This is a genomic window from Xenorhabdus bharatensis, assembly GCF_037996705.1.
GTDB lineage: Bacteria > Pseudomonadota > Gammaproteobacteria > Enterobacterales > Enterobacteriaceae > Xenorhabdus > Xenorhabdus bharatensis.
In genome coordinates this window covers 1-57,671 of sequence record NZ_JBBMXG010000001.1, presented here as the reverse complement: position 1 = coordinate 57,671, position 57,671 = coordinate 1, and the positions used below count along the sequence as shown (strand labels likewise).

The window sequence follows — 57,671 nt, the reverse complement described above, 5'->3', positions numbered from 1 at the left end:
CTCGCCAATGAGGCCTTTAGGATCTATGGCTAGCCAGCCTTGTGCACCGAAATGGAGGATGTTTGCATGATGCAGGTCACCATGAAGTGCGACCACATCACGGGGAGCAGAAAGTAGGATTTGTGCCGCCCTGTTACAGTGTGTCAGGATGCCTCCATAGGTTTGTGCCATAGGTTCTAGTGCACGGAACCAATGCGAGAGCGGAGTCAGCGCTGGGAGAGCTTTCTGTTGTGAGGTGTGTAATCGATTGGCCACAGTGCAAATAATACGGCAGGCTTTATCGTCATCACCCGTTCTGGACAGGTTGGTCAGTGATTCAGAACCTGTCGCTCGTTCCATGAGAAGTGCACCATCATGATGGGCAAGAACTTTTGCAGCGCCTTCGCCATCCCACCAACCCATCAAGTTACTCCCAATTTGCTCGTCCTCGTCATGAGTGAGTTTAAGCATCGCTTTTGTTCCATCCTTCATGACCGGTAAAAGCTGCGAAGTGTGAGTTTTGAACGGCTCACCATCAGGAATAAGGTTCCAACGATTCATATAAATATCAAACATATTTTCATCCTAATGGGCAGTAGAGACTGCTAGAAAGTAGCATTTCCCAAAACGAATATGATGGCATATTAAAAGCGCTCATCAAAGGATTAGCTTGGGGCTGTAAGCCAGAGCTATCAGAAATATTCTGAGATTAATATAAAATGTTCGTTTCCATCAGCCTGCACATGAACAACGATCAGTTGTATATAGGCTATAGTGCATTCTCTTTTGGCGAGAAAGATGCCTGCTATACAACCGAGCGCTTTTCTTAGCGCCCGGAATTTTTAGGCAAATTTTAGTTAAAACTGTGTTTGATAAATGGGTACCAGTAGCTGTGCTATAGGAAAAAATACACGAGGTTTTTCTTTACAATCCTGCGTGGGCACAATATTTGTTTTAGGTTGAGATGGAGGAAAACCACCACATGCATTTTCCGTAGCGATAGCGTTTAACTCTAATTCTGATGGCCCAATATCGTCATAGTTTAATCTTCTACCTAATTGGTTATATAAGCGTTCAAAATACCCATCATCAGCTCCCATTAATGGTGTTCTGGCATCTGGTGCCCCTCGGGGAACGAGTGCAGTAATTGACTCGCCATAAATATGTCCTGCCTCCAGATCGATAGGATCTTGATGAGACCCTTCAAAATCATTCATATTTTCATTTGGATGGTGTAGACCTAAAGCATGACCAATTTCATGAGACATAATATAATAAACTAGCATGGTTGCAATTTGTTGATCTCCAATCCCTGAAGGTAATGCATCCCTGAATGTATTGAATTCTTCATTTGAAAAATACATCTGATTTGATACAACAATGCCCGCAATATTAAAAAGTGGGTATGCGTAATGACTCATAATTTGATCCGGTAAGATTAAAGTTGTCACAGCATATATATTATATTGCTGTAAAAAACCTTGCTGGTTATATTCTGGGTTTGCCTCTGCTCTGGAGAACCAAAAATTAACTTCACCCGGTGGGCCTTGAGGAACTTCGGTAAGGGTGATGGGAATACCCCTTTGGGCTAAGTGCCGCCGCCACATATCGAATGCATGACGTATTTCTGTTGTCGTATCAACAAAATAAGATCTTTCGCCATTAAAAACAGCAACCTGCCCTATATTACTTTCTATTAAATATCTTAGATGGTTATTGTAATATCGGGCTGGACTATAGACTTGATCATTAATGGCATAAGAGCAAGCATGCCTGTTCGGGTTTGTACGGACTGCGGGATCATAATCCTGAATAGCAAAAACATTAGATGCGAAGAATAATAGTATTAATAATATACACTTCATCTTAGACTCTCTTAATTTTTTAAATTAAACAATATTTATAGTTTTAATAATTATTTCATTGTCATAGTCAATGAAATATTGCTATAAGCGAAGTGAATGAATTGATATTTATTCAAATAACCTACTACAAACATGTACATTGGGTTATTTATTTAAAATAATAGTCTATTATTTCGCTATAAGTAAACCAGCGATTTGAAGAAAGCTAATATCTGTTATCTATTATAGTACAGGGGTATTGTTTGTGTTATCTTTTTAGGAAAATTTAAATGTTTCATCGTTACAAGTATCATCATAATGAATTATGATACATTATCGTTATGTCAGTTATTTGATTTTTAATTAAAATTAGAAAATGTGCATATATGATATTACAGCGAGCTTGACCGTTAGCACCATAAAGGGAAGTTACTGTACAAGTGATTATGTGGCTTATGAAACCCTCGCGGAAGAAAAGTATCTTTTGAAAATAGCATTAAAGTTATTAATCATTTAATGCGGTGATGACATATAAATTCTAAATTAATCAAGTTCTTTATAGATATGGTTAATAGATATGACTAATAGATATGACATAATATTTAGAATAGACTTAGTATTTTAACAGGTTAGTTATTAAAACCTAAAGTAATATAATATGAAAATTAACTTTATGATTGGCATTTTCATTATGATGATTATGCAAGGTCATGCTTATGCTTATGCTTATGCTTATGCTTATGCTTATGCTTTTGCAGGAAATTGTAATGCAAACAAGGATCGTACGGGATATGTACAAGCCGTATATATTGGAGCAGATAATGGTAATGATGGTAGTGTTACTTTCAATTTTTTACCTAATGGTTCAAAAAAAGAAGTAACAATTTCTTTTTATAATTACGTTAGTAGTAAACATAATATATACACTTCGTCTTTCAAGCTGCCTCTTTGTTGGCTGCGCTCGTTCACCCCAGTCACATAGTTATCTATGCTCCTGGGGATTTTCTCCCTTGCCGCCTCGACGCATCTTGAAATCCATTGTGTATAATACTTCCAGATGATGTGGTGCCTGCTGAAAATACCCGGGTTGCCTTTTCACTTTTATTAACCGTCTATGTTTCTGGGTCACCGATAAAAATTATGCGATGCTATGGTGATAGGGTTGGTAGAGTAAGACCTTGAGCATATCCGATTACAAATAATACTAAGGCTAACTGATTACTAAGGCCAAGGGTTCTCAGCCAGCCACTCTTCAAAATTTACGCGAGATTCTATCTGAGCTTGGAGTGAACGGTTACTATTTTCAAGCGCGAATGCTTGAAAGTATCGTAGGCCAATGGCTTCAAAGACCTGACAAGGATAGGGCATTGCCCTGTCATTTTGTAACGCTGCACTGTTTCTGATAGTGCCACCGCAGGCCCGTAATACACTGTTACGGATCAATTCAGTGTATTGCGCGAAGCACTACAGGCCGGATTATGATAAATAGTGATATCTGCTATTACACACTCTCTTTCTGTTTAGCGGGAGATCCGGCCTATAATTAAAGGTTATTAAAGCGACAGGCGCAGTGCCAGTGCAGACAACGTCACAAAAAGAACCGGTATGGTCATTACTATCCCGACACGGAAATAATAGCCCCATGAGATGATGATATTTTTCTGCGCGAGAACATGCAGCCAAAGTAATGTCGCCAGACTGCCAATGGGCGTGATTTTAGGTCCCAGATCACTGCCAATAATATTGGCGTAAATCATGGCTTCTTTGATAACACCCGTTGCCGTACTGGATTCAACAGAAAGTGCACCCACCAGAACGGTAGGCATGTTGTTCATCACCGATGACAGAATTGCTGTCAGGAAACCCGTGCCCAGTGTCGCTCCCCAAAGGCCGTAATCAGTTAAGGTATTCAGTATGCCAGACAGAACATCGGTGAGACCGACATTACGCAGGCCGTACACCACCAAATACATCCCAAGTGAGAAAATAACGATTTGCCAGGGAGCTTTCTTCAGTACGTTACCCGTATTGATCACATGACTTCGGCGAGCAACCAGCCAGAGGACAAGAGCGGCGACAGCAGCAACCAAACTCACAGGGACGCCTAAAGGCTCAAGGGCAAAGAAACCCGTCAACAACAGGCCAAGCACAATCCAACCGGTTTTGAATGTGCGCATATCACGAATAGCCTCACGCGGTAATTTCAATTTCGCAATGTCATAGGTCTTCGGAATCTCTTTGCGGAAAAACCAGTGCAACATGGCAAGTGTAGCGGTGATAGCGGCGATATCAACCGGCACCATTACTGAGGCATAGTGATGAAATCCCAGTTTGAAGAAGTCAGCAGAGACGATATTCACCAGATTAGAAACGATCAACGGTAAACTGGCTGTATCGGCAATAAATCCCGCAGCCATGACAAATGCCAGCGTGGCTCCCCGGCTGAAACCGAGCGCCAGAAGCATCGCAATCACTATCGGAGTCAGAATCAACGCCGCACCATCGTTTGCGAAAAGCGCGGAAACACTGGCTCCGAGCAAGATAATGTAGGTGAAAAGCCAACGGCCTCTACCCCCTCCCCAACGTGCAACATGCAGGGCTGCCCATTCAAAAAAGCCCGATTCATCAAGCAATAAACTAATGATAATAATAGCGATAAAGGCTGCCGTTGCGTTCCAGACAATTTGCCACACCACGTGAATATCACTGATATGGACAACACCTGTGATCAAGGCAAGTGTGGCACCAATGACGGCACTCCAGCCAATGCCAAGCCCCTTTGGTTGCCATATCACCAGGATCAGAGTCAGAACAAAAATTGCCCCTGCAAGCCACATAGTTTTCTCCTAAATATACATATGTGAAAAATCGAATATGTTTGAATAAATTTTTTCTTGTTACTGGCAGACGGATTTACCGCTTATTGTCGAGTTGATCTTCTGAAATCGCGTACTCAACTGAGCTATCTCAGCCTGCTGGCATTGAAACGCCTGTTCAAGGACATTAGCTGCCCAGACAGGGATATGTGGAGACAAACGATAGTAAATCCATTTGCCTTCACGTCGATCTAAAAGCAGCCCGGCTTCGCGAAGCATGGCCAGATGGCGCGAAGTTTTAGACTGTGGTTCCTGAAGTGCTGTTGAGATATCGCAAACACACAACTCGCCGGTCTCACGTAGCAACAACATGATGTGCAGGCGTGTCTCATCTGAAAGATATTTGAAAAAATGAAGCGGGGTAAGCTGAGTCATAAACACTCCTATTGCTGAACTGAATATCATACTCAGGAGTAACGGCCCGTCAATAATACATTTGGTTAAGTGAATATGTTTTTGATGAACGGCTATAGGTTGTTAATTTTTCAGATGGGGTTCGGGATAAGTTTGTCTTCACTCCGTTTTTCTCTTGAGTCACTCATCGTGAGTTTTGCTAATGTGTTGGAGATTGACTATTTGGATTTTTTATTATTTGTTGTTGAGCTTTTCGAGCTGACTTTGTAAGAAATCGATAAATGTCCGGACGTTCTCGGAAACAGGATGGGTATTGGGATAGAGCACGTGAGCCATGGCTCTGTGGCCTGCCCCTGCCATCATTATGGGTGGCAGGGATGAGCTGGTGGAATTTATCAGATGATTCCTTTCTGGGTAAAGGTAACCCGTGTTGCTTCATTCAGATCCATGGTTTTCATGGCTTCTGGTGACACCCACGCAATTTCCTGAAATTCTTCGTTGAATGTAATGTTTCGGTTGGTACTGATACAGTCAAAGATAAGGTAAATCATGTAAATTTCTTCGGTAGTGCCATCCGGATACGTTTTAATCCTGATATCATCACGAAAAGCCCAAGGTTTCACTTCCGTTATTTCCAGAGCTTCACCCAACTCCTCTCTAATTTCTCGTCTCAGTGCTGCTTCCATTGTTTCGTTGGGTTCTATTCCTCCCCCGGACAATGCCCACTGACCCGGAAAGACACCACGATCAGACGCCATTTTACAAAGCAGGTATTCACCATTATTCTGAATGATAGGACAAACAATAGTTCTTTGACGCATGTTACCTCCGCAACATATTTATTTTATTAATGACTATATCAGAAAATTCGTCAATATTATCCGGTCCTTGACAAATCATCACTCTGCTCCGGAGATTTTCGGGAAGGCTATTCAAGAAATATTGATACTCATCATGCCAGCCTTTTATCCATTTAATTTTTGTCACTTCATCAGGAAATTCTTTGGGGCGGATACCGTGAGTTTCATCAGCATGTAAATGTTGAAGAGAATGTTCTGCGGAATAATCAAGAAAAATGATAAGGTCTGGTACAGGAATAATATGATTTATTTCTTCCCATAATTGCATATATGCTTTGTGATGTGATTCATTAATATACCCGGTCTTCAGCATGAAATTAATAAATATATAATCTTCAAGGTGAGAACGTTCCATCACTAGGTTAAATCCCTTAGCAATCCAAGATTTGATGAGCAGAGCCCGTTGGATCATAAAATTGAGTTGTATTAGATAACCGTAGTTATTGGTATCCTCAAAAAGATACTGCAGGAAAGAATGGTGAACACTTTTTTCGTCAATGGCGATAGTATATGGGTCATGTTGAAATAGCGATGAGGATAGTCGTTTAAGCAGAGTACTTTTTCCCACACCAGAGTTTCCGGATAGACATATATATAGCGGTTTTCTTTTTAGGTTTCCTTCTCTTTTGTCTACAGACCAAGGGTCCATATAAAGATAATCATATTTCATGCTGTAAATTCCCTATTATCCAACCAAAATCGATTATTTTCGCATTTATGCATGATTTCACTATTCCCTAAAATTGCCTGCAAAATTTTTTCTGGCGGGTCTACTAGCATATTACCAAGCAGAGTATAGTTTTCACCATCAGGGATAATAATATCAAAATTAGGCTCCATGACGACATTGGCTTTATCACGCTCTTCAAAGGTAGCCCAGCTTATTGGCATGTCCGGATACTGTTTTTTCAGTGCTTCCATTTTGTCGATAAACAAATCGGTTTCTATTTCCAGTTTATCCCTTTTTTCTTTTCCGACCCCTAATGGACAGAACTGATAAAATCGCCATGCCTGAATTTTATAAGGAAGATTATCAACCCAGCTAACAATATCGTTTAAGGTATTAATATTTGACTGGGAAACAACGGTGGTTAGTTTTATATTAATACTGTTATGTGCTTTAGGGAGCCACATCAATATATTTTTGATAACTCTATGTTGATTGCTCATTTTACCACTGCGGATATCCGTATTAACCTGCTGATTAATCCCGTCAATTGGCATTCCTACCCAGTCTAAAACAGGGTTTAATCGCTTATGATCCATCATGAAGCGATGTCCAACAGTTGACAAGTAGGTCATAAACCCAATGTTTTTTGCATATTCAATTAGTTCAATAAAGTCTGCTCTTGAAGTAGGTTCCCCTCCTGTAAAACCTATACGGCGGAAGCCCATTTGATACATCCGGTCAATGACAGTAAATGCGGTGGTGAGAGGAGAATCTTCTATGCCCGGGTTTCGGAAGCATAGATCACAATCAAGATTACAATGTGAGGTTATTCTGAAGTCCATAAGTAGGCTACTGATGTCCATAAAGCATCCTTATATGATTAATGAAAAATCTCAATAAACACTACATTTTGTATGGTTATTGGTCTTAAAATACTCTGTAAGGAATAAAATTCAAGTATTAACATGCTCTTTTTTTCAAAAAAATGATGGACAGAGATCTGGATCAATATTTGTGAGATTCAACTTGAAAAGTAAATTTTTCTTCATTAAATACATAAATCATGATACTAAAATAATTAATTAGATATAAAATAATAGAGGTAAACTGACTAAAGTTTGATAAATAAAATGATTTAAAGTAAATAAAAAAATAATTTAATGGATATAAAGTGATCATGGCATTGTATAACTAAGAAAAAGAGGTGAGTATGAAAGCAGTTATTTTTGATATGGATGGTGTACTGATAGACTCTGAACCATTATGGAAAAAATCAGGCATGCTAATTTTAAATCATTATGGTATTCCTATCACTTATGATGAAATGCTCAGTATGGCAGGTATACCAGTATCCGGTATGATAGATAGAGCTTGTCGACTTTATAATAAAAATAATTTAAATAAATCTAAAATTGAAAAAGAGCTTTTTCACAAAGGGGTTGAATTAATTCTCTCGGAAAAACCACTTATGGATGGAGTAGTAGAGTGCTTAGAACTATTAGTAAAGAGGAATATAAAAATTGGCATTGCTTCTGCTTCTCCATTATCTTTCCTATTAAAAATAGTCGAACAATGTGGTATTGATAATTATTTTGATTATATCTCCTCAGCAGAGGATATGCCATATAATAAACCCCACCCAATGGTTTATCTAAACGCCGCAGAAAAATTGAATGTTTTACCTACAGAGTGCATAGGAATAGAAGATTCAAAAACCGGTATGATTTCAGTTAAAGCTGCCTCAATGAAATGCATAGTGATACCGAATAATATCGAATACAATCATTCATATTGGGATGTTTCTGACTGGAAAATAAAAAGCATACATGAATTGGAGAATATCATTTAATTAATTATAACTAAAAATAGCTCTTACTATTTCAAATAAATAGAGAGCTTATTTTTATTATTTTTGCATTCGACTAATAAAATTTAATATGCGATTGATATTGGTTTTCATGATTTCATATTTTATCCTAATGTCATTTTATACTAAGTCACTATATGTTAGGTATCATCTGAACTAATACATTTAAGTCTAGCCAATCAATTGTCCTTGTACGTTTGCGATATCAATTGACACAATGCAACCTGCATTAAAATGTAGATAGTCATCTTCGATACCATCAGAAAAAATCACGCCATTTTCAGGCATCAACGATTCCAATTGCAGCGGGGAATGCTCCTCAATTGTGCCAAATACTAACTGTATGCCCGTTGTTTTACTGGGAAAAGGCTCTCGTACACTGAATTGAAGCTTTCTCTCTCCCCAATCATACCCCTGAGACAAAGGGTGATAATCTGCTCCCATGATGGCCTGAGCTCCTGCTAAGATAGACTGAAACCACCCTGTTGAGCCTAATCCTGTTGAAACAATGATGCCAGATGAAGATTGGAGTTCTTGCTGCCCTCGCCACTTGATCATATAGCGTGCAGAAGTGTGGCTTTTGGGGCCAATAAACAAGTCATTCACCGCTAACAATGTCTGACCATCATTTGTTGTAGCCTGAGCAAAGGTAACGGATTTATTTGGCATCTTCTTCTTGATTGTACTCATAACAACATCACGAAGTTGACCCAACTGAATTAGCTCCACCAACTCACAGTGGAGCTAATTCATTTTTATTTTATTTAACAATGACTATCTGAGTGATTCACTCCAACAGAATAACTTTGATTTATAACTTCAGCCAATTCACATATTGTCGGATGAGAAAACAACAGTGCGAGTGGGATTACCATATTCTGTTTACGCATGCGGGCTAATAATTTCACTGCTGTTAATGAATGGCCTCCCAATGCAAAGAAGTTATCATGACGACCTACTTGTTCCTGCTCCAACAATTCCTGCCATATCTCTGCCAGTGCCATTTCTACATCACCAAGCGGTGCCTGATAGGCGAGAGCTACAGCAGCAGATTGAGCTGAAATTTGCATAGCGGGTGGCAGGTCAGTCTGAGCAGCAGTAAAATCCTCCAGTAATTTCCGGTGTTCAGTAGTCGGCAGAGTAGAAATATCCATGATCGGTTTTTGTGGCTCATTTTCCAGTGCTTGTACCAGATCGGACAACGTTGTGGTCATACAGGTGATCAGATAAGCCGGATCAATTCCCGCAACTGACTGAGCACTTAACAGGAAGCCTTTACTTAAATCATCTACTGCCAGATAAAGAGGATAATTCGTCCTTTCTTTGCCGGTCACCAGAAGTATGCCGTCCCATAACGTGTTGGTGACGTTTGGCTGGCTATGACGATAATTCAGGAGCGTGTTAAAAAGTGGCAGCGGCGGTGCAATATTGCTACAACGCTGCGCTTGTGCCAGTGAGGCTTGTTCGTGTTCAAGTAACTGTGTCAGGCTATGGTAGGCTGCTTTCACGGTTTCCTGCACACTATTTTCTGCTAATCGGATACGTACAGGCAGAGTGTTAATAAACAGTCCTAGCGTTTGTTCAATACCGGCATTTCCCTGCATTCGTCCCAGTAAAACAGTACCGAAGACCACATCACCCCGTCCGCTTATTTTTGCCAGTACTTGTGCCAGTGCAACGTGGAATAAGACGCCGGGGCTGACTCCCTGACGGCTGGCCTGTTTACGGACAGCTCTGGACAGGGATGCACTCAGTGGTTTAATGACCTCTGTTATCTGCCTGTTTTCACTGTAGATATCCAGTATCCCGAAAGGCGCGGTAGGTGTATCCACATCGGCGAGCATTTCACGGAAGAAGGCATCGTGATCTGCTATCGGCATGCGCAGAGACTGGGCGATAAAGTGGCGATAGGGCAGTGCCGGAGGTAGTGGTTCAATGCGTTGGTGAAGAAGTTCCCCGATTTCAGCGATGATATGATCCAGTGACATATGGTCATTAAGTATGTGGTGACAGCAGAAAGCCAGCAGCCACTCGTCCTGATTCGGATCATAGGCAATATCGGCGGAAAATAACGGTGCCTGACTGATATTAAGGCGGTGCTGACACGGCTCTGTATGCGCTAGCAACTGAGCCAGAATATCTTCGCTACTATTTGTATCCGGTATAAAGGTATTGATATGCAAAGATGCCTGACGCCAGACAACCTGTACCGGCTGAGTAAGTCCTTCCCAGCAGATGGCTATGCGCAGGATATCATGGCGATTAATAAGTTGTTGTAAAGCATTCAGAAAATCATCAAGACGTTGACGGGAATCGAATGCAAACAGGGTATGTAGTAGATAAATATCTCCCTGCGTTTGCATCAAATGATGGAACAACATACCTTCCTGTAAGGGCAAAAGAGGGTAGATATCCTGTATATTGGCAGCCCCACCGGGAATGCCAGCAGCAATCCGATCAATCTCATCTTGTGCCAGAGAAACCAGCGGCAACATGTCAGGCGTAATTGCGGCACAGTTATCAGGGATCAGGTTAGGAGGGATGGCGGATATCGTTGGGCTATCCTCTGTGATTTGCATCATTTTTGCCATTTCAGCCAGAATCGGAGTGATGAAAACCTCGCGGATATTAAGACGCCAGCCACGGCTGCGTAGTCGTTCGACTAAGTTGATAATCATCAGTGAATGACCGCCCAGTTCAAAGAAATGGTCATAACGCCCGACTTTTTCCAACCCCAATAATGCCTGCCAGATCTCAGCCAGCACTGTTTCTGCATCACCCTGCGGCTCTATATAAGTACGGGTAACGATAGCAGCCAGATCCGGTGCAGGGAGTGCCTGACGGTCGAGTTTGCCATTAGGAGCCAGTGGGAACGCATCCAGTATGACAAATGCGCCGGGTAGCATATAGTCAGCAAGATATTGTGCCAGTTGTTGACGTAACTCCGTCGGTTCCGGTTTTGCATCGGGTTCAGCGATAAGGTAGGCAACAAGGCGTTTATCATGCCCTGTGTTTGAGTAAGAAACTTCTTCGCGGGCCAGCACGATAGCTTCACGTACACCCTGACACTGGAGCAGTCTGGTTTCAATCTCGCCTAACTCAATACGGAAGCCGCGGATCTTAACCTGAAAGTCATTACGGCCGAGGTATTCAATATTGCCGTCAGTACGCCAGCGAGCCAGATCACCGGTTTTGTACATACGGGCATCGGGCTGTTTGCTAAAGGGATCAACAATGAATTTTTCGGCAGTCAGCTCCGGTTGATTTAAATAACCCCGCGCAACACCCATGCCACCGATGTAAATTTCGCCACTGACACCGATAGGAACCGGCTGACCGAGCGTATCCAGAATATAGATGCAGGTATTGGAGAGCGGGCGCCCAATCGGGATACTGTGAATGATGGGGGAAATATGATTGTTGCTGCCCATCATCATTTCCCGGTTGACCATTATCGCAGTCGCAGTAATGGTGATTTCTGTTGGGCCATATGCGTTGAACCAGCGGCAGTCTGCTGTTTCGGGGCATGAGAACCAATCTATTAAACAGCGGGGTTCTACTTTATCCCCTCCAACAATCAGCGTGTGAATGCAGGAACTGAAACCGCTGCGTCCGGCTTTTATCTCCTGTCCCCAGTGATGCCAGAAAGCAGTCGGTACATTAATGATCGTGACTCTCTGTGCACGGATGAAGTCGACAAAAGTGCTGTCCGGTACTTTGAGATAAGAAGGCCTAAGTACCAGCGTCGCGCCGGAGGCCAGAGTAGGAAAAATATCTGACACGGAAATATCAAATGCGAAGGTAACAAACTGAAGCACACGATCTCCCGGGCCGGGTTCACTCATTTGGCAGTGAGCACCCATCAGGCTGACCACATTGCGGTGTTCGAGCATAACGCCTTTCGGCTTTCCGGTTGAACCTGAGGTGTAAATGATATAAGCCAGATGATGTGGCTGAATTTCTGTTTGCTGGCGGTCAGGATTATGAGCAGGTTGTTTTTGCATCTTATCCCGATGAGTTTCATCATCCAGTAACCAGATAGGGATATTTTGTATCGGTAAGCGAGTTTGTAGGTGTTTCTGGGTCAGTAATATGACGGGCTTACTGTCAGTGAGCTGGTATGTCAGCCGTTCGACGGGATATTCCGGATCAAGCGGAACGTAACCGGCACCCGCTTTTAAGATCCCAAGCAGGCCGACAATCATATCCAGCCCCCGCTCAACATGAATGGCTACCCGATCGTCAGGGCGAACGCCAAAGGCAATCAGGCTGTGTGCCAGTTGATTGGCAAGGTGGTTAAGTTCGTCATAACTCAATGACTGCTCTTCAAAGATCACTGCCGTCGTATCAGGTGTGCGTTGTACCTGTTCTTCGAACAGTTGATGAATCAACATATTCTGTGAAAAACCGGTAACAGGGTTTTGGGCAGGATTATTACTCTGAACCGGTGGAATATCGTTGAAATCAATCAATAACTGCTGACGCTCAGCAACCGATAACATCGGTAGGAAGTTAATAGCCTGCGTTTCGTCTAATGTCATGGCTGTCAGCACATTGGTGAGATAACCCACGATGCGTTGAACCGTTGCTCTGTCAAACAGACTTGATGCGTATTCCAGATAACCGCTGAGCCCATCCTGAGTTTCGGTCAGTGCCAGTGTCAGGTCAAAATAGGCGGTGCTGTGGGGTTGTTCCATTAATGAAGCGGACAATCCCGGTAATTCGAGGGAGGGTACGGTTGTATTGTTCAGCGCCAGCATAACCTGAAAGATTGGGTTATGGCTCAGGCTACGTTCAGGGTGCAGAATTTCAACCAATTGTTCAAAAGGTAGATCCTGATGAGCGTAAGCCGCAAGCGAGCGTTCACGGACATGAGTGAGTAAATCGGCTACAGAGTCGCATTGCTCAGTTTCGATACGTAAAGGCAGGGTGTTGACGAAAAAGCCAATTAATCCTTCGAGTTCACTGTGTGAACGATTGGCAACGGGTGTGCCGATAACGATATCGTTCTGCCCACTTAGCCGGGTAAGTACAATTCCCCAAGCAGTGAGCAATGTCATAAACAGAGTTGTGTTTTGACGTTGTCCGAGCGCCTTGAGTGCAGAGAGCAAATCAGCACTCAAGTGAACAGGAATATGATCTCCTGTGTAATTTTGTTCTGGCGGGCGTGGGTAATCAGTAGGAAGAGACAGTAATGCCGGTGCCCCCTGAAGCTGGTTTTGCCAGAATTCTTTTTGTACAGCGAAATCCTCGCTCTGTAGCCATTTTTGTTGCCAGACAGCATAGTCAGCGTACTGGATAGAAAGCGGGGGTAAGGAAGGTTCATTTTCTCCCAGAGCAGTAGAGTAGAACGCACTAAGTTCACGGAGCAATATGCCCAGTGACCAGCCATCAGTAATGATGTGATGCTGGATCAGGATCAGTACGTGTTCTTTATCTGACAGTTGCAGTAACTGGCCCCGAATCATGGATTCACTGGCGAAATCAAACGGTGTTTGTCTTTCGATTTTAACCCGTTCGTTTACACGATTCATGCGGGCGGTTTCATCTAAATTGCGTAAATCGTGATGAGTCAGAGAAAACCCGGTATTCGCGTTATCAATATGCTGATAAGGCTGTTCATCCATCACTACAAAACGGGTTCGTAAACTTTCATGCCGGCTGACGAGATGATTAAGTGCTGTTGTCAACGCAGCATGATCGAGATGCCCGCTCAAATGCAGGACAGTCGGGATTTGATAGGCCAGACTGATTTCGCTATTGAGGCGGGTAAGAAACCACAGGCGTTGTTGTGAGAAAGAGAGCGGCAGGAGTTGGCTGCGATCAGTGGCGGTAATAGTCGTTTGAACTGTCACAGGCATATTGGCGATCAGTACAGCTAAATCAGCCAGAACAGGATGAGAAAAAATCGCCTGTAAGGGGAGTTCCCGTGCCAGTTTCTGGCGTATGCGAGTGGCAAGCTGGATGGCGAGCAGGGAGTGACCGCCTAACTCAAAGAAATTGTCATAACGACCAATTTGCTCCAGTTTTAGCAGTTCCTGCCAAATTTCGGCCAGTGCTGTTTCGGTTGTTCCGACAGGTGCCTGATAATGACGAGTTACCCGTGCTGCCTTATCCGGTATTGGCAGTGCTTTACGGTTGAGCTTACCACTCGAGGTTAATGGAAAGGCATCAAGGATCACAAAGGCGCTCGGCAGCATATAGTCAGCAAGGTGTTGTGCGAGTTGTTCTCTCAGTTCTGCGGGATCAAGATTCGTATCAGGCTCTGCAAGCAGGTAAGCAATTAACTGTTTATCGTCCACTGTTTTTTCACAATGATCGGTTTTTTCACGAGAATGGTCTTCACGGGCAATAACAGCCGCTTCACGTACGCCATGACATTGCGCCAGTTTCGCTTCTATTTCACCCAGTTCAATACGAAAACCCCGTATCTTGACCTGAAAATCGTTACGACCGAGATATTCAATATTGCCATCAGGTAACCATCGAGCCAGATCGCCGCTTTTATACAGACGGGCATCAGGATCTGAAGAAAATGGATCAGAAATAAAATGCTGATTGGTTAATTCAGGGCGATTCAGATAACCACGGGCAACCGCGATCCCGCCGATATACAGCTCACCTGAAACACCAACAGGAACCGGATTTTTCTGATTATCGAGCAGATAAATACGGATGTTATCGATGGGTTTTCCGATAGGAATGCGGCCGACATACTGATCCGCCACACATTGCCAGGCGGTGACATGAATTGCCGCTTCCGTCGGGCCATATAAATTATGTAACTGGCAGTGAGCAAAATAGGACAGACATTTCTGCTGTAAGGCATAAGGAAATGCTTCGCCACTGCATAAAATATGACGCAAAGAAAGACAACGACCGGCGGGGATCGCACTGAGAAAGAGTTGTAGCATTGACGGCACAAAATGGATGAGCGTAATTTTGTGTTTTTCTGTCTCTGACAATAAATAATGTGGGTCTTTATGGCCTTCTGGACGAGCCAGAATCAGCCGGGCACCAAACATCAGGGGAGGAAATAATTCCCAGACCGAAACATCGAAACTGAATGGTGTTTTCTGTAAAACCCGATCTTGCGGCGTTAACTGATACGTTTTTTGGGCCCAGAATAAGCTATTCATCACAGCGCGATGTTCATTCATCACCCCTTTTGGCACTCCGGTTGAACCAGAGGTATAAATCACATAAGCCAGATGGTGTGAGGTTAAACCCAGCGTGTCAGGGTCTGGATTACTCTCTGGCCTGTCTGCCAGCAAGAATTCACAATTACTCAGATCGACAATCGGTATGCTATCGGTCAATTGACGAGTGAGATTAACAAAGGGTGTTTGAGTGAGCAGGGCGACAGGCGCGGAATCTTCAAGCATGTAAGCCAGCCGCTCAGTTGGCTGATGAGGATCGAGCGGCACATAAGCCCCTCCGGCTTTCAGAATTGCGAGCAATCCTACGATCATTTCCAGACTGCGCTCAGTGCAGATGGCTACCCGATTGTCAGGGCGTATACCGAGGGTAATCAGATAATGAGCAATCCGATTGGCCTGACGGTTTAGTTCACCATAACTCAATGACTGTTCTTCAAAGATCACCGCAATCGCATCAGGTATGTGTTGAGCCTGTTTTTCAATTAACTGATGAATAAATTTTTGCGGGGAAACGGTCGCTGTATGAAGGGGAAATACCAAATGCGGATAAGGTTGTGTTTCTTGATAGGGCTGTGTTGTATTGAAATCCACCAGCAGTTGTTGACGCTCTTTAGCTGGCAAAATCGAAATATTCAGAATTGGCTGGTGGGGGGCGGTTTCCAGCGCATTGACTAATCCTGTCAGGGCGGTAGTCATATAGTTGATAAGACGAGTGGGTTCTATATCTGATACGGTCTGAGCAACCAGACTGAACCCATCGCCCCAGTCATCCACAAACAGACCAAACGGATAGTTAATTCTCTCTTCCTGCATCAGCAAACGAATCCCTTCCCATTGATTAAAAGTCAGGTTCGACTGACTATGACGATAGTTAAGCAGGGTGTTGAAGAGTGGTAAAGAGGGCGCTACACCACTACAGTTCTGAGCCTGTGTCAGCGTGGCCTGTTCGTGTTCCAGCAATCTTATCAGGCTGAGGCTGGTTTCCTGAATCGTCGCCTGTACGCTGTTATCTGCCAGTTTGATCCGGATAGGCAGGGTATTGATAAGTAAACCCATCGCCTGATTGATACCGGTGCTGCCCTGCATGCGCCCTAATAAAACCGTACCGAATACCACATCATCGCGTCCGCTGACTTTTGCCAGAACCATCGCCAGCGCGGTATGAAACAGGATACTGGGGCTTATTCCCTGACGTTTGGCCTGTGTACGGATAGCTTTGGCTAATGTAGCATCAATAGGTTGTCTGGCTTCTGTTATTTCTTTATTCCCGCTATGAACATCCAGTATCCCGAAAGATACCGTTGGCTCTTCCACGTCAGAGAGGACTTCACGAAAATAGTCTTCATGAGCTGAGGCCGGAACATTCAGGGTCTGGGCAACAAAATGACGGTAAGGTAATAACGGAGATAGTTTTTGAGTATGATTTGCTAATAGTGCACTGATTTCACTGATGATACCTTCCAGAGTGATATGATCACAGGCTAAGTGATGGATACATAAAGCCAGTAACCATTCATCCCGTCGTGGGTCATAAGCAATGTCCGCAGAGAATAACGGTGCCTGACTGATATTAAGGCGATAATGATGAGGATCAGTGTGCGCCAGTAATTGTTCAGGAATATCCGATTCACTATTTGTTAAATGGGGATCTGGCGAAAATGTCTTAATGCTCAGGATAGCCTGACGCCAGACAACCTGAACGGGTTGTTTCAATCCCTGCCAGAAGAGAGAAGTATGCAGAATATCGTGACGGTTAATAACCTGTTGTAAGGCTGACAGAAAGCTGTCCAGTCGTTCACGGCTGTCAAAGGCGAGCAAATTGCGCAGCAGGTAAGTATCGCCCTGTTGCTGCAATAGATAATGGAACAAAATCCCTTCCTGTAGCGGCGTGAGCGGATAAATATCCTGAATATTGGCAGCGCCTCCGGGAATGGCAGCGGTGATGGCATCAATCTCATGCTGGGACAGGGAAACCAGCGTCAGCATATCGGGGGTAAGGGCAGTACAGCCGTCAGGAATGAGATTAGCGGGTACAGGCATGTTTTCCTGCTTCATATTTTCCTGAGTGGCATACTGCTGAACTGAGAGTATCGCTTCAGCCATCTCACTCAACACTGGTTTAGCAAATACAGTCTGGATGCCGGTAACCCAACCCATACTCCCTAGTTGCTCTATCAGACTCACCGCTAATAGTGAGTGTCCGCCCAGTTCGAAAAAGTGATCGTAGCGGCTGATATATTTCACGCCGAGCAATTTTTGCCAGAGTTGGCTCAGCGCTGTCTCAAGCTCTCCTACGGGAGCCTGATAACTGCGTGTGACGATTGAAGTATGATCGGGTTTGGGCAGAGCTTGTCTATCCAGTTTTCCACTGGTTGTCAGAGGAAAAGCATCAAGTGTTACAAAGGCACTGGGTATCATATATTCGGCAAGGTGCTGCGAGAGTTGTTGCCGTAGCTCCATGGGTTCCAGTCTGGCATTGGCTTCAGGCAGCAGGTAGGCGACCAGATGTTTTGATACTGAATTATGTTCATCCGGTGTGTCTTGATCGGCAAGCTCTTCATAAGAAGGGTTGTCATAAGGCAGTACCACGGCTTCGTGTACGCCATCACACTGATGCAGCCTCGCCTCGATTTCACCCAGCTCAATACGCAGGCCGCGCAATTTAATTTGAAAATCATTGCGACCGAGATACTCAATTCTACCGTCAGGCAGCCACCGGCCCAGATCGCCGGTCTGATACATACGTGCACCGTGATCAGCAGAAAACGGATCGGCGAGGAAACGCTCGGCAGTCAGTTCGGGACGGTTCAGATAGCCTCGGGCAACACAGGCACCCGCGATATAAATCTCGCCTGTGATACCTGAAGGAACGGGCTGGTGGTATTTATCAAGAATATAAATTTGAGTATTGGCGATGGGATAGCCAATCGGAGGCGCTTTGCTTTCCTGACTGTCACACTGGCCAAAAGTGGCACAAACGGTCGTTTCTGTCGGGCCATAGGCATTGATCATCCGTCGTCCTTGCGCCCAGCGCTTAACCAACGTAGGCGGACACGCTTCACCTCCCACGAGCAGAGTTTGCAGCGTTGCAGGAAGAGAATCCACTGTTGCCAGTACACTGGGACATAACAATGCAAGAGTAATGGCATGAGTTTCTAAATAATGAGACAGGATTTTTCCGGGCAGCAGGTCTTCCCGTCTGGCGAGGTAAAGATGCGCTCCGGCTAGTAACGCCATGCAGAATTCCCAAATACAGGAATCGAAACTATTTGAGGAAAATTGTAAAACCCTGCTTTCTGGCGTGATGTTCAGTTTATTCTGCTGAGTCGTAATCAAATTACACAGGCTGCGATGTTCAACCATGACGCCTTTCGGCTGACCTGTTGAACCGGAGGTATAAATAACATAAGCCAGATGGCGGGAGGTGAGCCTCAGAGCCTGAATATTCGGGTTTTCTGCTGAGCTTTCATCTAAAACGGAATATGGCGGGTTATCAAGTAGTATGGTTGGCAGGTTTTTATTCCATTTTTCTGTTATTGCTGATTGAGTCACCAGTGCGACAGGCTCTGCATCATTGAACATATATATCAGCCGGTTGCTCGGATAAGCCGGATCGAGAGGCACAAAGGCACCACCAGCCTTGAGGATACCCAATAACCCGACCATCATTTCCAGACTGCGATCAATACAAATAGCGACTCGATCATCAGGCCTGATACCAAGCGCAATCAAGTGGTGTGCCAGACGATTGGCTCGTTTGTTCAGCTCCGCATAGGTTAATGACTGGTTTTCAAAGACCACGGCAATGGCATTCGGAGTACGTTGTACCTGTGCTTCGAACAACTGATGAATCAGGGCATCCTGCTGAAATTTCGCCTGAGTGGCGTTGAAATCCACTAATACTTGCTGACGCTCGATATCGGGCAGAATAGGCAGGTTAACTATTTTCGTATTTGTTAGGGAGGGTGTTTCCAGCGTAGTGAGAGCAGCATCAAGCAGAACGGCAAGACGGGAGCGGAGTGTTATTAATTCTTGGTGGCTCAGATAATCAGGAAAAGCATAGAGTTCAATGGAAAGAGGAGGAGGTGTATTATCAGAGCGGGAAATATCTGTATACTGCTTTACTTTGACAGCCATTGGATAAGGTATCCCGGATTGCATGTCAAAAAGTTTGAGTCTGGTGTCCTTTCCTTCTACTTGGAAATTAACTTCAATCGACTCCAGAGATAAGGTGATATGAAATAACTTCGTGTTCTCCGCTTTTTGCCGGGAATGGCGTTGTCGGTTAAGTTCGACAATCGGAAAGCGTTGGTGTTTATGACAACGCTGTATTTCAGCGGCGGCTTTATCCATGAGATCATGAAACGTATCTTCCGGCTCAATGGTGATGCCAATCGGGAATACTGCTGCAATCGTCCCTACAGTTTTCCTTTGTTGTGGATTTCTGCGGTTATGTAGGGGAACACCTATAACAATTTCATTGATATCGGTTGTCCGTGCAAAATAACAGGCAAAAACAGCATACATAAAATACAGGAGTGGCAGTTTCCGCCCGCCAATCGCCTTTTCTAGGCGTTTAAAAAGATCCTGATCCAGTGACCAGATAACAGGTTGTGTGGCAACGGGGGAGGATGGTTTATCAACTGCCGGATAACTGGCGTGGACGGGTTTGAGTAATTGTGGAGGCAATTTTTCATACCGTTGTAACCAGAATTGCATGTCGCGAGAATAGTCTTCTGAAGAAAAGTACTTGAGTTCCTCCCCAACGAAATCCAGATAAGAGAAAGCAACCTTATCCGGTATCTCTCCTTGCATCAGTCGGTTATAGGTATCGAGAAATTTTTCAGCAAGTATAAACACACCCGCACCATCAATAATCAAATGATGGCCGCAAAACTGCCAATAGTGGCAGGTATTGTTTATTCGCACTAAACTGCTTCGCCACAGTACCTCATCCAGTTGAAATGGACGCATAAACTGAGCATTTATATGTTCTTTCACTCGAATGTCTGCATCGGGATATGATGAAAAATCGAGGATATCCATAGTTACAGATTGGGGCCTAACAACCTTTTGCGTGGGTAAGCCGTGTGTACTGATAAATCGTAGATTCAGAGAATCATTACTATAAACAACCTGTTCAAAGGCACGGATAAATATTTCTTCATTCAACTCTCCTTCGGCACAGATATATATGTTGATATTGTAGTCGTAAGAGTCAGGTCGAAGAGCCTGATCAAACCAGATGGCCTGCTGAGGAGAGCTAAGTGGGTAGGTATGCGGAATAGGTTGATGGTTATCACGAACTGCTGAGGGAATTTGTGAAGAGTTCTCATGTAACATTCTCATTTCTCCTTGATAAGAGTCCGGCTTTAATTCTTATCCATTTGAAAAATAAATGTATATTCCCTTAGGCCAACCTTGATGCCAAGGAACGTAATAGGGCTGAAGGGAGATATTCATATAAAAAACTTAATAAACTATAACTTCAGGAAATTAAATTAACTGAAATTAATACCGGATGTCGATATGTTTTGTTGAAGAAAAGTTAATTTTAAGAGTGGATTTTGTGAGGAATGAGGCTCGGGCAAAGCGAGCCTTATATTTATCGTATTGTTATTTTTACTAAATTCATGAGGGCTGTTTTGAAATGAATTTATGCCAGCGAGCCACAGAGATTATTTTCGGTTCAGAAAATAGCAGATGAGGATTGAGATCAAAGCAAGCCCTGCTAAAAGCAACATCAGAACCTGATAGCCTTGAGCTAATGCGCCAAAACGGGTTAATAAAAATACCGCAAAAGCGATACCGCAGGCTCCTCCTACATTATGAATAGTCCATGAAGTCCCCATAGCAACTGCCGCTTGTTCACGAGGTAAAGAACTCAGTGCAATGAGTGTCGAGGGCCCAAGGATTGACCCCCATCCCATGCCAAATAACATCAATGGGGCAATAAACCACCAAGCATTGATTTGTGTTGATGCAAATGCAAGCAAAATTGCGGCAACGACAAACAAAAGTAAGCCAGCTAAAATAACGCGCGACGGGCCGAATTTTTCACTGCGATGACCTACCCAGAGGGAAGTTAGGGCAAACATGATTGTCGCGGGTAACAGGAACAACCCGATTTCAACATCATTTTTCCCCAGCGGCCCGGCGAAAAACATAGGCAATGTCAGCAGAACGATGCAGTAGAAGAAAGCGAGGAAAAATGTTGCAAGTAATCCTGAAATAAAATGCCTATTACGGAAAAAGTGAAATTCTACGATAGGGTTTGGTGTTTTTAATTCATGTCGTATAAAAATAATCAGAGATATTACTGCAATAGATAATAAACTCCATTGTTGTAGTGAATTTCCATTCAAAGAGAAATAACTGACTAAACTCATTAGAAAAATGATCAGGAAAATACAACCGGGAATATCCAGTTTTTTTATCTGACTTGTTTTATATTCGGGTACGGACCAGATGCATAGAATAATGCTGATAATGATAAAAGGGATATTTATCAAAAAAGCGTAACGCCAGTCTACAATACCTGCAAACAATCCACCGATAATAGGCCCTATTGCCAGACCAAGCCCATTAATACCAAATAAAATACCAAGCGCTTTTCCTTGCTCATTTTGATTAAATAAGTAGGAAATAATAGCGCCAGAAACAGTATAGAGAATTGCACAGCCTATCCCCTGAATGAATCTAAAGAGAGTGATTGTAGTCATATTTGTTGCGAGGCCAACAAATAATGAAGCCGCTCCAAATAGAATTAATCCCAGAATCAGTATCTTTCTACGTCCTCGACTATCAGCTAACGTTCCAACCGGAACCATAAAAGCGGAAAGCGCGATCATGAATATTGAGGTAATCCACTGTGTTTCTCTTAATGGCGTATTGAATTCACGCCCAATTGCAGGAAGAATAGTATTCACAACGGTGAGATCGATACATCCGAGAAAACTTGCAATGCATATTCCAATTAACCCAACATATTTTTTTACGGCGATTCTTTCGATCATTCACAATCTCCTTTTGTTTATGATTAATCGAAAATTATGATTTCCGAAAAAATATCCGTTGCTTAATATAATAAACGGTTTTTTTATTAAGGTCTCAGCATCATCATTCATTGCTTTTCTCATATTTAGAGTCTTATTAAAAATGAAAAATTAGCATAATGATTTCAATGAAAAATAAACACAGAACAAATAGATAATGCTTATTGATTTGTGTTTTTTAATTGCTGAGGAGAGAGTTTCCTGATACTTGCTATCTGCTATAAGGGGGATTTATTCGGATTTACTTAAATGTCAGCAAACAGCATATAAAAAAGGTGCTTCTTACAGCACCATATAATTAATAATCACTGCCAGACGATCGAACATTTCACTGAATAACCGTTCTGTAAATGGTACCAGCATCGGGAACAGTAGGGAGAGGGTGAAAATGCCAACTGTCAGTGTCAGGGGAAAGCCAACAACGAACACGGAAAGTTGAGGCGTCATGCGGTTCAGCATACCTAGCGAGAAGTTCAGAACTAACAGCAAAGTAATGAGCGGCATTGCCAGCATCATGCCATTGATAAATATCAGGCTGGCACTCTGCGCCAGTAACAGAAAACCTTTTGAATTTAACTGGGTAGTCTGAATAGGGATGGAATAGAAGGTATCAGCCAGAATGGATAATATCCATAAATGCCCGTCAAAAGCCAAAAACAGTAGCATCATCAGCATATTCAGAATACGCGCTAAGATTGGCATATTCGGGCCACCGGTCGGGTCAAAAAATGTGGCGAAAGATAGCCCCATCTGTAGCCCCAGAACTTCACCGGCATGGCGCACCACCGCAAAGGCAATCTGGATAGTTAACCCCAGAGCCACGCCAATCAGCACTTGCTGGATCAGAACCCAAATTCCGGCAACGGAAAAAATCGGAATTTGGGGTGATGGAATAGTCGGAACCAGCAGGGCAGTGATCACTAATGCCAGCCCGATGCGGACTTTTATCGGCATCTGCTTTTCGCTAAAAATCGGGGCGATACTGAACAAAGCCAGAAGGCGCGCCAGTGGCCAGAAAAAATCACTGACAAGGCGGGAAAGCGTTTCACTGTCAAACGGGATCATGATTAACCAATAATCGTAGGAATACTGCTGAAAAGTGTGCGCATGTAATCCAGCAACAGATTGAGCATCCACGGGCCGGCAACGATAATTGTGACAACAACGGCCAGAATTTTAGGAATAAATGACAGCGTCATTTCGTTTATCTGCGTCGCTGCCTGCAACAGACTGATCACTAAACCACATATCAAAGCCGATAAAAGCAATGGCGCAGCCAGCGCCAATGCGACTTTCATTGCTTCAACACCAAGTGCCATTACCGATTCTGGAGTCATAATTGTTCAAACCGTTTTCGATCTTTTTAAGAAAAGTTCCGTCAGACGTAAAAACTTTGCGCCAACGAACCAAGCAATAACTGCCAGCCATCCACCAGAACAAATAGCATCAGTTTGAATGGCAGCGATATTGTGGCAGGAGGAACCATCATCATCCCCAGTGCCATCAGAACACTGGCAACAACCAGATCGATGATCAGGAAAGGAATGAAAAGCGTAAAACCAATCTGGAACGCTGTTTTGAGTTCGCTGGTAATGAAAGCCGGAACCAGAACCCGCATTGGGACAGAATCGGCAGTTTCAAAGGCTTCCTGATTAGCCAAACGGGCAAACAGTGCCAGATCGTTTTCCCGGGTCTGACGCAGCATAAACTGGCGCACAGGTTGGGCACCTTTCTCCAGTGCCGTTTCCAGCGTGATTTTGTCTTCACTGAAAGGCAGGTAGGCATCCTGATAAACCTTATCGAATACCGGGGCCATAATGAAAAAAGTCATAAATAACGCTAAGCCCAACATGACCTGATTGGGTGGGGCAGAAGGTGTTCCCAGTGCATTACGCAGTAAACCCAGTACGATGATGATACGGGTAAAACTGGTCATCATCAGCAGTGCAGCGGGAATAAACCCCAGTGCAGTAATGAAAATCAGGGTCTGAACCGGCAGTGACCAGCTTTGTCCGCCATTTGCCAGCGGCTGACTGATGATGCCCGGTAATTCTGCTGCTGCATTCATGGGAAACAGTGGCAGTAACAGCGCCATAAACACAGTTGCCAGACGCGCCGGAGAAATATGTGCGGCGAATTTCCGGCTTTTTATTTGATTGCCTATCATAAGGAAAACTCTATTTTTCATCGCCGTCCCTGTCGTTCTTGGTTTTTCGCTGAAGCTTATTTTTTAATAACTGACCGAAAGGAAGTGTCTTGAGCACGGTTTCCTTTTCCGTGTCATCAGGTGGCACAGGCAACTGATGTAACATCGTGATCTGCTGAGGTGTAACACCCAGTACCAGCCAGCTGTCTTCGATTTCAACCACGACAACCCGTTCTTTTGCCCCAAGTGAACAACTTGCTTTTACATTAAGTAATCGGTGATTTTTATTTTTGGCAGGAGCAAGCCCCAGACGGCGGATCAACCAAGTTATGAAAAATATCAGTAACAGGATCCCGCCCAGAGCACTACTGACCTGCATCAGAGTCTGACCAGCAGAAAGGGGAGGGGCGTGTGTTACAGTTGTACCAATCGGTGCGGCATCTGATGCCGCACCACTTTGGAAAGAAGTATGAAGAGAAGGCTGATTCGCCATCATGGTTAACGACTCAGACGACGCATGCGCTCAGAAGGAGTTATGATATCCGTAATACGGATACCGTATTTATCAGATACGACGACCACTTCTCCTTGTGCAATCAAATAGCCGTTGATCAGAATATCCAGCGGCTCACCCGCCAGACCATCAAGGGAAACAACAGAACCCTGAGAAAGTTTCAGCAGTTGCTTGATAGTCATTTTGGTGCGTCCCAGCTCCACAGAGAGCTTAACGGGAATATCCATAATCAGGTCAATATCAGAAAGCTGGGAAAGCGCATCCTGCGGTTCAAGACTTTCAAAAATTGACGAGCCGCTGTCAGAGGCAAGCTGTGCAGCCTGTTGTTCCAGCGCCTCTGCCCACAAGTCTTCAGTCAAGCTGGTATCTGCGGGTTGTTTAGCATCACTCATTGGGCTTTTCCTCATCCAGAGCATTTAAAACAGGGTTAATCAGGTGTTCAACGCGCAAAGCATACTGCCCGTTGAGTGTTCCATATTGGCTGGTGAGCACCGGCACACCATCAACGTGAACGATCAGGCGTTCAGGTTTTTCAATCGGCAAAACATCGCCGCGTTTTAACTGGAGAATTTTTGACAACCGCAGGGGGATATCAGCAAAATTTGCCACCAGTTCCAGTTCGGAGTTCTGAACCTGTTTCACCAGAATGTCACGCCACTGACCGTCTTCCTGCCGTACATTTTCCACCGGAGGATTCGTCAGCAGCTCACGCAGAGGCTCAATCATGGCGAAGGGAATACAGATGTTGAATTCTCCGTACAGATCCCCAATCTCCACCGTAAATGGTGTGGTGACGACGATATCGTTAGGAGATGTTGTAATATTGGTGAATTTCACCTGCATCTCAGAGCGCACATATTCCACGTCAATCTTAAAGATGGAATCCCATGCGTCACGATAGGCATCCAGTGCCAGTTTCAGCATCCGATTGATGATACGCTGTTCGGTATAGGTGAATTCACGGCCTTCCACTTTAGTCGGGAAGCGTCCGTCACCACCAAACAGGTTATCAACGGCGATATAAACCAGACTGGGTTCAAAAGCGAACAGTGCGGTTCCTCTCAATGGTTTCAGGTGAACCAGATTGAGGTTGGTCGGCACGGCCAGATTGCGGGCAAAGTCATGATAAGGCTGGATCTTAATGGCACCGACCGTAATATCCGGGCTGCGGCGCAGCATGTTAAACAGCCCCATCCTGAATTGGCGGGCAAAGCGTTCATTGATGATTTCCAGTGACTGCAAACGCTCGCGTACAACACGGCGCTGTGTATGCGGATCGTAAGGTCGAACCTCACTTTCCACTGACGACGTAGTTTGTTCTACGTCATCCGCAGCAGCACTGTCACCATTGAGCAGAGCATCGATCTCTGCCTGTGAAAGAATATTGTCACTCATCGTGATTATCGCAGAATAAACGTAGTAAACAACACATCGGTGATCACTTGGTCAGGTTCACCGGGTATCAGTGTTGGGCTCAGAGTCTGTTTAATGTCTTCCACTAAACGTACTTTGCCGTCATCTTTTGCCAGATCAGTCGATCTCTGGCGCGATAGTAACAGCAGCATACGGCTACGAACTTCAGGAAGGTAATCATGGAAGCGCTGACGAGTTATTTCATCAGACAGACGCAGCGTCACGCCGACATACAAAACGCGATCAAAATGATCTTCGTTGTCTATCAGATTGACGGTAAAAGGTTCCAGTGTCATGAATACCGGAGTACTTATGATTTTGGCTTTTTCTGTACTGTTATGACCGGATTGCTTCATTGTCCACCAGCTATATCCTCCGATGGCGGTACTCAATACGGCAATCAGTATTAGCAGTATCATCCAAATTGTTTTTGTGCGCTTACGCTCGTAGCTATAATCAGACATGGACAGACAAATTCCTGTTTTCTGTAGTGGAGTAAGGCACCGCGCATTCCGTGGCGGAGTTCCTTATCCAACAAATTCAACATCAATTATCCCGCGTCTTTGTTCCGGCAATGGCAGGAACAAGCGCGGAAAAAACCATTAACTCACTCGTTTGTTATCGGCTCTGTTTCATTTTTTTGCAGTGTTCTGACAGCAAATGATGAAATCAGGCAGATAGTCAGGCGAAAATATCAACGCCTCCCCGGCTTGAAGCCAGTTGCTGAGGGGTTAGCCGGATTGTTGATTCATGAGTTGCCGGTGCCTGTGTTGCTGCCAGTGCTCTATGGTTTTCAGTATGACTACCGGTATTGGCATGCTGTTGAGGATCGGCGGCCTGTTCCTGTTGCCAGTTCCCTGATGTATCACTTCCCACACTGCTTTCAGCCAATTGAATGCCGTTTTCTGCCAGCGAGTGGCGAAGGTGAGGCAGGGCGGCTTCTAAAGCGGCGCGAACATGCTGATGTGCCGAGACAAAATGCAACTGTGCCTGATTATCTTCAACATTCATGCGGATATGCAGAGCACCCAGCTCCTGTGGGTTTAAGCGTAATTCTGCCTGTTGCAGCCCGTTCCGGTTAAAAAACAGTACCTGCTGATTGAGTTGCTGCTGCCACTCTTCACTGCCGAGGTGAGCGCTCAGTAAAGGTGCAGGAGTACTATTCAGCTGGAACTGCCCGTTAACCTGATGGCCTGTAGCGAGCAGGGGAGCACTGAACAGGTTGTGCAGTGTTGAAGAGGAAGTTTCCGCCGCAGAAGATGAAGCCAGCGCTGGCGCTCCTTGTGTTGATAGGAACGCCTTCCCGATATTCTCCTTTCCACTCACTGATGACTCTGAATTTTGCTCAGTGCCGTTAGCGGCTGTTTTTACTTTTCCGGTCGCGGTTGCCAGAGCCGCACGGTTTGTGGCTGAGGCTGTATGCTGTGAGGTAACAGAACGGAGATCGCTATCCAAATCATTTTCTTCAGCCGGATCTGTCGCTATCAGCGCTATATCGGCTTTCGTCTTTTTACCCGATAGTTTCCTGTCGGATAATGTATCTTCGATACTGTTTGCAGCATTCAGTAAATTATCTGTACTTTCTGAACCCTCACCGGTCGACTGCGGATTGATTAATCCCGCCAACTGAATAGGCATCGCGTTGATTAACATTTCAGCAGACAGAAGATCATCCTCTTCGGATAAGATAAATTCTGCATCATTGTCTAATGCTGAACTGCCTGAAGCAGAAGATTTATCCAGTCTGGCGACCTGACCAGCAACAGTCAGTGAAGAAGATAATTTTTCTTCATCCCGGTTATCAGTGGAATGTTTCTCTCCAGATTCGCTATTGCTGCCATCTGTGCGATTTTTAGCGGTCTGAACAGCGGTTTTTTGTTCTGCACTGAGAAACTGGCCGAATTCAGTCATCTGCTCTTTAGGGGCGTTATTGCCCTGAGAGGAGTTCAGTGCTTGCTGATTTTTCCCCACACTTTTTTCAAGTGTTAAATCAGTAGGCAAAAGAGTGAGATTCATTGTTTCATTCTCCGTTGTGCACCACGTTGTGCGTACTCATCCATTTGTTTTTGCTCCATGCGATTCTGGTGTAACTTCAAACTATGTTCTGCCCGTTGTTGCAGCGTATCAAACGCGTTCAGACGCTGCTGTTTTTCCTGCCACTGCGACATGGCCTGCTCAAGCCGTTTTTTCCATTGGTTGAGCTGTAATCTGTGTTGCTCGATAGCCATTTCCAGTGTTTTCATGAACTGCTGGTAATTCTGCCAGGTCGAGCTGGACATGCCGCTGCTTAGTGTGTCGTTCAAACGTGTACGATATTCATCCTGATAACTCATTAACGCCGTGAGTTGTTGCTCCATTTGCTGATGGCTTTGTCGTATCTGTGCCAGTTGGGTCGCGGCTTTTTCCGCTGCGTCCTGAGCAAGTTCGCGCAAAGTCACAAGAGGGGAGTGTTGTTGCATGTCTATCCTCAGCGTTTTATACCCTTCGTCTTTCAGGCTGCCTCGAACAGCCTCTGGCTGGGCAAATGTGTTCCCGACGAGTTTGTCATTTCCCTTACTGTCGCGATGTAACCCGAAATCCATTGGGTATAGATAAATAACGGTTTTAGTCGGTTAATATTTTAACTCGGTAATAATTGTTGTAATTGGGCACATGCTGCATTGTATTCACTGCGTTCCTCAATGCTTTGATGCAGGAACTGAGCCATATGCGGATACAGCTCAATTGCCCTATCCAGCAAAGGATCACTGCCGGCTGCGTAAGCACCGACATTAATCAGATCTCTATTACGCTGGTAGCTGGAAAGTAACTGTTTAAAATGTTGCACCCGTCGATAATGAGTATTATCAATCAGGGCTGTCATGGCCCGGCTGATTGATGCTTCAATATCGATAGCCGGATAATGCCCGGATTCTGCCAGTGCTCTGGACAGGACGATATGACCGTCCAGAATAGCCCGCGCTGAATCGGCAATCGGATCTTGCTGGTCATCACCTTCAGTCAGGACGGTATAAAACGCGGTGATTGAACCGCCATCACTGACACCATTACCCGCCCGTTCGACCAACGCCGGTAATTTAGCGAACACAGAAGGGGGATAACCCTTGGTTGCCGGTGGCTCACCAATGGCCAGTGCAATCTCACGCTGTGCCATACTGTAACGGGTAAGAGAATCCATAATCAGCAGGACATGTTTCCCGCGATCACGGAAATCTTCGGCTATACGGGTTGCATAGGAAGCTCCCTGCATTCGCAGTAGTGGCGAAACGTCAGCAGGTGCCGCAACAACCACAGAACGGGCCCGTCCTTCTTCACCTAAAATATTTTCGATGAAATCTTTAACTTCCCGGCCACGTTCACCAATCAGGCCGACCACAATAACGTCAGCCTGCGTATAACGGGCCATCATGCCAAGGAGTACACTTTTACCGACACCCGAACCGGCAAATAACCCCATTCGCTGCCCGCGCCCGACGGTTAGCAGAGCATTAATGGCACGTACACCCACATCCAGCACATCACTGATGGGAGTACGTTGCAGAGGGTTGATGGGCGGTGTGGTCAAGGGGGCACGATATCCGGTATCCGGGGCAGGTAAACCATCGAGAGGACGACCCGCACCATCCAGCACCCTACCGAGTAATTCCGGCCCGAGAGGTAATCGCCGCCCGCCACTCGCTTCTTCACCATAAGCACGTGCATAGACACGGGCGCCCGGCACAATGCCTTCAAGCTCTTCCAAAGGCATTAACAGCAATTTTTCACCATTGAAGCCGACGACTTCACTTTCGACTTCTTCAAGGGTACTGCCATTTTGCCGTTCAATAAGGCAGGTTGCTCCCAATGGCAGATGTAAACCCGTGGCTTCAAGTACCAGACCCGTGGCGCGGGTCAGACGTCCGTAACGACGTACTTTCGGCGTTTTTTCCAGACGTTTTTCCATGCAATCTAATGTCGCCAGCCAGCGCCCAAGTCTCGCAGTCATCACAGTTCTCCTGATACCGCCAGACGGCACATTTCATGCCAGCGCGTTGCCAGACTGGCATCCAGATCACCTTCATCAGCACTGACCTTACAGCCTCCCGGATGCAGTTTATTATCGGCAACCAGACGCCAGCCATGCAGAGCTAATATCTCGCCCAGTTGTTGCTCAACCAGTGGGATATTTTGCGGATGAACACGTAATTGAGGTTTGCCACTGAACATCGGTTCCTGCTGAATAAATTCACGGATTTGGTTCAGCAGGGCAGTGCCGTCACACACTGCCGGTTGGCCGAGAATATGTTGTGCGGCTGTCAGAGAAAGCTGCATCAGGCGTGATGCAACAACCGTATCCAGACCATCCAGTGAATGGCTGAAATCACTCAACAGATCTTTCCACTGCTCAATGACAACCTGCTGTTGTGCCTCGGCTTCCTTTACTCCCTGTTCAAATCCGGCTTTCCGGCCTTCTTCAACACCCTGCTCATATCCACGGGCATGACCTTCCGCAACACCTTGCTCGTGACCTGCCTGACGCGCCTGTTCTTTCAGTTCGTCCAGTATTCTGGCCTGCTCCTGCAAGCGCTCCTGTTCACTAAGCTCCTGTATATCATCCGATGATTCCAGTTTTGCTTGTAATGTTTCCCACGGAGTCAATTCACCCGGCAGCCATCGCTGCCAGTTTCCATTATTCGAATTATCAGACATAGGTATCATCACCACCATTCAGGATCATTTCCCCGCTTTCGGCCAGACGACGTACCACAAGCAGAATGGCTTTCTGTTCAGCTTCTACCTGAGACATACGAACCGGACCACGGGTTGCCAAGTCATCACGCATAATTTCAGCAGCACGCTGCGACATATTGTTGAGGAAGTGGTCGCGCAGTGCCTGATCGCAGCCTTTCAGTGCAACCAACAGCGAATCGGTGGTAACTTCCTGCAACAGGCGCTGGATACTGCGGTCGTCCACGCCGATGAGGTTTTCGAACAGGAACATTTCATCGATGATTTTCTGTGCCAGCTCGCCGTCATAGGTACGGACAGCATCGATAACACTCTCTTCCTGCTGGCTCTTCATCAGGTTGATAATTTCAGCCGCAGTACGAACACCACCCATTTTACTGCGTTTCAGGTTCTGGCCATCCAGCAGGTTGTTCAGAACTTCCGTCAGCTCGGCCAGAGCGGCTGGCTGAACACCACCAAAGGTGGCAATACGCAGCATGACATCATTACGCAGACGGTCATCAAACATGGCGAGAATATCTGCGGCCTGCCCACGGTTCAGGTGAACCAGGATCGTGGCAATGATCTGCGGATGTTCATCGCGGATCATGTCAGCCGCTGCCTGCGGCTCCATGAAGTTGAGCGTTTCGATACCAGTTGTGGTATCGCGTGATTCAAGGATATCTTCGAGCAGGCTGGAAGCCCGCTCTTCGCCCAGTGCTTTCACCAGCACACTGCGCAGATAATCGTTGGCATTGATGCTCAGAGCAGCGTACTGCTCAGCATCTTCCTCAAACTGGGCCATAACTTCAGCCAGTTGCTGGTTGGAGACTTGTTTCATCCCCGCCATTGCAATACTTAACTGTTGTACTTCCCGGGAGTTCAGGTGCTTAAACACCTCAGCCGCCTGATCTTCTCCCAGAGTCATTAACATGATGGCGCTTTTTTCTGTTCCGGTCAGACTCATTGTTCGTTACTCATCCATTGGCGGATCACCAGCGCAACTACGCGAGGATCTTTTTCCGCAAGTTCACGGATACGCTGGCTTTGAATCTCAGCATTGACACGCTGGCGAGCCAACTGACGGCGCACTTTTTCATCCATTTCAGCATTGGATTCAGTCGCAGGTTTATTTTGTTTCTTCTGCGCTTCCAGTGCGGCTTTTTCCGCAGCCCGTTTTCTGGCAATTTGCGGCACGATCATCTTGCGCCACAGCAGCCATGCAACCAGTGCTAACAGTAACCAACGGCCCAGCTCCAATAATTTCTCCAGCAGGACAGGGTGTTGCCAGAACGGCAGCGTTTCTATCACTTCGGCGGTATTATTGAACGGTGTATTGACAACATTCAGGCTGTCGCCACGGTCGGCAGAAAAGCCCATGGCCTCACGGGTCAATGATTCAATCTGGGATAACTGTTCTGGTGTGAGTGCCTGAGTTTCCGGGCCATTTTCGCCCTGAACAGTGGCATAGTTGACCACAACCGCAACAGAGAGACGCTCCACGCCGCCAGCCTGTAACTGGGTATGGCGGATAGTGCGATCTACTTCATAGTTGATGGTTTCATCATGGCGATTATTGCGGTTATTGCTGATCATGCGCTCATAGCTGTTATTGCCATTGCGCCCCTGAGCAGATTTGTCGTCACCATTACCTTTTGGTTTTTCAATTGGCGCACTGGGTGCGGCACTTGGCTGGTTCGACAGCGCTCCCGGAACACCACCTACCAATGGCCCGCCACTTTGTTCGCTGGCACTGGTCTGTTTAGAACGGACGGCGGCCTGATTCGGTGGCTGGTTAGGTTTATACTCTTCCGCAGTTTCTTCACGGCGGGAAAAATCAACTTGCGCGGTGACCTGAGCATGAACATTGCCACGACCGACAACAGGGGCCAGAATGGTTTCAATGCGATGCTGGAAGCGGTTTTCGACTTCCTGTATGTACTTCAACTGGGTGGTATTCAAATCCCGCCCGTTGGCATCAGATTGAGTCAGCAGGCGTCCGGCCTGATCCACAATAGTGACATTGCTTGGCGGCAATCCGGCCACACTGCTTGAAACCATATGGACAATGGCATTGATTTGCCCTTCATCCAGAGCACGGCCCTGCAACAACCCGACGGTTACGGAAGCAGAAGGTGACTTTTGCTCACGGACAAACAGGGAAGGCTTTGGTAATGCCAGATGAACACGGGCACTCTGCACCGGGCCGAGAGACTCGATAGTGCGCGCTAACTCACCTTCCAGCGCCCGCTGGTAATTAACCTGCTCACTGAACTGGCTGATGCCGAACTTTTCTTTATCCAACAACTCAAAACCCGCAGCGCCACCTTTTGGTAAGCCCTGTTGTGCCAGTTTCAGCCTGATTTCATGCACCTTATCCGTCGGTATCATGATGGCGGCGCCGTTTTCGGCAAACCGGTAAGGGACATTCATTTGAGTTAATTGTGTAACGATCTCGCCGCCATCCTTATCACTCAGATTGCTGTAAAGCACCCGATAATCAGGGCTGCGCAACCAAAGAAAAAGGGCGACGATAATAGCGATGGCAGCAGAGCCAGCAACTAATAATGGAACTTTTGGATCAGCTTTTATCCTGTTGATGATAGCGCTGAAACCCTTCTGTGGATTCTCAGCGTCGGTTGTTGCTGCACTCATAGACGATCCTTGCCTTGCTGGTCAACATGAATACTAAAAGCGTGGCGTAACAAAACAGACTCCCCATACGCAAGCGAAAAAACTATCTCTATACCTTTCATTTTATTACAAATTGCCTCTTTGCTGACTGCATCCGCCTCAGTAACATCGTTATCTATGTCACCGGGAATTGCTTAATTTGCCGCCGTGATGCAACTTAAATACAATAGATATAATTAATCCCGTCATTATTCGCTGTTCACACATCTTTTAATGGCACAATAAGCTTCGAATTTTTACGTTAATTACCCGCTTTAGTTTGAAAGGGCTATGTTACGGTGGCAGCCTGAAAAAACTGCCAACCAGCCCACGGCTAATATGGCATTTAATCACGTAATCAATAGGGTGATTTAACACGAGGTTTTTATGTCAATTCAGGCAATTGAAGGTGTACTGCAACAGATGCAGGCGCAGGCATTACAGGCAGCAAGTATTGCTAAGCCTATGCCGGTAAAAGGTGGCTTTGCCAGCCAGCTCACTGCCGCGGTAGAAAAAATAAATCTGTCCCGCGTAGAAGCAGCGAAACAGGCACAGGATTTCACACTGGGCACTCCGGGTGTGGAACTGAATGACGTGATGGTCAATATGCAGAAAGCGACTATTTCACTGCAAATGGGTATTCAGGTCAGAAACAAGCTGGTCAGTGCGTATCACGAAGTGATGAATATGCAGGTTTAGTGGTTTATCTATTTGACTTATAGTTAGCGATTTATGCTCGTCGATTGTTTGGGGTATATATGGGGCAATCGTGAGTTTTTCGTTTAATAGCTAAATGTGATCATCGCTATTTTCACTCATCCATGCACAGTAAACGTTATGAACCATTTGAGCTGATACATGCCCCATTTGAGTGGCAATAAATGAAGGATTGGCGCCAGCAGATAACATCTAACAGGCATAAGTATGTCGTGTTTGGTATGATTTTCTGTGCCTGACGCCTGATCTTTTTATCAGTGATTTCCAAATTTTGTCCAAATCCTTCCGGTGAATAGAACTGAGTTTTTAATAGTATTTCACTGTAGGTTTCGAGATTGAGCTAGCGCGTAATATTCATAATTTTTAGTCTTAAATTGGTGAGGAATACATGGAAAGTTTTAAAACTGATATTGATATTAAAAAGTTAGTGATTGCCATTGTTGTTATGGCTGTTGTGTTTATCGCAGGTTATGGCTTTATAGAAGATAAATCAAAAAAAGATGATATCCCAACAAAGGAGAAAATATTAGAGACATATCCAATTTTTGAGGCGATCAATAAACTTGCTCCAGAAAAATTTGAAGAATTTTATGAAATGATTTATTCCGCATCTAACGATCCAGGTAAAATAACTAAAAAAGAAATTGAATTAAAAGCATTTTCATTAACCAGAGCATGGTTTAATAATAATATAGGACGGCTATTAAAAATTTCTTCTGATGAGGCTGTAAATGAATTTGGTAAGCATACAGTTAACTTTATCAGTACTACTATAAACTCCGATCCTACAGGTTTATATTGTTTTAATATGTTATACCCTGGAGTAATTGGCACCCCTGATATATCTAGATTTAATAGGGATTTTAAAGATTTTCCATTTAAAAGAAATTATTTAAATAGTATTGCTGATTCAATTGAAAAGAACATTGAAATTGATAGGTTGTCTGTGGAACAAGTCTTGGAATCAATATCAAAAATCAATGATAAATTAGTCGAAAAATATGGTGAAAATTACTATGTTGAAGATCCGAGGGAGTCAGCTAAAAAACCTAGTTTAGAGTGTAATACCCGACTGGATACGTATAAATATATACTGGAATTAGAGCCACATCTTTCAGCAGAAGTCATTCGTTATATTAATGCACCTGAATAACTCTGTTTTTATAAATGTACCATACAATGGCGAGGCATTTATTGTCAGTCTTAAACCACCCCCTAAGGAGGTGGTGATCTTTCCTTGAGTTTTTATATAAAATAGTGAGGATATAAGAATGAAAAATATTTTTATCCGGTTTTATATCATCTATTTTAATAAATACGATCTTCTTTTATGCTATAACCTGATGTTCCAGCTGAATGGTGTCTGCATGTAATATCATTATAGTTTACAGATACGTATTCCTCTGGTTGAGCACCTGCATGGTTAATATTATGAGGGTATCTGGTAGAGTAATCAACAATAGAAGCTCCTTGAATTAGGATGCTATAATATTTTTCTTGCGCCCCATTTTGAGCTGTTCTGAAAAATTCAAATTCTAATGTTAATTTTTCATTATTTGAAATTGCTATCAATATGAGTGGAGATGATTTATCAATAGGTTTTATAAAGTCGATAGGGTGGTGTGTTACGTTTTGCTCTCGGGTAATTGAACTATTAAATTCAATAACAAAAATTTTATCTTCATTACCTATCTGGTATTTGTTTCCTATTGAATCTAAGGATGAACATCCTGCTGAAATCAATCCTTGCTTATCACCTTTGAGTGTTAAATAAATTAAATTAGCCATTTAATTTTTCCTTAGTATATTACGATAGATTTATTTTTATCAGAAATGATATTTTTTGTCTATTGTTTATATAATAATGCTTACAACTTTAGGTGTTAATCACATAATCATGATTATCAGTTAATGTTTTATATGGAATATTTTCGTTTGTTATTATATATATTCCGAAATTAAACTTATTAAGTACCTTACCATTTGGTGATTTTAATGATTTGATTCATATGTGGCATTTTATCGTATTATTACTTGATTATTTGTTGAAAGTTCAATCAATAACAAACTATACTATGAATCGTAGTTCTTAGTATTGTCCTGTTATTTTTTCGTAGTAGGGTTTTATCAAACTATTCTTGGATTCAGAGTCTGGTATAAAAATACTAATAGGGGAAATTATGGAAAGTTGCTCAGGAAATGATGAAGGATGGATGTATTGTCGGAATAATAAGCCTATAAGCGTTGAGGAGGCACTGGAAACTAAAATTTTAGTAATAAAAAGGATCACAAGGGCACTTAAAAAACAGGCGGATCTCAGGAAAGCATGTGGCGGTAAACAATATACGGGATTAGATGAATCTATCTATTATGATAGATGTGGGAACCTTATGTCTGCGGATGAGGTTTTTGAAAAAAACGTTTGGGTTAAAGGTACTGAGGATTTATTTGTTAATACTTACCATGGCATTAATAGAACAAGTGATACAATTTCTGAATATAACCCAAGTAATATAGTGGTTCGTTCTATTATGGAGAAAAGGATTTCAGTTAATCCACTAATATTGAAAGAAAATGCCGAAGCAATTTATTTATTAACGAGAGCATTAGATCCCTATGGTTTTTTAACTGAAGCTGCAGAGGTAATATTATCATCTATTTTGGATGATATCTCAGGTCAAAGGAAAGAGTTACTAACAATACTTTTGTTAGGAAAAGGTTTGATAAAAGAGAATAAAAAAACAACAGAGCTAATGAAATTCACAGAAGGAAAAATCAATACCGCAGTTATTGATGTTAAAATTAAACTTGCCTCTAATATGGTAACTAATAACATCATCAGAAGTGCTATTGTTTCTGCTGTTGTGCATAGTATAGTACATTTTGTAGCTACTAAAAACCCACTCTTTATTAGAAAGAGAGCTGGAATTATTAAACGTGCTAATATTTTTGTTGTTTTTGCATCCAATTATGGAATTATAGAGAAACTGTCTAAATCAGCAAGATGGCTTAAAATAAACCACCCTAAAGTATATGAGAGATTAGATAAAGTCAGGCTGACCTTAAGCTATCATTTTTTTGAAGATGTATTTGGTGATATACTTAGGCTATCGGAACATAATAAAAATAGTTCTTCTGATCAGGATTTTGTAAGAGCTATTGAGAAATTATTGGATAAATATGCAAATTAAAAATGGGGGAAATATGAAAATATTATTAGTGAATTGTATTATTATTTTTATATTATCTTTTAATGTAGCTTGGTCTAATACTGTTACTTCTGATTCATGTCAGATTGAATCATATTTTTTTAATGCTTGTTTGAAATTAGCAAAACAAGGGGATCGGGATGCTCAATATAAAATAGGCATGTTCTATGAGAAAGGAGTAGGTATTCAGCAAGATTATAGCGAAGCTGTGAAGTGGTATAATCAGGCTGCAAAAAAAGGGCATGCAGAAGCGCAGTTTAATCTAGGTAGCCTTTACATTGAAGGGCGAGGCATATCTCTGAACTATACTACTGGGGCTTCATGGTATCTGAAAGCAGCCAATCAAGGTCATTCAGATGCTCAGAATAATATAGGTTTTTTGTACAAAGAAGGCTTGGGGTTAAAACAAGATAAACAAAAAGCTTTAGAATGGTATCTGAAGGCTGCAATGTTGGGGAATCCCGGAGCTCAAAATAATTTGGGTATGGTTTACGATGAAGGGGAAATTGTACCACAAGATTATAAAAAAGCGCTGGAATGGTATAAAAAATCAGCTCAGCAAGGATTCACAACGGCTCAAAATAATATAGGTTTCTTATATCAAAGAGGTAAAGGTGTATCATTAGACTATAACAAGGCAATGGAATGGTATTTAAAATCTGCAACCGGGGGAAATGAGATAGGCATGTTTAACATTGGCTATTTATACCAAAACGGATTAGGTGTCGAAAAAGATGAGAAACAAGCTCTTGAGTGGTATAAAAAGGCATTAGCCGAAGATAAGGATTTTACTCAAGCTAAGCTTGCAGTAACGAAATTGACAAAAAAACTAAATGAGTAAAAATATTATTTGGTGCATTTATTATTCACTTTACTGTGAAGACCCCTATGTATAACTCTCATAGCGTTTATGATATGGTTTTTAGAATCCTGAAATGTAAGTATAAATTACCACCATGAAGTTTATCTTTATAAATTATCTCATAATGAAAAAATAGTATATTTTTTCATTATGAGATAAAAAATTGTTGTTCAGGGCTTAAATCTTACCAAATTATTTGTTTAATCGACTTTTAAACAGGGCCTATTTAGACCAGTATTTTGTGTTTCCCAGTTTCATCTCAACTTTCTGCTAATCGCTGATAGAACTCGATTAGACAACGTTGTATTAGGGGAGAATAAAATCATCTTATTTTAAACTGAAAATTTGATCGTTTTCTATTTTGGTCAGTTATATATAGGCCATATTCCATTTTCCTTCGGCGAGAAAGTTGCCTGCTATAGCAACAGGCCATATTTATTAGAATCCGACAATTGTAGATAAATTTAAGTAAAATAATTGTGTAAAAAAATGGGTGTTAATGACTCATCCATAGGATAAAGTATAAGAGATTTTTCTTTACAGTTCAGCGATAGTAAAATATTTTTTTAGGTTGAGGTGGAGGAATAGCGCCACACAAATTCTCCATATCAATATAGCAGCTAATTCCGTTTAAGCCATCACTGAAAAGTTTCCCACACAGAAAACGATATTTCAGCAATGGCTTAAACGGAAATAAGGTTAGTTAAATAACTGTGTTTGATAAATGGGTACCAGTAATTCAGCTATAGGATAAAATATACGAGGTTTTTCTTTACAAATTTTTGAGGCCGAAACATTTATTTTTGACTGAGATGAAGGTGAACCACCACATTCATTTTCCATAGCTATAGCATTTATCTCTAATTCTGATGGGGCAATATCGTTATATTCTAATTGCCTGCCTAATTGGTTACGTAATCGGAGAAAATAGGTATCGTTACTTGTCATTAATGGTACTCTGGCATTTGCTTGTTCCTGTTCAAGTTCTGCTGTAATCGCTATAGCAAAAAAGTGTCCGGGGTTTGATCTATCTAATTGTATTTGATTTTCTTTTTCATTTAACTCTCCCAATTCAAGCAACCCGGGATGCGTCAGACCTAAAGCATGTCCAAACTCATGAGCTATAGTATGGTAAACCAATATTTTTGCAACGTGGTGTTCTGTATAATGGTCATTTAACGTTCTTCTAATGGTGTCGAAAGTTTCTCTTGGATAATGGAATGTATTAGTTAGTACTATTCCAGGTCTATTAAAAACTTGATTTGTTATATGCTCTTGGACTTCAGGTGGTAAAATTAAAGTTGTTTCAGCTAAATCCGAACCCAAACTTGTCTGTTGTGCATCATTCGCCCTGGTGATTTGAAAATCAGTATCACTAGATGAGCCCTGAGGTATTTCTGTAAGACGAATAGGGCTATTTCTTCCTATAAGGCGTTGATTCCACATATCTGCCGCATCCCTTACTAATGGAGCAACCTCGATAGCAATATTTCTTGTTGTTCCATCATCATTATGAATAGCAATTGTCACTGAACCTATATTTTCAGCTATTCTATAGTTCAAATTATTATTAAAAAAATCAGATGGGTTATAGATTTGATTGTTTAAAGCTATAGAACAGACGTGCCTATTAGGGTTTGAGTAGGCAGAGGGATCATAAGGATAAGCATAAAATGCTGATAGAGATAAAATTAGTAAAATATATTTCATATTATATTCTCTTGTTTTTCTAATGTGGTAGATATGTTATTTTCATTAATGTATTGTAATTTAGTTATCTACTGCTTTTTATTTGTTCTAACGTTTTTATTTTTATCTTGTTTATTGCTGAGGTTTAATTAATTTAAATTTTAAATCCCTATCTTAATTTATATCTATAATATCAAAATAGATATTAAATAATAATCTTTAATGGATTTATTGTTTTTTTAAACTGAAATGAATAAAGCAGCGCTTTTAAGAAGTTCAATGTCTACTGTTTATTATAGTATCTGATTGGTGTTTTTGTTATTTTTTTATAGAAAAATCTCAGTGTCTTCTTGTCACTACAATAATGATAATAGGTGATTATACTTTTTCATTTTTCCAGTTATTTGATTTTTAATCTAAGCTAGAAATTGTGTAATCATTTGACCATCATCTATGAGGTACAGGTTATTCTATGTTTATAGCGATAAAAAATGGGACAATTGAATCAAGTTAACGTGGGGATAATCCGAAAGAAGAGGGTGCTAACAAGCAAAAACAGACCCCTTATCACCATTGATTCACCAAGAGGTCTGTACATAACATATTGATTAAAGGTTTTAAAAATCAAACACTGATTTTGTGGCCTGATAATGCAGAATTACGGCGAGCCTGACCATCTGCGCCATAAAAAGAGGGGCTGTGATGACTCTTGAGAAAAGCAATGGCCTGACTATTCTGATCAATATGCTGTTCCAGCAAAAATCCGTTATGGGCATTTAAATCCCGGATACGTTCAACCGTCTGGCTGATTTGATCCCACAATACAACCAGTATTTCATGATCGGCATAGGGGGCACTCACTTTCAGCGTTTCATTTAATTGCTGGCGTTTTCGCTCTGAATGATCAAGTGCCGAGAGTAAAAATGTTTTTTGCTCTGTCACCCGATGTAAATGATTCGCTTCAATAAAGCCTTCGCTCAGGATACGTTGTTCTTCTGCCATCGTTATCGAAAGCGAATTTAAATGTGCGCTTTGTTGCTCAAGCAACAGTTGAAGTTCTTCCATTTATGGCCTTTATGATTTTTGCTGGTTTATCTGTTTTAAACAACCACTGAAAGTATACCTAATGGATTTCAAGCTGCGCTGTGGCGACAAGGAAGCGACAAATTCGTCGGGAACGAACTTGCTCAGCCATAGGCTGACCTCAGATGAGAGACTGGAGCCTCTCGTTAATCCCCCGGAAGCAGCATAGGCAACCGTGTATTGATAAAAACGCTGACCGGGGTAAGCGAGTGCAGCCAACAAAGAAGCAGCTTGAAAGACGAGAGGTATTATCAGTTTTCAAGGGCTTCTCTGATCAAGGCATCAGCAATTTTGCCGCTATCCATGGTCAGAGTTCCTTTCGCTATCGCTTCTTTCAGCTGTTGTACTTTCTGGATATTAATGTCTTGACTACTTGGCTGAACCAGTTTTTTCTGTGCCTCGCTCAGTTTAACCTGCGTATCGGCGCTTTTTTCTGCAACAGCCACGGTCCTGCGAGTGCTATGGACACCTTCATTGGAATTGCGTTGCTGTAAAGCCGCAATAGCCAGTAGAGGTTGAGTGCGTTCAATACTCATAATCGTAATCCTTTATTCAGGCATTATTTATTTGTCTTAGGTAGCAGGCGATATACCGCTGGCATGCCTGTAAATCATGGTCTGATGGTTATATCGGCTGAAAGCAATAAAACTTTAGGCACTTATAACATCATTTTTACACTGCCATTTTCCTGCGCTTCTCCGGTAATAACCTGCCCGGAAACTAAACGGATACGGATATTATCAAAACTGGCAGCATTGTTAATCGCTTTTCCTTCATAACGTACCCGGAAATTTTGCCCATCTACGATGACGATGACATTTTGTCCGGCTTTAATCACCCACGGACGCCGGATCATATTGCTTGTGATAAGTTGTCCTGCGGGGATATTACGGATGGCAATCCCATTTTTTATGGCCTTTTTGTTATGAATGATGTTATTCGGCAGTTTGTCCAAATGGCCTGTCCTGCTCTGAAAATCTTTTTCTGTCAGTACTGAGTTGCGCTGAATGGCACGGTTTGAGACCAGATACGGGCCAGTAACACTAACGTAAATCTGCATAAAACGACGCTGTTGACCACAGTTAACAGGCAGCGAAATATTGCCCCAGTTTTTATTGCCCATAGGGGGATGTATGTCAGGCAATTCACACGTTGGCCATTGTTGTTCCGGTGTTTTGATTTCAACGGAAACTTTGTAGTTCGTACCGTGGTGAATTTGCCTGAAATAATCATTTATTGAGCGAGGTAAATCACTTCCCCATGCCAGAGAGCAACCTAAAAACAAATTAAGGAAAAAGGTAACGGTTCCGATAAATTTTAATAGCGGCATGTTATCACCTTAATTTCCCTTACCTGACATACCTAATACCCAACCCTAATAGGGTAGACCATGATTGCAAAAAATAATCAGTACCTGCTGCCATTCTTCATTTCATTAACTCTATCTGACTAATTAATAGTGTAACGCGCTTGATTATTAGTTAATGGGATAAATAGCAAATCAATTTGTGTCTATTCTTCGAATCGGCTTTTTCTTCTGCGTTTATGCTGTTATCGCTCTTAATGCGTTACAGGGCTTGCTTCTACGGAATCAGCCCTACAAGAAAGGCCATAAATCTGGCTTAAAAACAGGCGAGGGAGGAATATGCTCGATAAATTAGACGCCGCCTTTCATTTTCGACAGGAAGCTCTGGTGCTCCGCAACCAGCGGCAGGAAATTCTGTCTGCAAACATTGCCAATGCGGATACCCCCGGCTATCAGGCACGCGATATCGATTTTGCCGCTCAGTTAAAAAAAGTGATGGATCACGGGCGGGTAACTGGGAATGGAATTGGGCTGACTCTGACTTCCAATCGACATATTCCCATTCAGCCCCAGCAACGTCTGGAGATGGATCTACTGTATCGGGTGCCTCATCAGACGGCTATGGATGGAAATACCGTTGACATGGATATGGAACGCAGCAATTTTGCAGATAACAGTCTGAAATATCAGGCTGAACTTACGATGACGAATGCTCAGATCAAAAGCATGATGTCAGTTCTACAGTCACAAGGATAATGGGAATGTCTCTACTCAGTATTTTTGATATTGCCGGCTCCGCGCTTTCTGCTCAGTCCCAGCGACTGAATGTCAGTGCCAGCAATATGGCGAATGCCGATAGTATCGTCGGGCCGGATGGCGAGCCTTACCGCGCCAAGCAGGTTGTCTTCCGTGTCGCTGCTCCGGCAGGGCAGGAGGTTGGCGGTGTGCGTGTCAGCGAAGTGGTGGATGATCCAACCCCTTTCCGCCTTGAATACCAGCCGGGTAACCCACTGGCGGATGAAAAAGGCTACGTACGTATGCCGAATGTGGATGTCGTCGGAGAAATGGTTAATACCATCTCGGCTTCCCGCAGCTATCAGGCCAATATTGAAGTACTCAATACCACCAAGTCCATCATGCTGAAAACCCTGACTCTGGGTCAGTAACAGGAATTCCATTATGGCAGTTACTGCTTCAATCAATGATTCTCTGGATAATTCAACGATTGGTGAATTAGCCAGTAGCCCCAAAAAAAAGCAAGACAGCAATGATATTAAAGATAACTTTCTGAATCTGCTGGTTGCGCAACTTAAGAATCAAGATCCAACCAATCCCATGCAAAACAATGAACTGACTACGCAGCTTGCGCAGATCAGTACCGTAGAAGGGATTGAAAAACTGAATAAATCGCTGGGCGCTGTTATCGGACAGATGGAAGGCAATCAGGCCATGCAGACGACTCAGTTGATTGGTCGCAAGGTTATGATCCCCGGCGATAAAATTTTAACCGGTTCCAGTGAAGATAAAGGCATTAGTGTATCCACATTCGGTTTCGAACTGGCTCGTCCTGCTGAACACGTAAAAGTGACCATCAGAAATAAGAATGGCGTAGTCGTTCGGGAAATAGAATTTAAATCAGTACAAAACGGTATACATAAAGTTAACTGGGATGGCAAAGACGCAGATGGCAAGGAAGTGGAAAACAATGCTTATAGTTTCACAGTTTCCGCAAGCTATCGAGATCAAGCGTTAGTGACACTGCCGCTGGTAGCTGCCGAAGTAAACGGCGTTACGCGGGGTGAGGATGGCACTAAATTAGATTTAGGGCTGGCGGGTACGGTAACCATGGATAAAGTTCGTCAGATTCTTTAACAAAACGGAGGACATATGGCTTTTTCACAGGCAGTCAGTGGCTTAAATGCCGCAGCAAGTAACCTGGACGTAATCGGTAACAATATTGCGAACTCAGCAACATTCGGTTTTAAATCGAGTTCAGCGGCGTTTGCCGATGTATTCAGCGGTTCTGATGTCGGTTTGGGCGTGAAAGTTTCTGGCATGGTTCAGAACTTTAAAGATGGCTCAACCACTACCACTAACCGTCAATTAGATATGGCCATCACGCAGGGCGGTTTTTTCCGCATGCTGGATGAGAACGGTAACATTTTTTATTCCCGTAACGGTCAGTTCAAAATGGACTCAGACCGCACCCTGATCAACATGCAGGGCATGAAACTGACCGGTTATCCGGCAGTGCAGGGACCAAACGGGCCAGAAATTCAACGTGGTGCAGCACCGGGACCGATCGCTATCGCAACAGATATGCTGGATGCGAAAGCGACTACAAAGGTTACGATGACAACTAACCTGAATTCGATGAATAAAGCTATCGATGCAGCTGCGAACCCGTTTGACCCTGCCAAAAAAGACAGCTTTAACTACAGCACGGGGATGTCTGTATACGATAGTCTGGGTAATGAGCATAACGTGAATGTTTTCTTTGTTAAGACCGAAGATAACAAATGGGAAATTTATGCACAGGATACTTCTGTAGCAGATGCTGCTGCCCAGAAACTGGGTAATGTAGAATTTGACAATAATGGACGTATTAAAGGCAATGACAACGCATTTGCATTTAATATGCCAGCACTGAATGGCTCTAATCCTGCGGCGATCACTATCGATTTTAACGGCAGCAAACAGCAGAGCATTCAGCAGGATTCTGTTTCTAACCTGCAACAAGACGGCTATGAAGCGGGACACTTCACTAATTACCGTGTAGACGCTGATGGCAAAATTTACGGTATCTATTCTAACCAGCAGACTCAGGTTCTGGGACAGGTTGTTCTGGCTAACTTCTCTAACCCGGAAGGTCTGGCATCACAGGGTGATAACGTTTGGGTCGAAACCGGCGCATCCGGCAGCCCGGTTGTGGGTACAGCGGGTTCCGGTAACTTCGGTAAGCTGATCAGTGGTGCGCTGGAAGCTTCAAACGTCGATATGAGTCAGGAACTGGTCAATATGATCGTCGCTCAGCGTAACTATCAATCCAACGCCCAGACCATCAAGACTCAGGATCAAATCCTGCAAACTCTGGTCAGCATGCGTTAATAATCTCAGGCGGATAGCTTTTTTGGAGATCGCTTTATGGATCACGTTATATATACCGCTATGGGAGCCGCGCGCCAGACACTGGAGCATCAGGCTGTTACTACCAACAATCTGGCTAACGCTTCGACGCCGGGCTTTAAAGCCCAGCTTGCTGCGCTGCGTGCTGTACCCATTGAAGGTGAAACTCTGCCGACCCGTACTTTAGTTGTGGCTTCGACTCCCGGCATGGATAGCCGTCAGGGGCCGATGAATTATACCGCCCGCCCGCTGGACGTTGCTGTCGGACAAGGCGGTTATCTGGCTGTTCAGCTTGAAGACGGGACAGAGGCTTATACCCGTAACGGTAACATCCAGATTTCACCGGAAGGGCAACTGACGGTACAGGGACGCATGTTGATGGGCGAGAACGGGCCAATTGATGTTCCGCCACAGGCTGAACTGACGCTTGCCGGAGATGGTGCCATTTCTGCTCTGATTGCCAGCGATCCTCCGACTTTGCTGGGGCAGATTGGCAAGCTGAAAATTGTCAAACCGGAAGCGGGTCAGATTGTGCGCGGTGATGATGGATTATTCCACTTAACGCCACAGGCACGGGAACAGCAGGGTGATGAACTGGCAGCAAGCACCGAAGTAAAAATCATGCCGGGTGTACTGGAAGGCAGTAATGTCAATCCGGTGGAAAGCATGGTGAATATGATCGCCAACGCGCGTCGTTTTGAGATGCAGATGAAAGTCATACACAGTTCCGATGAAAACGCTCAGCGAGCTAATCAAATTCTCGCAATGAGCTGAGTCGGAAACAGAGGATAAATTCATGATCCGTTCTTTATGGGTTGCCAAGACTGGGCTGGATGCTCAACAAACAAATATGGACGTTATTGCCAACAACCTGGCAAACGTCAGCACGAATGGTTTTAAACGTCAGCGCGCGGTGTTTGAAGACTTGCTTTATCAAACTGAACGTCAGCCCGGTGCGATGTCGTCTGAACAGACTAACCTGCCATCCGGTTTGCAGATTGGTACCGGGGTTCGTCCGGTAGCGACTGAACGACTGCACAGTCAGGGTAATCTGGCTCAGACCAACAACAGCAAGGACGTGGCAGTCAAAGGGCAGGGATTCTTCCAGATCCAGATGCCTGATGGCACAACTGGTTATACCCGCGATGGCTCATTTCAGGTGGATCAGAATGGTCAGTTGGTGACAGCGGGCGGCTTTCAGGTCGTGCCGGCCATCATTATTCCGGACAATGCCACCAAAATCAGCATTGCCCGTGATGGTATTGTCAGCGTCAACGTACAGGGGCAGAACGCACCACAGCAGGTCGGGCAACTGACACTGACGACTTTCATTAACGAAAGTGGTCTGGAAAGCATCGGTGAGAACCTGTATCTGGAAACTAACAGCTCCGGTGTTCCGGTTGAAAATGCGCCGGGCATCAATGGTGCCGGATTGCTGTATCAGGGTTATGTTGAAACCTCGAACGTCAACGTGGCGGAAGAGCTGGTCAATATGATTCAGGTTCAGCGAGCCTACGAAATTAACAGTAAGGCAGTATCAACTTCTGATCAGATGCTGCAAAAACTTACCCAGTTATAATCTAATCAATAATCAGTAGGGCTTTATACCCAGAGGGTATAAACCCTTCATGATTACTGCGATAAACATAAGAGCATCGAAGATGGATACAATGCCCGTTGCTGAAAGCCATACCGAAAATCCTATGGCTGATAGCTGTGCCGGTTTACGGAAAAACCGGGGAAATAAGCGGCGTATCAGCAGAACTGCGGCGGTACTCGCATTGTCGGTACTGACATTAGGGGGATGTGCTTATATGCCGCACAAACCACTGGTGAACGGGGTGACAACTGCCAAGCCTACCGAAGCACCTGCGCCAGCGCCGAATGGTTCTATTTTTCAGACCGTCCAGCCAGTTTACTACGGTTATCAGCCGTTGTTTGAAGACCGTCGTCCACGCAATATCGGTGATACGCTAACCATTATCCTGCAAGAAAATGTCAGTGCGAGCAAAAACTCTTCCGCCAATGCCAGTCGTAGCGGTAAAACGGGTTTCCTTGCTGCTGTGACGCCTCGTTTCTTAGAGGGATTGATCGGTGGAGGTAAGACCGATATTGAGATGGAAGGTAACAGTGAGTTTGGTGGCAAAGGCGGAGCGAATGCTAACAATACGTTCCGGGGCACCATTACGGTGACTGTGGATCACTTGCTGGCAAACGGTAACCTGCATGTTATCGGGGAAAAACAGATCGCCATCAATCAGGGAACGGAGTTTATCCGCTTCTCCGGCGTTGTGAATCCGCGCACCATCAGCGGCAGCAATACCGTCAGCTCCAATCAGGTTGCGGATGCCCGCATTGAGTATGTTGGCGATGGTTATATTAATGAAGCGCAGCATATGGGCTGGTTACAACGTTTCTTTATGAATATCTCACCGTTTTAAAAGAGGATGGTCAGGATGAAAAAATTAGTCGCCAGCCTTTTTACGTTGGTGCTGGTACTGTTCAATTCGTTCGCACCGACCAGCGCTTTTGCTGAACGCATTCGTGATTTGACGACGATTGAAGGCATCAGGGATAACGCGCTGATTGGTTATGGTTTAGTGGTCGGGCTGGATGGAACGGGTGACCAGACCATGCAGACGCCTTTCACCACGCAAAGCCTGAATAATATGTTGTCACAGCTGGGTATCACTGTGCCGCCCGGCACGAATATGCAGCTTAAGAACGTGGCTGCCGTGATGGTGACAGCCAAGCTGCCACCTTTTGCACGTTCAGGGCAGAATATTGATGTGGTGGTTTCTTCACTGGGTAATGCCAAAAGCCTGCGTGGCGGTACATTGCTGATGACGCCACTGAAAGGTGTGGATAATCAGGTATACGCACTGGCTCAGGGTAACATTCTGGTTGGTGGGGCAGGTGTCAGCGCCGGCGGTAACAGCGTGAAAATCAACCAACTGGCAGGTGGGCGCATTTCTAATGGTGCCGTCATTGAACGGGAGTTACCGACGCGATTCGGCCAGAAAGGAACACTGAACCTGCAACTGAATGAGGATGATTTCAGTCTGGCGCAGCAAATCAGTGATGCGGTCAACCGCCTGCAAGGCGTGGGAACGGCAACCGCACTGGATTCCCGCACAGTACAGCTGCGTCTGCCGATAGAAAACAGTGAGCAGGTGAAATTTCTGTCACAGGTGCAGAACCTGAATATTCGTGTTGATGCCGGTGATGCCAAAGTGATTTTCAACTCCCGTACCGGGTCGCTGGTGATGAACCGCAATGTCACATTGGATAGCTGTGCGATTGCGCATGGTAGCCTGTCTGTGATTGTTGAACGTCAGACCGCAGTCAGCCAGCCGGATACTCCGTTGGCAGGGGGGAATACTGTCGTCACCCGCAATACAGGTGTTGGTATTCAGGAGCAGGGCGGGGTGTTACAGAAAGTCAACTCCAGTGCGAATCTGACTCAGGTGATCCGGGCACTGAATGCGTTGGGCGCAACACCGACAGATTTAATGTCTATTCTACAGGCGATGGAAAGTGCAGGTTGTTTACGGGCGAAGCTGGAGATTATCTGATGAATGATTTTCTGTCGATGCCGACTGCCGCTTATGATGTGAATTCACTTCATTCACTGAAAGCCAAATTATCACAGGAACCACAACAAGGGCTACGGCAGGTAGCCCAACAACTGGAAGGCGTATTTGTTCAGATGATGCTGAAAAGTATGCGTTCCTCGTTGCCGCAGGATGGCATGTTAAGCAGCGACCAGACGCGTTTTTATACTTCGATGTACGATCAACAAATTGCGCAGGATCTCTCCCATAAGGGGCTGGGATTTGCCGATATGATCGTCAAACAAGTTTCCGGTGCGAACAGTGTTCCCAGTGAACTGGCCGGAACTGTACCGATGCCGCTGGGTAATGACATCCTACATACGCTGCCGACACAAGCGCTGGAGCAGTTTCTCCGCCGCGCGATGCCCGACAAAAACCAGTCTGATAAATCCTCTTCAGGGGGTTCGCAATCAAAATCCCTGCCAATAAACAGTTCCAGTTTTGTCTCCATGCTTTCTATACCGGCACAGATAGCCAGTCAACAAAGTGGTATTCCCCATTTATTGATTATTGCTCAGGCGGCGCTGGAATCGGGTTGGGGCCAGCGGGAAATACTGACTGAAGAGGGTAAACCGAGCCACAACCTGTTTGGTATCAAGGCGGGTAAAAGCTGGAAGGGGGCGGTCACCAATATCATGACAACCGAGTATGTGAATGGTGAGCCGCAAAAAATGCGTGATAGTTTCCGGGTCTATGATTCTTATCTGGAAGCCGTCACGGATTACGTCAAGTTGCTGACGGAAAACCCCCGCTACGCCAAAGTCGCACAGTCAGTGACCGCAGAGCAGGGGGCTCATTCCTTGCAAGAAGCAGGTTATGCCACAGACCCCGGTTATGCCCAGAAACTGGTGTCACTGATCCAGCAACTAAAGAGTAACGGTAGCCAGATGGTAAAAGCCTATACCTACGATTTTGATGATTTATTCTGAGTTACCGTCTAAATCATTTTTGTTCAAGGTTCAGGTTCTTCTGCCGATAACTTTTACAGAGAATTTATACCGATAACGATAGCAGTCATGTCTCTCTGAATAGAGGCAGAGCGAAAACGTAAAAGGATCTACACATGTCCAACAGTCTTATGAATACTGCGATGAGCGGTATTAATGCCGCTCAGGTGGCAATGGGTGTAGTAAGTAATAATATTGCCAACTCCAAAAGTGAGGGCTACAACCGACAGAACACCGTCATGACGCAAAATAATGGAACTATGTCCCCGGTGGGTTTTATAGGTAACGGAACAGCGGTTACGACGATTAACCGTGAATACAGCGAATTTATTAACCAGCAGTTCAATTCAGCTCAGACCAAACATTCTGCGTTAAAGTCGTATAACGAACAGATAACTAAGATCAACAATCTGTTGGCCGATAAAGACACCAGCCTTTCCAATTCTTTCGAAGATTTTTTCAAAAGCATCGGTACCGTTGAGAGCAATGCAGAAGACAGCGCGGCAAGAACCACGGTCTTAGGCAAAGCGGAAGGCTTGGTCAGTCGTTTTAAAGAAGCTGATGAATTTCTGCGCCAGCTTGATAGTGGCATCAATTCTCAGATTGAGCAGAATGTCAAAGAAATCAACAAATACGCAGAAGAAATTGCCAAGCTGAATAATGAAATCATCCGTATGCGCGGTACTGGCACGGGTGAACCGCTGGCATTGCTGGATAAACGTGATCTGGCAGTCAATAAATTAAACCAGTTGGTGGAAGTGAATGTGACACAGCAGGATGGCGGCGTTTATAACGTCTCATTCGGTGGTGGTATGTCACTGGTATCAGGCAGTAAATCCTACCGTATGGAAGCCATTCCATCCAGTGCTGACAGCGGCCGTATTACGCTGGGTTATAACAACGGCACAGTGGGTACGAGAGAAATTGATGAACGTTTCATCTCTGGTGGCGCGTTGGGTGGTGCATTGCGCGTTCGCAGCGAAGTGGTTGATTCCACCCGCAATGAACTGAACCAATTGGCACTGGTGATGGCGGATCAGTTTAATCAGGTACAACACGGTGGTTTTGATCTGAAAGGCGAGAAAGGGGTTGATTTCTTTAATTTCAAATCGTCAGAAATTATTTCCAACAGCGATAACAAAGGTACGGCTGAGATTAAGGTGGAATATGCGGATTCCACGAAAGTTAAAGCCAGCGATTACACCCTCAAATATGAAGGTGGAGACTGGAAAGTCCAGCGTGTTTCTGATCGTGAAATGGTTGCTGTAACCAAAAATGGCAATACGCTGGAATTCGATGGACTGAAAGTTGAAATTACAGCGGCTGATGCACAGGAACACGATAAATACACACTGAAAACCGTCAGCAATGTTATTGCAACACTGGAAGTAAACCTTAAAGACTCTTCTCAGTTAGCGACAGCAAGTGAGAAAGGTGCCGGCCCAAGTGATAACCGCAACGCGAAGAAATTCCTTGAATTACAGGATAAGCGTCTGGTGGATGGCAAGGCTTCTTTTTCCGGCGCTTATGCCTCATTGGTGAGTACCGTGGGCAGTAAAGCCAACAGCGCACAAATCAGCGTTGAAACACAGGGCCATATCGTTGATAAGCTGAAAGAAACCCGTGAATCAATCTCCGGCGTTAATATGGATGAAGAGTACGGCGAATTGCAGCGTATGCAACAGTATTATCTGGCAAACGCCCGTGTGATCCAGACGGCGACGACGTTGTTCGATGCTATTTTAGGCATTCGCTAATATACCCGTCGTCTTTCAAGTTGCCTCTTTGTTGGCTGCACTCACTCACCCCAGTCACATAGTTATCTATGTTCCTGGGGATGAATTCTCTTGCCGCCGCGATGCAACTCGAAATCCATAGGGTATGGCTATGTAAAGGAATAATAAGGAGTGATACTGTGCGTGTAAGTACAAATCAATTATACGGCCAGAAAATGGATGGGATTTTTGGCGCTCAATCCAAATGGATGAAATATGGTGAACAATTGTCCAGCGGACGTCGGGTTATTAACCCATCTGATGATCCTCTGGCGGCATCGCAGAACATTATGGTTTCTCAGTCTGAATCGAAAAACCAGCAATTTACCACTGCGCGTATATTTGCCAAAAATGCAATGTCATCCCAGCTAAGCATTACAGCGAATGCTGTTAAGGTCACAACGAATGTATTTGAGACTTTAGTGGCAGCAGCAGATGAACAAAGTGATCAGGATCGTTCATCCTATGCACAGCAATTGCAGGGTTTTAAAGATGAGTTGTTAAACCTTGCCAATAAAACTGATGGCAATGGCCGTTATATTTTTGCCGGTTATAAAACCGATGTGCCACCTTTTTCGGCAGATAAAGATGGTAAAGTCACTTATGTTGGTGGGTCTGAAAAAATCACCCAGAAAGTGGATGATAACCGCTCAATGGTGATTGCTCACACCGGAGAACAGGTTTTTTTATCCTCGCCACCTAATCCGATTAAAGAACCTGACGGCAAAACTGCGAGTGAGTCTGATATTTTTGCTACGATTGATTTGGCAATCAAAGCGTTAAAAGAGCCATACAGTTCAGCGACTGAAGAACAGAAAAACGAAGCAGCGGAGCTTATCAACAAAGCTAACCGTGGTATTCGCAATAGCCTGAATAACCTCTCTTCTGTTGAAGCGGTACTGGGTTTACAGCTTCAGGAACTGGAACAACTGGATTCTCTGGGTAGTGAACGCAGTATTGCCAACAAAGTTCGTTCAGGGGAGCTAGTTGATGTGGATTGGACTTCCACGATTTCCAACTATTATCAGCAACAGGCTTCTTTGCAGGCTTCTTTCAAAGCATTTACTGATTTGAAAGGGATGTCTTTGTTTGAGATGTATAGATAATACATTCTAATTTAATCCTGTGATTTCTGGCTCTTATCTGTTTGCGATAAGAGCCTTTTATTTCCTCTTTGATTTCCTTAATAACGCTTTGTTATTAATCATTTTAATGGCTTATACCTCTTAGTGTGTATTGAATTATTCTATATTCAGTAAATCCCTTCTTTTTTTCTTATTATATTATTTTATCTTGTGATCGAGATCTTATCTTTGAGAGGTAAGAAGAATCACGTATTAAGTTTTTTGATATAAACGTTTCAGATTTAAGTTAGTGAGTTTAGGAAAGGATTAAATCTCGTCTTATGCCTTATAAACAGATAAGAAAAACAAATGTGCATGAAAACTCTAAATATACTCGCCTGTATTACCTTTATTTTGTTCAGTACGATATTGATAGGTTGTTTGTCAACTGTTGATTATGAATGGACAATCGGAGAGGAAGGAATAAATACCGTTTGTGATGTCGTCAGCTCTTTTGTTATTGATGATGATAGGGTATTGACTGCCCCTTTATGCCTGTTTTTTTTGCTGCCTTTTCTGCTGATATTTGTCGTAAAAGGAGTAAAAACTTTTTCAGTATGTAAATTCAAATCGATCAGCTATATGTTGATTGTAATATTTGCAATGGGATATTGGTACTGGATGTTCTTCGGCCGATTAATGGGGTGCTCATTTGCTACATATTAGCTGTGGCTAATACAATTTATGACATAAAAGGTGGCGAGTATATTGGGAGATGCTGGCAACCGATCTCCCGGTAGCTCAGGGTTTACTCTTCCTTTGGCACTTCTTTCCGTTCATACATGCCATAATCACGAATAATGGCTGAGACTCTCAATTTATAATCTGAAAATACGCCATTGCGCCCTAATATTTGGGCTTCCCGGTGTTGGCAGGTATTCCGCCACTGTTTAACAGATTCCTCATCCCGCCAATAGGATAATGAAAGATATTTATTATTTTGAGACAGGCTTTGAAAGCGTTCCACCGAAATAAAGCCCGGAATAGTATCCAGAAGTGGTCTTAGCATGGCTGCGGTGTCAAAGTAACGTTCACTTTGGTTTTCTGCGATTTCAACTTCAAATATAACGGCTAACATTATCGTCTCCTTGAAGAATGGAAAACACAATCATATATTGCCGTTTTGATGGTTACTTCGTTGGGTAGCGAAATATTCCCTTGGTTTTTCAAGTATCCTGTTGGTTGGCTGGGCAAATTCGTTTCCGACGAATTTGTCACTCCTTGCCATCGCGATGTAACTTGAAATCCATTGAATATAACAGCTAATTATACGTTTAAATAACAGGGTATTATCGGGTATAGAATAGATATGTGTGAATTAACTCTGGAGAAAAAAGTCACTGTAGTTTCTGCATTATTAGCAGATCGTGCCCGCACCTGTATGCTATTTCTGATGATGGACGGGCGCGCTTACACAGCGACTGAATTAAGCACCGCTGCTGATATAGCACCTTCGACAGCCAGTGCGCATTTAAGCCGGTTAGTAGAACAAAATCTGGTGAGTTGTATTAAGCAGGGGCGATACCGTTATTTTAAAATTTACAGTAAAGAAGTTGCAGTATTGCTGGAAAGCATGATGTGTTTTGCTAATAGCGAAAGTATCGGGGTTGTGAAAACCTCAACACCAAAAACATTGCGTTCCTTCCGAACTTGTTATGACCATATGGCCGGAGAAGTCGCCGTAAAAATTCATAACAGTTTGCTGTCCCGTTTTTGGGTAACGGATGATTACCACTTAACCCCACAGGGGAACGAATTTTTCTTTTCTCTTGGCCTGAGCTTGGATGTGAAAACAATTTCCGGACGAAAATTTGCCTGCTCCTGTCTTGACTGGAGTGAGCGATATTTTCACCTTGGTGGTTTTCTGGGCGCGTCGCTCCTGAATCTTTTTTTGCAGAAAAAGTGGGCTATCCGGCAATTAGATAGTCGGGAACTAACGCTGACAGATATAGGAAAGCGTGCACTTAAACAGCGGTTTGGTGTGGAAATATAGGTGGTATTTTTACACCACCTATTGTCCGATAAAAAGGTGACCTGAAAGACGAAAAGTATAAATACATTCTACAACTCAACACCTTTATAACCAGCCAGAATCTGAGCCCATTCCTGTCGAGCAAACCATTTTTGAGTCTCTGCGTTGTAATGCATATCATCGGGAGTAAATACCCCAAATTGGGTGGCGATCCCGTTATAGTTTGGTGCATTTCTGGCATCGACGAGTGTTCGATACTCAGGGTTAGCCGCAATCACACTATTCATTGCTTCGGAAACATAACTGGTATTAAGGGGATCAAACCAGACTGAAAGCGGGTAATAAAATCTCCACGGTATATTACGCGAGCCTATGGCATCACTGAGACCGGTAATGATACGGGTAAAATTCATTTCTGCGGCTTTTGCGGCGGCTAAACTTTCAGTTTCTGCTTCCCACTGATTCCAGTGAACGGCCAGTATACGGGGATTTTTACCCATTTTACGCAGGGAATTCACGGCCATCCGTAGTGTCCTGACTGCGCGGGGATAGAGTGATTCTACATCATCAGGGTCTCGCTCTGGAGCCCAACGGTTATCAGGTGTATCAGGTAAATACATTCCCTGCCCACCGTACCCCATGAGAATGACATAAAGATCAGGTAATTTGAGAGTATTACCGGTGTTAATATGATTTTGCCAATAGCGGGCAAAGCGATTGGCGATATTAACCGGATGATCCTGATTACCCCGCTGTAAACCACACGGAGCGCCAATATTGGCATGACCAAAACTCGTCAGGCCTGTCCAGTTAATGGTTGAAAAATTGACGCTATAAACTTGAGGCAGGGACAGGGTAAATACGTTATTTAAACCCTGAGTAATTGCTTCATTTGGTGCCAATTCAGTGGCATGACCGTAACTATTTGACTGCCCAAGTACAACTAATAACGGAGCATCGTTGTTTCTCCACGGCAGGGATTTTACTTCAGAAGAGGCTGATTTTTTATCTATCATGAAGATCTCCTTTAGTATTTTAAATCTGATTTATATAAAGGCGATATTTTTTTACATAACAGAAATTAACTTTTTTCTTAAAAAGATCAATAGATAATATGTTTTAATTATCTAATTTAATAAGATAGTCAGTATATGAGTTAGATTTCAATAGAGAGATTTATTAATTGTTATATTAAAAAATATTTCAGATGGGAAAGATAAAGGGAATTCATAAGGATGGATTAATATTTCTGGAATTTAGTCATAAAAATATAATCACTTATATATAACGACATGTTTAATATACTAAAATGATACTTGGTATATTATGAGTAATTATCCGTAATGTTATTGTAACTCATTTTAATGATTCTATAATAAGTCTATTTTCTAAGATTAATAATACCGCCTTATTCTGGATAAATAATTTTTCTGGAGCGCATTTTTCATTCTCCGTCGGAAGAAACGAAGATTGGTTATCAAAGATATACTCATTCAACTTCAAGATGCGAGTTATATCTTCCCGCAACACGGAGAAATATAAGGACTTGCCTCATATTATCCGTTGTAACTTGAAGTTTATTGAGTATATTTATTTTTTGAAAGGGTATTAAAATAGCCTTTCTTATCAATTGATAACTATGAAATACTTTGATTCATGTCCATAATCCATGTAATTAAGGTTCTTAGCGGAACCGGAATATGTCTACGACTTGGGTAATAAAGACAGAAATTATCGGCAGGATAGTTATCATCAGGCAATAGGTGTATGAGTTTTTCCTCCTTGAGTTGTTCATTAACAAGACGTTCATAAACAAAGGCTATACCCAAGCCCGCTTCAGCGGCCTGAATCATGGCGACATCAGAGTCCATTACAAGATCTCCTCTGACATTAATTTCAATGGTATTGCCTTGTGCGTCAAGAAACTCCCAGCGATAAATTTCTCCTGTGGGAAAGCATCGGTTAATACACCGGAAATTTATTAAATCTTTTACCGAATTAGGAGCGCCGTTAGTTTTTATAGCAGAATCATATTAATATGACATAATATCTGGATTCACATAACAAAGGATAAAGTGCGATGGGCTACAGTCTGGATTTTCGAAAGCGAGTATTGGCATACAAAGAAA

Annotated in this window: 48 protein-coding genes and 3 pseudogenes (1 of these 51 running past the window's edge); 19 read left to right on the top strand and 32 right to left on the bottom strand. The window is 43.7% G+C overall.

Annotated elements, in window-relative coordinates; genetic code table 11:
* Positions 1–555, bottom strand: the 5' portion of a protein-coding gene (locus tag AAC855_RS00250; protein WP_340607676.1) for an aminoglycoside phosphotransferase family protein. It extends 255 nt beyond the left edge of the window; only the first 555 of its 810 coding nucleotides appear in the window; its start codon is at positions 553–555; its stop codon lies off the left edge, out of view.
* A 281-nt stretch (positions 556–836) separates the two neighbouring features.
* Positions 837–1,844 (bottom strand): zinc metalloprotease, encoded by a 1,008-nt coding sequence (locus AAC855_RS00245; RefSeq protein ID WP_340607675.1) that lies wholly within the window; start codon positions 1,842–1,844, stop codon positions 837–839.
* A gap of 637 nt (positions 1,845–2,481) precedes the next feature.
* On the opposite strand from AAC855_RS00245, the gene AAC855_RS00240 reads away from it, so the two are divergent.
* Positions 2,482–2,805, top strand: a complete 324-nt coding sequence (locus AAC855_RS00240) for a hypothetical protein (protein ID WP_340607674.1) — start codon at positions 2,482–2,484, stop codon at positions 2,803–2,805.
* Between the two features lie 571 nt (positions 2,806–3,376).
* Here the strand turns inward: AAC855_RS00240 and AAC855_RS00235 are convergent.
* The 5 genes from AAC855_RS00235 to AAC855_RS00215 all read right to left on the bottom strand — a co-directional run bounded on the left by AAC855_RS00235 (position 3,377) and on the right by AAC855_RS00215 (position 7,446).
* Complete coding sequence (locus AAC855_RS00235) at positions 3,377–4,660, bottom strand: arsenic transporter (protein WP_340607673.1); 1,284 nt, start codon at positions 4,658–4,660, stop codon at positions 3,377–3,379.
* 60 nt (positions 4,661–4,720) lie between these two features.
* Positions 4,721–5,074 carry a metalloregulator ArsR/SmtB family transcription factor gene (locus AAC855_RS00230; RefSeq protein WP_340607672.1) on the bottom strand — a complete coding sequence of 118 codons (354 nt, stop codon included), beginning with the start codon at positions 5,072–5,074 and terminating at the stop codon, positions 4,721–4,723.
* 374 nt (positions 5,075–5,448) lie between these two features.
* Positions 5,449–5,874 (bottom strand): nucleoside triphosphatase NudI, encoded by a 426-nt coding sequence (gene nudI, locus AAC855_RS00225; RefSeq protein ID WP_340607671.1) that lies wholly within the window; start codon positions 5,872–5,874, stop codon positions 5,449–5,451.
* A 1-nt stretch (position 5,875) separates the two neighbouring features.
* Positions 5,876–6,583, bottom strand: coding sequence for a deoxynucleoside kinase (locus tag AAC855_RS00220; protein WP_340607670.1), 708 nt, complete (start codon positions 6,581–6,583; stop codon positions 5,876–5,878).
* Positions 6,580–7,446 (bottom strand): radical SAM protein, encoded by an 867-nt coding sequence (locus AAC855_RS00215; RefSeq protein WP_340607669.1) that lies wholly within the window; start codon positions 7,444–7,446, stop codon positions 6,580–6,582. The genes AAC855_RS00220 and AAC855_RS00215 overlap by 4 nt, the downstream gene beginning before the upstream one ends.
* 347 nt (positions 7,447–7,793) lie before the next feature.
* On the opposite strand from AAC855_RS00215, the gene hxpB reads away from it, so the two are divergent.
* Positions 7,794–8,432: a hexitol phosphatase HxpB gene (hxpB, locus tag AAC855_RS00210; RefSeq protein WP_340607668.1), complete on the top strand. Its 639-nt coding sequence runs from the start codon at positions 7,794–7,796 to the stop codon at positions 8,430–8,432.
* Positions 8,433–8,621: 189 nt separating this feature from the next.
* Here hxpB and AAC855_RS00205 read toward each other — a convergent pair.
* From AAC855_RS00205 to fliF, 16 genes and pseudogenes are all read right to left on the bottom strand, one after another.
* A pseudogene (locus tag AAC855_RS00205) lies at positions 8,622–9,167 on the bottom strand (diacylglycerol kinase catalytic domain-containing protein); the annotation flags it as partial.
* A gap of 47 nt (positions 9,168–9,214) precedes the next feature.
* Complete coding sequence (locus tag AAC855_RS00200; RefSeq protein ID WP_340607667.1) at positions 9,215–20,953, bottom strand: amino acid adenylation domain-containing protein; 11,739 nt, start codon at positions 20,951–20,953, stop codon at positions 9,215–9,217.
* A gap of 335 nt (positions 20,954–21,288) precedes the next feature.
* Positions 21,289–22,626: an MFS transporter gene (locus tag AAC855_RS00195; RefSeq protein ID WP_340607666.1), complete on the bottom strand. Its 1,338-nt coding sequence runs from the start codon at positions 22,624–22,626 to the stop codon at positions 21,289–21,291.
* Between the two features lie 321 nt (positions 22,627–22,947).
* A complete protein-coding gene (gene fliR, locus AAC855_RS00190; protein ID WP_340607665.1) occupies positions 22,948–23,730 on the bottom strand; it encodes a flagellar biosynthetic protein FliR in 783 nt (260 codons plus the stop codon).
* A gap of 2 nt (positions 23,731–23,732) precedes the next feature.
* Positions 23,733–24,002 carry a flagellar biosynthesis protein FliQ gene (gene fliQ / locus AAC855_RS00185; protein WP_099109725.1) on the bottom strand — a complete coding sequence of 90 codons (270 nt, stop codon included), beginning with the start codon at positions 24,000–24,002 and terminating at the stop codon, positions 23,733–23,735.
* Between the two features lie 41 nt (positions 24,003–24,043).
* On the bottom strand, positions 24,044–24,760 hold the full coding sequence (gene fliP, locus AAC855_RS00180) for a flagellar type III secretion system pore protein FliP (protein WP_340607903.1): 717 nt from the start codon (positions 24,758–24,760) through the stop codon (positions 24,044–24,046).
* 82 nt (positions 24,761–24,842) lie between these two features.
* Entirely contained in the window at positions 24,843–25,307 is a 465-nt protein-coding gene (gene fliO, locus AAC855_RS00175) for a flagellar biosynthetic protein FliO (RefSeq protein ID WP_340607664.1), read from the bottom strand.
* A 2-nt stretch (positions 25,308–25,309) separates the two neighbouring features.
* On the bottom strand, positions 25,310–25,717 hold the full coding sequence (fliN, locus tag AAC855_RS00170; RefSeq protein WP_099109727.1) for a flagellar motor switch protein FliN: 408 nt from the start codon (positions 25,715–25,717) through the stop codon (positions 25,310–25,312).
* On the bottom strand, positions 25,710–26,720 hold the full coding sequence (fliM, locus tag AAC855_RS00165; protein WP_340607663.1) for a flagellar motor switch protein FliM: 1,011 nt from the start codon (positions 26,718–26,720) through the stop codon (positions 25,710–25,712). The genes fliN and fliM overlap by 8 nt, the downstream gene beginning before the upstream one ends.
* Positions 26,721–26,725: 5 nt before the next feature.
* Complete coding sequence (gene fliL, locus AAC855_RS00160; protein ID WP_340607662.1) at positions 26,726–27,202, bottom strand: flagellar basal body-associated protein FliL; 477 nt, start codon at positions 27,200–27,202, stop codon at positions 26,726–26,728.
* A gap of 217 nt (positions 27,203–27,419) precedes the next feature.
* Positions 27,420–28,754, bottom strand: a complete 1,335-nt coding sequence (locus AAC855_RS00155; RefSeq protein WP_340607661.1) for a flagellar hook-length control protein FliK — start codon at positions 28,752–28,754, stop codon at positions 27,420–27,422.
* The gene (fliJ, locus tag AAC855_RS00150) at positions 28,751–29,197 is read right to left on the bottom strand and encodes a flagellar export protein FliJ (protein ID WP_086956259.1); all 447 of its coding nucleotides are present in this window, start codon (positions 29,195–29,197) and stop codon (positions 28,751–28,753) included. The genes AAC855_RS00155 and fliJ overlap by 4 nt, the downstream gene beginning before the upstream one ends.
* 161 nt (positions 29,198–29,358) lie before the next feature.
* A complete protein-coding gene (gene fliI, locus AAC855_RS00145; RefSeq protein ID WP_340607660.1) occupies positions 29,359–30,723 on the bottom strand; it encodes a flagellar protein export ATPase FliI in 1,365 nt (454 codons plus the stop codon).
* Positions 30,723–31,427: a flagellar assembly protein FliH gene (fliH, locus tag AAC855_RS00140; RefSeq protein ID WP_340607659.1), complete on the bottom strand. Its 705-nt coding sequence runs from the start codon at positions 31,425–31,427 to the stop codon at positions 30,723–30,725. The genes fliI and fliH overlap by 1 nt, the downstream gene beginning before the upstream one ends.
* On the bottom strand, positions 31,420–32,412 hold the full coding sequence (gene fliG / locus AAC855_RS00135) for a flagellar motor switch protein FliG (RefSeq protein ID WP_340607658.1): 993 nt from the start codon (positions 32,410–32,412) through the stop codon (positions 31,420–31,422). Before fliG ends, fliH begins: the two co-directional genes overlap by 8 nt.
* Positions 32,409–34,100 (bottom strand): flagellar basal-body MS-ring/collar protein FliF, encoded by a 1,692-nt coding sequence (gene fliF / locus AAC855_RS00130; protein WP_099125071.1) that lies wholly within the window; start codon positions 34,098–34,100, stop codon positions 32,409–32,411. The genes fliG and fliF overlap by 4 nt, the downstream gene beginning before the upstream one ends.
* A 405-nt stretch (positions 34,101–34,505) precedes the next feature.
* Here fliF and fliE point away from each other — a divergent pair, with 405 nt between their 5' ends.
* A complete protein-coding gene (gene fliE / locus AAC855_RS00125) occupies positions 34,506–34,817 on the top strand; it encodes a flagellar hook-basal body complex protein FliE (protein WP_340607657.1) in 312 nt (103 codons plus the stop codon).
* Between the two features lie 90 nt (positions 34,818–34,907).
* On the opposite strand, the pseudogene AAC855_RS00120 reads toward fliE, so the two are convergent.
* Positions 34,908–35,102: pseudogene (locus AAC855_RS00120) on the bottom strand (tyrosine-type recombinase/integrase); the annotation flags it as partial.
* A 121-nt stretch (positions 35,103–35,223) separates the two neighbouring features.
* Here AAC855_RS00120 and AAC855_RS00115 point away from each other — a divergent pair.
* Positions 35,224–35,988, top strand: a complete 765-nt coding sequence (locus AAC855_RS00115) for a hypothetical protein (RefSeq protein WP_340607656.1) — start codon at positions 35,224–35,226, stop codon at positions 35,986–35,988.
* 155 nt (positions 35,989–36,143) lie between these two features.
* Here AAC855_RS00115 and AAC855_RS00110 read toward each other — a convergent pair whose 3' ends face one another.
* The gene (locus AAC855_RS00110) at positions 36,144–36,623 is read right to left on the bottom strand and encodes an Hcp family type VI secretion system effector (protein WP_340607655.1); all 480 of its coding nucleotides are present in this window, start codon (positions 36,621–36,623) and stop codon (positions 36,144–36,146) included.
* A gap of 392 nt (positions 36,624–37,015) precedes the next feature.
* On the opposite strand from AAC855_RS00110, the gene AAC855_RS00105 reads away from it, so the two are divergent.
* Positions 37,016–38,026, top strand: a complete 1,011-nt coding sequence (locus AAC855_RS00105; RefSeq protein WP_340607654.1) for a hypothetical protein — start codon at positions 37,016–37,018, stop codon at positions 38,024–38,026.
* A 13-nt stretch (positions 38,027–38,039) separates the two neighbouring features.
* Positions 38,040–38,885: a tetratricopeptide repeat protein gene (locus AAC855_RS00100; RefSeq protein WP_340607653.1), complete on the top strand. Its 846-nt coding sequence runs from the start codon at positions 38,040–38,042 to the stop codon at positions 38,883–38,885.
* A 720-nt stretch (positions 38,886–39,605) separates the two neighbouring features.
* Here AAC855_RS00100 and AAC855_RS00095 read toward each other — a convergent pair.
* The 4 genes from AAC855_RS00095 to flgA form a co-directional block, all read right to left on the bottom strand.
* Positions 39,606–40,616, bottom strand: coding sequence for a zinc metalloprotease (locus tag AAC855_RS00095; protein ID WP_340607652.1), 1,011 nt, complete (start codon positions 40,614–40,616; stop codon positions 39,606–39,608).
* 603 nt (positions 40,617–41,219) lie between these two features.
* Positions 41,220–41,660, bottom strand: coding sequence for a flagella synthesis protein FlgN (locus AAC855_RS00090; protein ID WP_099109737.1), 441 nt, complete (start codon positions 41,658–41,660; stop codon positions 41,220–41,222).
* A 269-nt stretch (positions 41,661–41,929) separates the two neighbouring features.
* On the bottom strand, positions 41,930–42,214 hold the full coding sequence (gene flgM, locus AAC855_RS00085; protein ID WP_099109738.1) for a flagellar biosynthesis anti-sigma factor FlgM: 285 nt from the start codon (positions 42,212–42,214) through the stop codon (positions 41,930–41,932).
* A gap of 122 nt (positions 42,215–42,336) precedes the next feature.
* A complete protein-coding gene (gene flgA, locus AAC855_RS00080; RefSeq protein ID WP_340607651.1) occupies positions 42,337–43,008 on the bottom strand; it encodes a flagellar basal body P-ring formation chaperone FlgA in 672 nt (223 codons plus the stop codon).
* Between the two features lie 315 nt (positions 43,009–43,323).
* Between flgA and flgB the strand changes: the two genes are divergently transcribed.
* From flgB to AAC855_RS21545, 12 genes are all read left to right on the top strand, one after another.
* Positions 43,324–43,740 (top strand): flagellar basal body rod protein FlgB, encoded by a 417-nt coding sequence (gene flgB / locus AAC855_RS00075; RefSeq protein ID WP_099109740.1) that lies wholly within the window; start codon positions 43,324–43,326, stop codon positions 43,738–43,740.
* 5 nt (positions 43,741–43,745) lie between these two features.
* The gene (gene flgC / locus AAC855_RS00070) at positions 43,746–44,150 is read left to right on the top strand and encodes a flagellar basal body rod protein FlgC (RefSeq protein ID WP_099109741.1); all 405 of its coding nucleotides are present in this window, start codon (positions 43,746–43,748) and stop codon (positions 44,148–44,150) included.
* A gap of 13 nt (positions 44,151–44,163) precedes the next feature.
* Positions 44,164–44,856 (top strand): flagellar hook assembly protein FlgD, encoded by a 693-nt coding sequence (locus tag AAC855_RS00065; protein WP_340607650.1) that lies wholly within the window; start codon positions 44,164–44,166, stop codon positions 44,854–44,856.
* A gap of 15 nt (positions 44,857–44,871) precedes the next feature.
* Positions 44,872–46,092 (top strand): flagellar hook protein FlgE, encoded by a 1,221-nt coding sequence (flgE, locus tag AAC855_RS00060; RefSeq protein WP_340607649.1) that lies wholly within the window; start codon positions 44,872–44,874, stop codon positions 46,090–46,092.
* 36 nt (positions 46,093–46,128) lie between these two features.
* A complete protein-coding gene (locus AAC855_RS00055; RefSeq protein ID WP_340607648.1) occupies positions 46,129–46,884 on the top strand; it encodes a flagellar basal body rod protein FlgF in 756 nt (251 codons plus the stop codon).
* 22 nt (positions 46,885–46,906) lie between these two features.
* Positions 46,907–47,689, top strand: a complete 783-nt coding sequence (flgG, locus tag AAC855_RS00050) for a flagellar basal-body rod protein FlgG (RefSeq protein ID WP_340607647.1) — start codon at positions 46,907–46,909, stop codon at positions 47,687–47,689.
* Between the two features lie 82 nt (positions 47,690–47,771).
* Entirely contained in the window at positions 47,772–48,551 is a 780-nt protein-coding gene (locus tag AAC855_RS00045) for a flagellar basal body L-ring protein FlgH (RefSeq protein ID WP_340607646.1), read from the top strand.
* A gap of 15 nt (positions 48,552–48,566) precedes the next feature.
* Positions 48,567–49,685 (top strand): flagellar basal body P-ring protein FlgI, encoded by a 1,119-nt coding sequence (locus AAC855_RS00040; RefSeq protein ID WP_340607645.1) that lies wholly within the window; start codon positions 48,567–48,569, stop codon positions 49,683–49,685.
* Positions 49,682–50,653 (top strand): flagellar assembly peptidoglycan hydrolase FlgJ, encoded by a 972-nt coding sequence (gene flgJ, locus AAC855_RS00035; protein ID WP_340607902.1) that lies wholly within the window; start codon positions 49,682–49,684, stop codon positions 50,651–50,653. The genes AAC855_RS00040 and flgJ overlap by 4 nt, the downstream gene beginning before the upstream one ends.
* 134 nt (positions 50,654–50,787) lie before the next feature.
* Complete coding sequence (flgK, locus tag AAC855_RS00030; protein ID WP_340607644.1) at positions 50,788–52,428, top strand: flagellar hook-associated protein FlgK; 1,641 nt, start codon at positions 50,788–50,790, stop codon at positions 52,426–52,428.
* Positions 52,429–52,586: 158 nt separating this feature from the next.
* Positions 52,587–53,552: a flagellar hook-associated protein FlgL gene (flgL, locus tag AAC855_RS00025; RefSeq protein WP_340607643.1), complete on the top strand. Its 966-nt coding sequence runs from the start codon at positions 52,587–52,589 to the stop codon at positions 53,550–53,552.
* A gap of 327 nt (positions 53,553–53,879) precedes the next feature.
* Positions 53,880–54,236: a DUF2645 family protein gene (locus AAC855_RS21545; protein WP_422824329.1), complete on the top strand. Its 357-nt coding sequence runs from the start codon at positions 53,880–53,882 to the stop codon at positions 54,234–54,236.
* 82 nt (positions 54,237–54,318) lie between these two features.
* Here the strand turns inward: AAC855_RS21545 and AAC855_RS00020 are convergent, their stop codons facing one another.
* Complete coding sequence (locus tag AAC855_RS00020; RefSeq protein ID WP_340607642.1) at positions 54,319–54,648, bottom strand: antibiotic biosynthesis monooxygenase family protein; 330 nt, start codon at positions 54,646–54,648, stop codon at positions 54,319–54,321.
* 231 nt (positions 54,649–54,879) lie between these two features.
* Between AAC855_RS00020 and AAC855_RS00015 the strand changes: the two genes are divergently transcribed.
* Positions 54,880–55,563: an ArsR/SmtB family transcription factor gene (locus AAC855_RS00015; protein ID WP_340607641.1), complete on the top strand. Its 684-nt coding sequence runs from the start codon at positions 54,880–54,882 to the stop codon at positions 55,561–55,563.
* A 68-nt stretch (positions 55,564–55,631) separates the two neighbouring features.
* Here AAC855_RS00015 and AAC855_RS00010 read toward each other — a convergent pair whose 3' ends face one another.
* The gene (locus AAC855_RS00010) at positions 55,632–56,558 is read right to left on the bottom strand and encodes a sialate O-acetylesterase family protein (RefSeq protein ID WP_340607640.1); all 927 of its coding nucleotides are present in this window, start codon (positions 56,556–56,558) and stop codon (positions 55,632–55,634) included.
* 621 nt (positions 56,559–57,179) lie between these two features.
* Positions 57,180–57,563: pseudogene (locus tag AAC855_RS00005) on the bottom strand (LysR substrate-binding domain-containing protein); the annotation flags it as partial.
* Positions 57,564–57,671 lie beyond the last annotated feature (108 nt).

Bases quoted from the DNA above. Each gene is read 5' to 3' on its own strand.
- flgC (WP_099109741.1), top strand. From the start codon at position 43,746: ATGTCTCTACTCAGTATTTTTGATATTGCCGGCTCCGCGCTTTCTGCT.
- fliI (WP_340607660.1), bottom strand. From the start codon at position 30,723: ATGACTGCGAGACTTGGGCGCTGGCTGGCGACATTAGATTGCATGGAA.
- flgE (WP_340607649.1), top strand. From the start codon at position 44,872: ATGGCTTTTTCACAGGCAGTCAGTGGCTTAAATGCCGCAGCAAGTAAC.
- AAC855_RS00245 (WP_340607675.1), bottom strand. From the start codon at position 1,844: ATGAAGTGTATATTATTAATACTATTATTCTTCGCATCTAATGTTTTT.
- AAC855_RS00090 (WP_099109737.1), bottom strand. From the start codon at position 41,660: ATGGAAGAACTTCAACTGTTGCTTGAGCAACAAAGCGCACATTTAAAT.
- AAC855_RS00215 (WP_340607669.1), bottom strand. From the start codon at position 7,446: ATGGACATCAGTAGCCTACTTATGGACTTCAGAATAACCTCACATTGT.
- AAC855_RS00235 (WP_340607673.1), bottom strand. From the start codon at position 4,660: ATGTGGCTTGCAGGGGCAATTTTTGTTCTGACTCTGATCCTGGTGATA.
- AAC855_RS00040 (WP_340607645.1), top strand. From the start codon at position 48,567: ATGAAAAAATTAGTCGCCAGCCTTTTTACGTTGGTGCTGGTACTGTTC.
- AAC855_RS00110 (WP_340607655.1), bottom strand. From the start codon at position 36,623: ATGGCTAATTTAATTTATTTAACACTCAAAGGTGATAAGCAAGGATTG.
- fliN (WP_099109727.1), bottom strand. From the start codon at position 25,717: ATGAGTGATGCTAAACAACCCGCAGATACCAGCTTGACTGAAGACTTG.
- AAC855_RS00105 (WP_340607654.1), top strand. From the start codon at position 37,016: ATGGAAAGTTGCTCAGGAAATGATGAAGGATGGATGTATTGTCGGAAT.
- fliF (WP_099125071.1), bottom strand. From the start codon at position 34,100: ATGAGTGCAGCAACAACCGACGCTGAGAATCCACAGAAGGGTTTCAGC.
- fliM (WP_340607663.1), bottom strand. From the start codon at position 26,720: ATGAGTGACAATATTCTTTCACAGGCAGAGATCGATGCTCTGCTCAAT.
- flgA (WP_340607651.1), bottom strand. From the start codon at position 43,008: ATGCCGCTATTAAAATTTATCGGAACCGTTACCTTTTTCCTTAATTTG.
- AAC855_RS00240 (WP_340607674.1), top strand. From the start codon at position 2,482: ATGAAAATTAACTTTATGATTGGCATTTTCATTATGATGATTATGCAA.
- fliO (WP_340607664.1), bottom strand. From the start codon at position 25,307: ATGATGGCGAATCAGCCTTCTCTTCATACTTCTTTCCAAAGTGGTGCG.
- AAC855_RS00220 (WP_340607670.1), bottom strand. From the start codon at position 6,583: ATGAAATATGATTATCTTTATATGGACCCTTGGTCTGTAGACAAAAGA.
- AAC855_RS00155 (WP_340607661.1), bottom strand. From the start codon at position 28,754: ATGAATCTCACTCTTTTGCCTACTGATTTAACACTTGAAAAAAGTGTG.
- fliE (WP_340607657.1), top strand. From the start codon at position 34,506: ATGTCAATTCAGGCAATTGAAGGTGTACTGCAACAGATGCAGGCGCAG.
- fliP (WP_340607903.1), bottom strand. From the start codon at position 24,760: ATGGCGCTGTTACTGCCACTGTTTCCCATGAATGCAGCAGCAGAATTA.
- AAC855_RS00010 (WP_340607640.1), bottom strand. From the start codon at position 56,558: ATGATAGATAAAAAATCAGCCTCTTCTGAAGTAAAATCCCTGCCGTGG.
- AAC855_RS21545 (WP_422824329.1), top strand. From the start codon at position 53,880: ATGTGCATGAAAACTCTAAATATACTCGCCTGTATTACCTTTATTTTG.
- fliL (WP_340607662.1), bottom strand. From the start codon at position 27,202: ATGTCTGATTATAGCTACGAGCGTAAGCGCACAAAAACAATTTGGATG.
- flgK (WP_340607644.1), top strand. From the start codon at position 50,788: ATGTCCAACAGTCTTATGAATACTGCGATGAGCGGTATTAATGCCGCT.
- AAC855_RS00065 (WP_340607650.1), top strand. From the start codon at position 44,164: ATGGCAGTTACTGCTTCAATCAATGATTCTCTGGATAATTCAACGATT.
- flgB (WP_099109740.1), top strand. From the start codon at position 43,324: ATGCTCGATAAATTAGACGCCGCCTTTCATTTTCGACAGGAAGCTCTG.
- fliH (WP_340607659.1), bottom strand. From the start codon at position 31,427: ATGTCTGATAATTCGAATAATGGAAACTGGCAGCGATGGCTGCCGGGT.
- AAC855_RS00055 (WP_340607648.1), top strand. From the start codon at position 46,129: ATGGATCACGTTATATATACCGCTATGGGAGCCGCGCGCCAGACACTG.
- AAC855_RS00095 (WP_340607652.1), bottom strand. From the start codon at position 40,616: ATGAAATATATTTTACTAATTTTATCTCTATCAGCATTTTATGCTTAT.
- AAC855_RS00015 (WP_340607641.1), top strand. From the start codon at position 54,880: ATGTGTGAATTAACTCTGGAGAAAAAAGTCACTGTAGTTTCTGCATTA.
- flgM (WP_099109738.1), bottom strand. From the start codon at position 42,214: ATGAGTATTGAACGCACTCAACCTCTACTGGCTATTGCGGCTTTACAG.
- AAC855_RS00020 (WP_340607642.1), bottom strand. From the start codon at position 54,648: ATGTTAGCCGTTATATTTGAAGTTGAAATCGCAGAAAACCAAAGTGAA.
- fliQ (WP_099109725.1), bottom strand. From the start codon at position 24,002: ATGACTCCAGAATCGGTAATGGCACTTGGTGTTGAAGCAATGAAAGTC.
- fliJ (WP_086956259.1), bottom strand. From the start codon at position 29,197: ATGCAACAACACTCCCCTCTTGTGACTTTGCGCGAACTTGCTCAGGAC.
- AAC855_RS00115 (WP_340607656.1), top strand. From the start codon at position 35,224: ATGGAAAGTTTTAAAACTGATATTGATATTAAAAAGTTAGTGATTGCC.
- AAC855_RS00045 (WP_340607646.1), top strand. From the start codon at position 47,772: ATGGATACAATGCCCGTTGCTGAAAGCCATACCGAAAATCCTATGGCT.
- nudI (WP_340607671.1), bottom strand. From the start codon at position 5,874: ATGCGTCAAAGAACTATTGTTTGTCCTATCATTCAGAATAATGGTGAA.
- AAC855_RS00100 (WP_340607653.1), top strand. From the start codon at position 38,040: ATGAAAATATTATTAGTGAATTGTATTATTATTTTTATATTATCTTTT.
- AAC855_RS00230 (WP_340607672.1), bottom strand. From the start codon at position 5,074: ATGACTCAGCTTACCCCGCTTCATTTTTTCAAATATCTTTCAGATGAG.
- fliR (WP_340607665.1), bottom strand. From the start codon at position 23,730: ATGATCCCGTTTGACAGTGAAACGCTTTCCCGCCTTGTCAGTGATTTT.
- flgG (WP_340607647.1), top strand. From the start codon at position 46,907: ATGATCCGTTCTTTATGGGTTGCCAAGACTGGGCTGGATGCTCAACAA.
- fliG (WP_340607658.1), bottom strand. From the start codon at position 32,412: ATGAGTCTGACCGGAACAGAAAAAAGCGCCATCATGTTAATGACTCTG.
- AAC855_RS00195 (WP_340607666.1), bottom strand. From the start codon at position 22,626: ATGATCGAAAGAATCGCCGTAAAAAAATATGTTGGGTTAATTGGAATA.
- hxpB (WP_340607668.1), top strand. From the start codon at position 7,794: ATGAAAGCAGTTATTTTTGATATGGATGGTGTACTGATAGACTCTGAA.
- AAC855_RS00200 (WP_340607667.1), bottom strand. From the start codon at position 20,953: ATGTTACATGAGAACTCTTCACAAATTCCCTCAGCAGTTCGTGATAAC.